This window comes from Mycobacterium sp. NGS58 (assembly GCF_059812385.1).
This window is the reverse complement of sequence record NZ_JCALCO010000004.1, coordinates 1-57,671: the sequence shown is the minus strand read 5'-3', so window position 1 is coordinate 57,671 and position 57,671 is coordinate 1. Positions and strand designations below refer to the sequence as shown.

The 57,671-nt window shown below is 66.8% G+C and carries 44 protein-coding genes and 1 pseudogene (1 of these 45 running past the window's edge); 29 read left to right on the top strand and 16 right to left on the bottom strand.

The window, feature by feature from the left end; translation table 11 throughout:
* From AC5Y4H_RS05510 to mptB, 4 genes are all read right to left on the bottom strand, one after another.
* A protein-coding gene (locus AC5Y4H_RS05510) for a COX15/CtaA family protein (RefSeq protein WP_499979564.1) crosses the window boundary here: on the bottom strand, positions 1-243 show its beginning. Its footprint begins 699 nt before the window's first position; the window shows 243 of its 942 coding nt (coding positions 1-243); the start codon lies at positions 241-243; its stop codon lies off the left edge, out of view.
* A 65-nt stretch (positions 244-308) separates the two neighbouring features.
* Positions 309-1,100, bottom strand: coding sequence for an ABC transporter permease (locus AC5Y4H_RS05505; protein WP_499979261.1), 792 nt, complete (start codon positions 1,098-1,100; stop codon positions 309-311).
* Positions 1,097-2,020, bottom strand: coding sequence for an ABC transporter ATP-binding protein (locus tag AC5Y4H_RS05500; protein ID WP_499979562.1), 924 nt, complete (start codon positions 2,018-2,020; stop codon positions 1,097-1,099). Before AC5Y4H_RS05500 ends, AC5Y4H_RS05505 begins: the two co-directional genes overlap by 4 nt.
* Positions 2,021-2,052: 32 nt before the next feature.
* Positions 2,053-3,759, bottom strand: a complete 1,707-nt coding sequence (gene mptB, locus AC5Y4H_RS05495) for a polyprenol phosphomannose-dependent alpha 1,6 mannosyltransferase MptB (RefSeq protein ID WP_499979259.1) — start codon at positions 3,757-3,759, stop codon at positions 2,053-2,055.
* A 69-nt stretch (positions 3,760-3,828) separates the two neighbouring features.
* Here mptB and AC5Y4H_RS05490 point away from each other — a divergent pair, with 69 nt between their 5' ends.
* The 7 genes and pseudogenes from AC5Y4H_RS05490 to AC5Y4H_RS05460 all read left to right on the top strand — a co-directional run bounded on the left by AC5Y4H_RS05490 (position 3,829) and on the right by AC5Y4H_RS05460 (position 10,148).
* Complete coding sequence (locus AC5Y4H_RS05490; RefSeq protein ID WP_499979257.1) at positions 3,829-4,647, top strand: helix-turn-helix transcriptional regulator; 819 nt, start codon at positions 3,829-3,831, stop codon at positions 4,645-4,647.
* Positions 4,644-6,092, top strand: coding sequence for a Fe-S cluster assembly protein SufB (sufB, locus tag AC5Y4H_RS05485; RefSeq protein ID WP_499979256.1), 1,449 nt, complete (start codon positions 4,644-4,646; stop codon positions 6,090-6,092). Before AC5Y4H_RS05490 ends, sufB begins: the two co-directional genes overlap by 4 nt.
* Positions 6,092-7,285 (top strand): Fe-S cluster assembly protein SufD, encoded by a 1,194-nt coding sequence (sufD, locus tag AC5Y4H_RS05480; protein WP_499979255.1) that lies wholly within the window; start codon positions 6,092-6,094, stop codon positions 7,283-7,285. The genes sufB and sufD overlap by 1 nt, the downstream gene beginning before the upstream one ends.
* Positions 7,282-8,064 (top strand): Fe-S cluster assembly ATPase SufC, encoded by a 783-nt coding sequence (sufC, locus tag AC5Y4H_RS05475; RefSeq protein WP_499979253.1) that lies wholly within the window; start codon positions 7,282-7,284, stop codon positions 8,062-8,064. Before sufD ends, sufC begins: the two co-directional genes overlap by 4 nt.
* Before the next feature lies 1 nt (position 8,065).
* Positions 8,066-9,328, top strand: a complete 1,263-nt coding sequence (locus tag AC5Y4H_RS05470; protein ID WP_499979251.1) for a cysteine desulfurase — start codon at positions 8,066-8,068, stop codon at positions 9,326-9,328.
* Positions 9,325-9,826 (top strand): annotated as a pseudogene (sufU, locus tag AC5Y4H_RS05465) (Fe-S cluster assembly sulfur transfer protein SufU). Before AC5Y4H_RS05470 ends, sufU begins: the two are co-directional and overlap by 4 nt.
* The gene (locus AC5Y4H_RS05460) at positions 9,801-10,148 is read left to right on the top strand and encodes a metal-sulfur cluster assembly factor (RefSeq protein ID WP_499979249.1); all 348 of its coding nucleotides are present in this window, start codon (positions 9,801-9,803) and stop codon (positions 10,146-10,148) included. Before sufU ends, AC5Y4H_RS05460 begins: the two are co-directional and overlap by 26 nt.
* 53 nt (positions 10,149-10,201) lie before the next feature.
* Here the strand turns inward: AC5Y4H_RS05460 and AC5Y4H_RS05455 are convergent, their stop codons facing one another.
* From AC5Y4H_RS05455 to AC5Y4H_RS05445, 3 genes are all read right to left on the bottom strand, one after another.
* Positions 10,202-10,978, bottom strand: coding sequence for a DUF5666 domain-containing protein (locus AC5Y4H_RS05455; protein WP_499979560.1), 777 nt, complete (start codon positions 10,976-10,978; stop codon positions 10,202-10,204).
* 124 nt (positions 10,979-11,102) lie between these two features.
* A complete protein-coding gene (locus AC5Y4H_RS05450) occupies positions 11,103-11,891 on the bottom strand; it encodes a DUF5666 domain-containing protein (RefSeq protein WP_499979247.1) in 789 nt (262 codons plus the stop codon).
* Between the two features lie 74 nt (positions 11,892-11,965).
* Complete coding sequence (locus AC5Y4H_RS05445; RefSeq protein WP_499979246.1) at positions 11,966-13,792, bottom strand: acyl-CoA dehydrogenase; 1,827 nt, start codon at positions 13,790-13,792, stop codon at positions 11,966-11,968.
* A 196-nt stretch (positions 13,793-13,988) separates the two neighbouring features.
* Between AC5Y4H_RS05445 and trxA the strand changes: the two genes are divergently transcribed.
* The 4 genes from trxA (at position 13,989) to AC5Y4H_RS05425 (ending at position 17,229) form a co-directional block, all read left to right on the top strand.
* Positions 13,989-14,324 (top strand): thioredoxin, encoded by a 336-nt coding sequence (gene trxA, locus AC5Y4H_RS05440; protein WP_499979244.1) that lies wholly within the window; start codon positions 13,989-13,991, stop codon positions 14,322-14,324.
* A gap of 82 nt (positions 14,325-14,406) precedes the next feature.
* Positions 14,407-15,216: an enoyl-CoA hydratase gene (locus AC5Y4H_RS05435; RefSeq protein ID WP_499979243.1), complete on the top strand. Its 810-nt coding sequence runs from the start codon at positions 14,407-14,409 to the stop codon at positions 15,214-15,216.
* Positions 15,217-15,238: 22 nt separating this feature from the next.
* On the top strand, positions 15,239-16,876 hold the full coding sequence (locus AC5Y4H_RS05430) for an ABC-F family ATP-binding cassette domain-containing protein (protein WP_499979241.1): 1,638 nt from the start codon (positions 15,239-15,241) through the stop codon (positions 16,874-16,876).
* 155 nt (positions 16,877-17,031) lie between these two features.
* A complete protein-coding gene (locus AC5Y4H_RS05425) occupies positions 17,032-17,229 on the top strand; it encodes a helix-turn-helix domain-containing protein (protein ID WP_499979559.1) in 198 nt (65 codons plus the stop codon).
* 38 nt (positions 17,230-17,267) lie between these two features.
* Here AC5Y4H_RS05425 and AC5Y4H_RS05420 read toward each other — a convergent pair whose 3' ends face one another.
* Positions 17,268-17,849 carry a TetR/AcrR family transcriptional regulator gene (locus tag AC5Y4H_RS05420; RefSeq protein WP_499979239.1) on the bottom strand — a complete coding sequence of 194 codons (582 nt, stop codon included), beginning with the start codon at positions 17,847-17,849 and terminating at the stop codon, positions 17,268-17,270.
* Positions 17,850-17,872: 23 nt separating this feature from the next.
* Entirely contained in the window at positions 17,873-20,689 is a 2,817-nt protein-coding gene (locus tag AC5Y4H_RS05415; protein WP_499979238.1) for an aconitate hydratase, read from the bottom strand.
* A gap of 203 nt (positions 20,690-20,892) precedes the next feature.
* Here AC5Y4H_RS05415 and AC5Y4H_RS05410 point away from each other — a divergent pair, with 203 nt between their 5' ends.
* The 6 genes from AC5Y4H_RS05410 (at position 20,893) to AC5Y4H_RS05385 (ending at position 27,198) form a co-directional block, all read left to right on the top strand.
* Positions 20,893-21,480: an Rv1476 family membrane protein gene (locus AC5Y4H_RS05410; protein ID WP_499979237.1), complete on the top strand. Its 588-nt coding sequence runs from the start codon at positions 20,893-20,895 to the stop codon at positions 21,478-21,480.
* 239 nt (positions 21,481-21,719) lie between these two features.
* Positions 21,720-23,168, top strand: a complete 1,449-nt coding sequence (gene ripA, locus AC5Y4H_RS05405; protein ID WP_499979235.1) for an NlpC/P60 family peptidoglycan endopeptidase RipA — start codon at positions 21,720-21,722, stop codon at positions 23,166-23,168.
* Between the two features lie 25 nt (positions 23,169-23,193).
* A complete protein-coding gene (gene ripB / locus AC5Y4H_RS05400; protein ID WP_499979558.1) occupies positions 23,194-23,928 on the top strand; it encodes an NlpC/P60 family peptidoglycan endopeptidase RipB in 735 nt (244 codons plus the stop codon).
* Between the two features lie 170 nt (positions 23,929-24,098).
* Complete coding sequence (gene moxR1, locus AC5Y4H_RS05395) at positions 24,099-25,229, top strand: chaperone MoxR1 (protein ID WP_499979234.1); 1,131 nt, start codon at positions 24,099-24,101, stop codon at positions 25,227-25,229.
* A 53-nt stretch (positions 25,230-25,282) separates the two neighbouring features.
* Positions 25,283-26,194, top strand: a complete 912-nt coding sequence (locus AC5Y4H_RS05390; RefSeq protein WP_499979556.1) for a DUF58 domain-containing protein — start codon at positions 25,283-25,285, stop codon at positions 26,192-26,194.
* Positions 26,191-27,198, top strand: coding sequence for a VWA domain-containing protein (locus tag AC5Y4H_RS05385; protein WP_499979232.1), 1,008 nt, complete (start codon positions 26,191-26,193; stop codon positions 27,196-27,198). Before AC5Y4H_RS05390 ends, AC5Y4H_RS05385 begins: the two co-directional genes overlap by 4 nt.
* A 24-nt stretch (positions 27,199-27,222) precedes the next feature.
* Here the strand turns inward: AC5Y4H_RS05385 and AC5Y4H_RS05380 are convergent, their stop codons facing one another.
* Entirely contained in the window at positions 27,223-28,761 is a 1,539-nt protein-coding gene (locus AC5Y4H_RS05380; protein ID WP_499979231.1) for a hypothetical protein, read from the bottom strand.
* A 97-nt stretch (positions 28,762-28,858) separates the two neighbouring features.
* Between AC5Y4H_RS05380 and fabG1 the strand changes: the two genes are divergently transcribed.
* From fabG1 to AC5Y4H_RS05365, 3 genes are read left to right on the top strand one after another with little or no spacing between them, the layout of a single operon-like run.
* The gene (gene fabG1, locus AC5Y4H_RS05375; protein WP_499979229.1) at positions 28,859-29,626 is read left to right on the top strand and encodes a 3-oxoacyl-ACP reductase FabG1; all 768 of its coding nucleotides are present in this window, start codon (positions 28,859-28,861) and stop codon (positions 29,624-29,626) included.
* 39 nt (positions 29,627-29,665) lie between these two features.
* Positions 29,666-30,475, top strand: a complete 810-nt coding sequence (gene inhA / locus AC5Y4H_RS05370; RefSeq protein ID WP_499979228.1) for an NADH-dependent enoyl-ACP reductase InhA — start codon at positions 29,666-29,668, stop codon at positions 30,473-30,475.
* 6 nt (positions 30,476-30,481) lie between these two features.
* The gene (locus AC5Y4H_RS05365; protein ID WP_499979226.1) at positions 30,482-31,534 is read left to right on the top strand and encodes a ferrochelatase; all 1,053 of its coding nucleotides are present in this window, start codon (positions 30,482-30,484) and stop codon (positions 31,532-31,534) included.
* 9 nt (positions 31,535-31,543) lie between these two features.
* Here AC5Y4H_RS05365 and AC5Y4H_RS05360 read toward each other — a convergent pair whose 3' ends face one another.
* Positions 31,544-32,488: an Rv1486c family protein gene (locus AC5Y4H_RS05360; RefSeq protein ID WP_499979225.1), complete on the bottom strand. Its 945-nt coding sequence runs from the start codon at positions 32,486-32,488 to the stop codon at positions 31,544-31,546.
* Between the two features lie 57 nt (positions 32,489-32,545).
* Between AC5Y4H_RS05360 and AC5Y4H_RS05355 the strand changes: the two genes are divergently transcribed.
* From AC5Y4H_RS05355 to AC5Y4H_RS05345, 3 genes are read left to right on the top strand one after another with little or no spacing between them, the layout of a single operon-like run.
* Positions 32,546-32,983 carry an NfeD family protein gene (locus AC5Y4H_RS05355; RefSeq protein WP_499979224.1) on the top strand — a complete coding sequence of 146 codons (438 nt, stop codon included), beginning with the start codon at positions 32,546-32,548 and terminating at the stop codon, positions 32,981-32,983.
* 44 nt (positions 32,984-33,027) lie between these two features.
* A complete protein-coding gene (locus tag AC5Y4H_RS05350; RefSeq protein WP_499979222.1) occupies positions 33,028-34,161 on the top strand; it encodes an SPFH domain-containing protein in 1,134 nt (377 codons plus the stop codon).
* A gap of 9 nt (positions 34,162-34,170) precedes the next feature.
* Positions 34,171-34,527: a DoxX family protein gene (locus AC5Y4H_RS05345; RefSeq protein WP_499979220.1), complete on the top strand. Its 357-nt coding sequence runs from the start codon at positions 34,171-34,173 to the stop codon at positions 34,525-34,527.
* Here AC5Y4H_RS05345 and AC5Y4H_RS05340 read toward each other — a convergent pair.
* Positions 34,524-35,006 (bottom strand): nitroreductase family deazaflavin-dependent oxidoreductase, encoded by a 483-nt coding sequence (locus AC5Y4H_RS05340; RefSeq protein WP_499979219.1) that lies wholly within the window; start codon positions 35,004-35,006, stop codon positions 34,524-34,526. The two genes, AC5Y4H_RS05345 and AC5Y4H_RS05340, sit on opposite strands and share 4 nt — an antisense overlap.
* Before the next feature lie 33 nt (positions 35,007-35,039).
* On the bottom strand, positions 35,040-35,807 hold the full coding sequence (locus AC5Y4H_RS05335) for a TVP38/TMEM64 family protein (RefSeq protein ID WP_499979218.1): 768 nt from the start codon (positions 35,805-35,807) through the stop codon (positions 35,040-35,042).
* Between the two features lie 179 nt (positions 35,808-35,986).
* Here AC5Y4H_RS05335 and mutA point away from each other — a divergent pair, with 179 nt between their 5' ends.
* The 4 genes from mutA (at position 35,987) to lipL (ending at position 42,461) form a co-directional block, all read left to right on the top strand.
* Complete coding sequence (gene mutA, locus AC5Y4H_RS05330) at positions 35,987-37,864, top strand: methylmalonyl-CoA mutase small subunit (RefSeq protein ID WP_499979216.1); 1,878 nt, start codon at positions 35,987-35,989, stop codon at positions 37,862-37,864.
* A gap of 5 nt (positions 37,865-37,869) precedes the next feature.
* Entirely contained in the window at positions 37,870-40,122 is a 2,253-nt protein-coding gene (gene scpA, locus AC5Y4H_RS05325; protein WP_499979214.1) for a methylmalonyl-CoA mutase, read from the top strand.
* Entirely contained in the window at positions 40,123-41,112 is a 990-nt protein-coding gene (meaB, locus tag AC5Y4H_RS05320) for a methylmalonyl Co-A mutase-associated GTPase MeaB (RefSeq protein WP_499979213.1), read from the top strand.
* A 62-nt stretch (positions 41,113-41,174) separates the two neighbouring features.
* The gene (gene lipL, locus AC5Y4H_RS05315; RefSeq protein WP_499979211.1) at positions 41,175-42,461 is read left to right on the top strand and encodes an esterase/beta-lactamase LipL; all 1,287 of its coding nucleotides are present in this window, start codon (positions 41,175-41,177) and stop codon (positions 42,459-42,461) included.
* 50 nt (positions 42,462-42,511) lie between these two features.
* Here the strand turns inward: lipL and AC5Y4H_RS05310 are convergent, their stop codons facing one another.
* From AC5Y4H_RS05310 to AC5Y4H_RS05300, 3 genes are read right to left on the bottom strand one after another with little or no spacing between them, the layout of a single operon-like run.
* On the bottom strand, positions 42,512-45,436 hold the full coding sequence (locus AC5Y4H_RS05310; RefSeq protein WP_499979210.1) for an MMPL/RND family transporter: 2,925 nt from the start codon (positions 45,434-45,436) through the stop codon (positions 42,512-42,514).
* A 7-nt stretch (positions 45,437-45,443) separates the two neighbouring features.
* On the bottom strand, positions 45,444-48,368 hold the full coding sequence (locus tag AC5Y4H_RS05305) for an MMPL/RND family transporter (RefSeq protein ID WP_499979208.1): 2,925 nt from the start codon (positions 48,366-48,368) through the stop codon (positions 45,444-45,446).
* A complete protein-coding gene (locus AC5Y4H_RS05300; RefSeq protein ID WP_499979554.1) occupies positions 48,365-48,784 on the bottom strand; it encodes an MmpS family transport accessory protein in 420 nt (139 codons plus the stop codon). Before AC5Y4H_RS05300 ends, AC5Y4H_RS05305 begins: the two co-directional genes overlap by 4 nt.
* An 864-nt stretch (positions 48,785-49,648) precedes the next feature.
* Between AC5Y4H_RS05300 and AC5Y4H_RS05295 the strand changes: the two genes are divergently transcribed.
* Positions 49,649-49,843 (top strand): MbtH family NRPS accessory protein, encoded by a 195-nt coding sequence (locus AC5Y4H_RS05295; protein WP_499979552.1) that lies wholly within the window; start codon positions 49,649-49,651, stop codon positions 49,841-49,843.
* A 28-nt stretch (positions 49,844-49,871) separates the two neighbouring features.
* The coding region (locus AC5Y4H_RS05290) for an amino acid adenylation domain-containing protein (protein ID WP_499979207.1) at positions 49,872-57,671 on the top strand (7,800 nt) is incomplete at its 3' end.

The window sequence follows — 57,671 nt, the reverse complement described above, 5'->3', positions numbered from 1 at the left end:
GGTGACCATTCGGTTGCCGAATTCGACGGCCTGGTGGATGCGCGGCACCTCGGCGTGGGCGACCGGGACGAAGCTGCCCGGAAAGCACTGCGGCCAGGTGGGGCAGCCCAGGCCCGAGGCGGTGACGCGCACGATAGCGCCGGTGATGGCGATGCCGCCCTGGGTGAGGATGACGGCTGCGGCGATCAGGCGCTGCACGCCCGGGCTGGGGTTGGGGAGCAGGTCCACCGCGCGCAACAGCATCCGTCCAACCACGGCCCGATCCTAAGGCACCGAAAACTACGACCTGTAGTACGGCTGGCCGGACGTCAGGTAAAGCGGAACCAGCGCAGCGCGCTCGCCGCCCCCACCGCGCCCCACACCACCAGGACGACGATGCCGAACCAGTCCACAGACATGGTCATCGCCTGCGAGAGCGCCTCGGTGAGCGCGCCGGACGGAGTCAGCCGCGCGGCCAGCTTGACCGCCGTCGGGGTTATCCCGGTTTCCAGGGTGAGCGCGCCCAGGCCCGCGAAGACGAACCACATCAGGTTGGCGACCGCGAGCACGATCTCGGCGCGCAGCGTCCCACCGAGCAGCAGGCCCAGCGCCGCGAACACCACGGTGCCCAGCGCGATGACCGCCGCGCCCAGCGTCAGGGCGGCCGGCGCGGGCCGCCAGCCCAGCGCAAAACCGATGGCGCCCAACAGGATTGCCTGCAGGAACACCACGGTCACCACCGCAAGGGACTTTCCCGCGATGATGCCCCACACCGGAAGCGGGGTGGCCCCGAGCCTCTTGAGCGCGCCGTAGCGCCGATCGAAGGCGACCGCGATCGCCTGTCCGGTGAACGCCGTCGAGATCACCGCCAGCGCCATGATGACCGGGGTGAAGGTCGCCGCGCGGTGCTGACCGAACGAGCCGAGCGGCAGCAGCGTGAGCCCCACCAGAAGCGTGATCGGAATGAACATTGTCAGCAGCAGCTGTTCGCCGTTGCGCAGCAGCAGCTTGAGTTCCAAACCGAACTGCGCGGCAAGCATTTTCGGCACCGCGCTGGGTCGCGGATCGGGCGCGAAGGTGCCCGCGGGGAAGGCGTTCGATCCAGTCTCGTTGTCCGTCAAGGCCGTAACTTCCTGCCGGTGAGGTCGAGGAACACATCCTCGAGGCTGCGTTGCTCGACGCGCATGTCGGTGGCCAGGACGTCGATCCGCGCGCACCACGCCGTGACGGTTGCCAGCACCTGGGGGTCGACGTGCCCCTCGACCAGGTACTCACCCGGCGTCACCTCGGTGGCCTTGTAATCCTCGGGCAGCGCCGCAGCCAGCAACGACAGATCGAGGCGCGGCGGCGCGCTGAATCGCAACTGGTCCTTGGCCCCGCTGCGCATCAGCTCCGTGGGCGTGCCGGAGGCCACCGTGGCCCCGTGGTCGATGATCACCAGCCGGTCGGCGAGTTCCTCGGCCTCCTTGAGCTGGTGCGTGGTGAGCACCACGGTCACGCCGTCGCGGCGCAGGGCGTCGATCAGCTCCCAGACCAGCAACCGGGCGTGGGCGTCCATGCCCGCCGTGGGCTCGTCGAGGAACACCAGTTCGGGCCGGCCGACCAGCGCGCACGCCAGCGCCAGCCGCTGCTGCTGGCCACCGGAGAGCCGCCGGTAGGTGGTGCGGGCCGCGTCGGTGAGGCCCAGCGTGTCCAGCAGCCACGCCGGGTCAAGCGGGTCGGCGGCGTAGGCCGCCACCAGGTTCAGCATCTCGCCCGCGCGGGCCGCCGGGTAGCCGCCGCCGCCCTGCAGCATCACCCCGATGCGGGCCCGCAGCCGCGCGTTGTCGGCGATCGGGTCCAGGCCGAGCACCTCGATGGTGCCGGCGTCCGGGCGCACGAAGCCCTCGCACATCTCGACCGTCGTCGTCTTGCCGGCACCGTTGGGGCCGAGCAGGGCCAGCACCTCGGCGGCGTGCACCTCGAGGTCGAGGTTGGAGACGGCCTCGACAGCCGTCGCGCCGGATCCGTATTTCTTGGTGACCCCGCGCAGCCGCACCACTGGGGATTCGCGCGGTTCTGGAAAGGCCGAGCTCACGTGGAATCAGCGTAGGCGTCGCGCGCCGGCGCCGGCTGCGGGGGCGACGGTGTGGCCGGCGCCGCCGCGGTGTCGATGGCGGGCTGGCCGCCGGCCTCGCTGCCCTGTCCCGGTGCGCGGCGCCACGGCAGGCGGGTGTAGGTCAACCCGATCAGCGCGACGACGATGACCGTGCTGGCCAGGGTGGCGTCGATGATCTGGAACAGCGCGAACCGGTCGCCGTTGGCGGTCGGGCCGAAGATCCCGACGACCAGGCTGATGGCGATGGCCGCCACCCGGAAGCCGGTGCGCGTCGCCCAGGCGGCCAGCGGGATGATCGCCCACAGCAGATACCAGGGCTGCACGACGGGGAACAACAGCACCGTGATGCCCAGCGCCACACCCAGCCCGCCGATCGGGTGCAGCCGGCCGCGGAAGACGGCCAGCAGCAACCAGGCCACCATCACCGTGATGATCAGCACGCCGATCGCACGGGTCAGCCCCAGCACCGCGGTGGTGTGATCACCCAGGCCCAGCAGGATGCCCACCTGCCCGGTGCCGAGCGCCAGCAGGGTCGGCGGCGACATCCAGCTCCGCACCACGTTCGCGGTGCCCAGCGTGTAGATCCAGCCGAATCCGAGGCCGCTGGCCCAGCCCACCAGTGCCATCACCGCCAGCGACAACGCCGCCATGCCACCGCCGCTCAGCAGCAGCGCACGCAGGGTCCCGCCGCAGCGGTAGGCCAGCGCCATCGTGACGAAGCCCAGCGCCAGCAGCGACGGGAGCTTCACCTGCGACGACAACACGATCAGCACGGCGCCGGCGACCAGCATCCCCAGCGGCTCCCAGTCCGGGCCCAACCGCTTCCACGACGCGGGCAGCAACCGCGGTGCGTCGACGCCGCGCAACGCGAATTCGGCCCCGGCCAGCATCAGGCCCAGCATCAGCGCCTCGTTGTGCACGCCGGCCACCAGATGCATGATCAGCAGCGGATTGGCCGCCCCGAGCCACAGCGCGCTGACCTCCGCGACGCCGCAGCGCCGGGCCAGCCGGGGGGTCGCCCACACGATCAGTGCCACGCCCAGCAGCTCGACCAGCCGGTGACACAGCACGGCGGCGACGATGTTCTCCCCGGTGATCGCCGAGATGCCGCGCCCGATCCACAAGAACAGCGGGCCGTACGGTGCGGGCGTCTCGCGCCACAGCGTCGGCACCGACAGCGTGAAGATGTGGGACAGGCCGAGCCCCGAGGCCGGGCCCACCCGGTACGGGTCCAGACCTTCCAGCGAGATCTGGCTCTGCGCCAGGTAGGAGTAGACGTCCTTGCTGTACATCGGTGGGGCGATCAACAGCGGCAGCACCCAGAGCAGCAGGGTGCGGTCCAGGTCGCCGCGTGACATCCGCCGGTTTCCCAGGGCGAACCGGCCGAGCATCAACCAGGCCAGCGCCATCATGACGGCGCCGGTAGTCGTCATGGTCAACGACACGGTCTGGATTCGCGACGGCAGGTTGAGCAGCCGGACCCCGAACGTCGGGTCCTGGACGACGGGCCGGGCGCCGGCGCCGAGCGCGCCGATCGCCATCACCACCGTGCCGGTCGCGCCGAACAGGCGGGTGCGGCGCAGCGCGGTGAGCTCGGTATCGTTCAGCGGCGAGCCCACTGCTTGCTCGTCGCCGTGCAGACTCGCGATCGACGAGCTCAGCGTGTGGTGGCGGGCTGCCATCAGAGCAGCCTAACCGCCGGTCGTGCCGCGCCGGCGGTGTGACCAGGGCAACGCCTATAGAGGGGACCCTTGCTAGACCGATCCCCGGAATTGCGTCACACTGGTGTTGTGAAAATCCGAACCAGCCTCGATGGGGCCACTGGGGGCGGCGACGTCGCTCCCGGCGTGGCGGACGTCGGCGTGCCGGTAGCGGATGGTCACACCCGCCGTGCGATCGTGCGCCTGCTGCTGGAGTCCGGATCGATCACCGCCGGCGAGATCGGTGACCGGCTGGGCCTGGCGGCCGCCGGCGTGCGACGCCACCTCGACGCCCTGATCGGGGCCGGCGATGCCGAGTCCACGGCGGCCGCGGCGTGGCAGCAGGTGGGGCGCGGACGTCCCGCCAAGCGCTATCGGTTGACCGCGGCCGGGCGTGCCAAGCTCGACCACGCCTACGACGACCTGGCGGCGGCGGCCATGCGGCAACTCCGCGAGATCGGCGGTGAAGAGGCCGTGCAGGCCTTCGCCAGGCAGCGCATCGACACCATCCTGGCCGACGTTGCGGCCGCCGACAGCGCGGCGGACACCGACGTCGAGGCGGCGGCCGACCGGATCGCCACCGCGCTGAGCAAGGCCGGCTACGTCACCACCACCACGCAGGTCGGCGGACCGATCCACGGCGTGCAGATCTGCCAGCACCACTGCCCGGTGTCGCACGTCGCCGAGGAATTCCCCGAGCTGTGCGAGGCCGAACAGCAGGCCATGGCCGAGGTGCTGGGGACCCACGTCCAGCGGTTGGCGACCATCGTCAACGGCGATTGCGCCTGCACCACGCACGTACCCCTGACCCAGGCGCCCAGCCCGCGCCGCATGACCGACACCACGAGCACCAAAGGAGCGTCGCGATGACACTCACACCCGAGGCCAGCAAGACGGCTACCGCGCCGCTGACTCAGGAAGAGGCGATCGCCTCTCTGGGGAAGTACGGCTACGGCTGGTCGGACTCCGACGTCGCGGGGGCCAGCGCCCAGCGTGGCCTGTCCGAGGCCGTCGTTCGCGACATCTCGGCGAAGAAGAACGAGCCCGAGTGGATGCTGCAGACGCGGCTGAAGGCGCTGCGCATCTTCGACCGCAAGCCGATGCCGAACTGGGGCTCGAACCTGGGCGGCATCGACTTCGACAACATCAAGTACTTCGTGCGTTCCACGGAGAAGCAGGCGGCCTCGTGGGAGGACCTGCCCGAGGACATCCGCAACACCTATGACCGGCTGGGTATCCCGGAGGCCGAGAAGCAGCGTCTGGTCGCCGGCGTCGCGGCCCAGTACGAATCCGAGGTGGTCTACCACCAGATCCGCGAGGATCTCGAGGCCCAGGGCGTCATCTTCCTCGACACCGACACCGGTCTGCGCGAACACCCGGAAATCTTCCAGGAGTACTTCGGCACCGTGATCCCGGCCGGGGACAACAAGTTCTCGGCGCTGAACACCGCGGTGTGGAGCGGCGGCTCGTTCATCTACGTCCCGAAGGGTGTGCACGTCGACATCCCGCTGCAGGCCTACTTCCGGATCAACACGGAGAACATGGGCCAGTTCGAGCGGACGCTGATCATCGCCGACGAGGGCTCCTACGTGCACTACGTCGAAGGCTGTACGGCGCCCATCTACAAGTCGGACTCGCTGCACTCGGCGGTGGTCGAGATCATCGTGAAACCCAATGCACGCGTTCGCTACACGACCATCCAGAACTGGTCGGGCAACGTCTACAACCTGGTCACCAAGCGGGCCCGCGCCGAGGCAGGCGCCACCATGGAGTGGATCGACGGCAACATCGGGTCGAAGGTCACCATGAAGTACCCGGCGGTCTGGATGACCGGCGAGCACGCCAAGGGCGAGGTGCTCTCGGTCGCCTTCGCCGGTGAAGACCAGCACCAGGACACCGGTGCGAAGATGCTGCACCTGGCGCCGAACACGTCGAGCAACATCGTGTCCAAATCCGTGGCGCGCGGCGGCGGCCGCACCTCCTACCGCGGCCTGGTGCAGGTGAACAAGGGCGCGCACGGATCGCGTTCGAGCGTGAAATGCGATGCGCTGCTGGTGGATACGATCAGCCGCAGCGACACCTACCCCTACGTCGACATCCGCGAGGACGACGTCACCATGGGCCACGAGGCCACCGTGTCCAAGGTCAGCGAGAACCAGCTGTTCTACCTGATGAGCCGCGGCCTGACCGAGGACGAGGCGATGGCCATGGTGGTGCGCGGCTTCGTCGAGCCGATCGCCAAAGAGCTGCCGATGGAGTACGCGCTGGAGCTCAACCGGCTGATCGAGCTGCAGATGGAAGGCGCGGTCGGCTAGTGACGAACCTTACTGAAGCGGTTGAGGGTTCGGCCCTCGCCGCGGCCAACAAGGGCGAGGTCTTCTCCTCGTTCGATGTGGACGCGTTCGAGGTCCCACACGGCCGCGACGAGATCTGGCGGTTCACCCCGTTGCGACGGCTGCGCGGCCTGCACGACGGCTCGGCGCGCGCCACCGGCAAGGCCGTGACCAGCGTCGGCGAGCAGCCCGGCCTGCGGGTCGAGACCGTGCGCCGCGGCGACGAGCGGCTCGGCCAGGGTGGCGTACCGACCGACCGTGTTGCCGCGCAAGCGTTTTCGTCGTTCAACTCCGCAACCCTGATCACCGTCGAGCGCGACACCCGCGTGGCAGAGCCGATCGCGGTCACCGTCACCGGCCCCGGCCAGGGCGCGGTGGCCTACGACCACCTGCAGATCCGGGTCTGCGAGCTCGCCGAGGCGGTCGTCGTCATCGACCACCGGGGCAGCGGAACGCTGGCCGACAACGTCGAATTCGTCGTCGACGACGCCGCCCGGCTCACGGTGGTGTGGCTCGCCGACTGGGCCGATGACGCCGTGCACGTCAGCATGCACCACGCCAAGCTGGGCAAGGACGCGGTGCTGCGCCACGTCGCCGTCACGCTCGGCGGCGAGATAGTGCGACTGACCGCCAACGTGCGCTACCTGCGCCCCGGCGGTGACGCCGAGCTGCTCGGCCTGTACTTCGCCGACGACGGGCAGCACCTGGAGTCGAGGCTGCTGGTGGATCACGCCCAGCCGGACTGCAAGTCGAATGTGTTGTACAAGGGTGCGCTGCAAGGTGATCCGGACTCCGCACTGCCCGACGCTCACACCGTCTGGATCGGCGACGTGCTGATCCGCGCCGAAGCCACCGGTACCGACACCTTCGAGGTGAACCGCAACCTGGTGCTGACCGACGGGGCGCGAGCCGACTCCGTGCCCAACCTGGAGATCGAGACGGGTGAGATCGTCGGCGCCGGACACGCCAGCGCCACCGGCCGTTTCGACGACGAGCAACTGTTCTACCTACGCTCCCGCGGCATCCCCGAGGAGCAGGCGCGCCGCCTGGTGATCCGCGGCTTCTTCGCCGAAATCATCTCCAAGATCGCCGTGCCCGAGATTCGGGAACGCCTGACCGCAGCCATCGAACACGAACTGGCCTTAACCGAAAAGACGGAAACAGCAGCCTCATGACCACTCTGGAAATCAAAGACCTCCACGTCAGCGTCGTAAACCCGAACGCCGCCGAGTCTGAGCGCGAGATTCCCATCCTCAACGGGGTCGACCTGACGGTGAAATCCGGTGAGACGCACGCCTTGATGGGTCCCAACGGTTCGGGCAAGTCGACGCTGTCCTACGCCATCGCCGGCCACCCCAAGTACACGGTGACCTCGGGCTCCATCACGCTGGACGGGCAGGACGTGCTGGCGATGAGCATCGACGAGCGGGCCCGCGCCGGAATCTTCTTGGCCATGCAGTATCCCGTCGAGGTGCCCGGCGTCTCGGTGTCGAACTTCCTGCGCTCTGCGGCGACCGCCGTGCGCGGTGAGGCCCCGAAACTGCGGCACTGGGTCAAAGAGGTCAAGGGCGCGATGGGCTCGCTCGAGATCGACCCGGCGTTTGCCGAGCGCAGCGTCAACGAGGGTTTCTCCGGTGGCGAGAAGAAGCGTCACGAGATACTGCAGCTGGAACTGCTCAAGCCCAAGATCGCCATCCTCGACGAGACCGACTCCGGGCTCGACGTCGACGCGCTGCGCGTGGTCAGCGAGGGCGTGAACCGCTACGCGCAGGCCGAGCACGGTGGCATCCTCCTGATCACGCACTACACCCGCATTCTGCGCTACATCCACCCCGAATACGTGCACGTGTTCGTCGGCGGGCGGATCGCCGAGTCCGGCGGGTCGGAGCTGGCCGACGAGCTCGAGCAGAACGGCTACGTCCGCTTCTCACAAGCGGCGGCAACCGGGGCCTGACATGGCGACACCTTCGGCGGCGGTCTCACCCCTGGATGTCGCGGCCATCCGCGCCGATTTTCCCATCCTCAAGCGCGTCATGCGTAGCGGAAATCCGTTGGCGTACCTGGATTCCGGCGCGACATCGCAGCGGCCGCTGCAGGTGCTCGACGCCGAGCGGGAGTTTTTGTTGACCTCCAACGGCGCGGTGCACCGCGGTGCGCACCAGCTGATGGAGGAGGCCACCGACGCCTACGAGCAGGGGCGGGCCGACGTCGCGGCGTTCGTCGGCGCGGAGTGCGACGAGCTGGTGTTCACCAAGAATGCCACCGAGGCGCTCAACCTGGTGTCGTATGTGCTGGGGGACAAGCGTTTCGGACGTTCCGTCCGGCCCGGCGACGTCATCGTCACCACCGAGCTCGAGCACCACGCCAACCTGGTTCCCTGGCAGGAACTCGCCCGGCGCACCGGCGCGACCCTGCGCTGGTATGGCGTCACGGACGACGGGCGCATCGACCTCGACTCGCTGGAGCTCGACGAACGCGTCAAAGTCGTCGCCTTCACCCATCATTCGAACGTGACCGGTGCGGTGGCGCCGGTGGCCGAGCTGGTCAACCGGGCCCGGGCCGTGGGCGCCCTGACCGTGCTGGACGCCTGCCAGTCGGTGCCGCACCAGCCCGTCGACTTCCACGCGCTCGATGTGGACTTCGCCGCGTTCTCGGGGCATAAGATGCTGGGCCCCAACGGCATCGGTGTCCTGTACGGGCGCCGCGAGGTGCTGACGGACCTGCCGCCGTTTTTGACCGGCGGCTCGATGATCGAAGCCGTGACCATGGAAGGGTCCACCTACGCGCCGGTGCCGCAGCGGTTCGAGGCCGGCACCCCGATGACGTCGCAGGTGGTCGGATTGGGCGCGGCCACCCGCTACCTCAGCGCCATCGGCATGGCGTCCGTACAGGCCCACGAGCACCACCTGGTCGCCGCGGCCATCGACGGGCTGTCCCGCATCGATGCCGTGCGCATCGTCGGCCCGACGTCCATGGAGAACCGCGCATCGCCGGTGTCTTTCGTCGTCGACGGCGTGCACGCACACGACGTCGGGCAGGTGCTCGACGACGAGGGTGTGGCGGTGCGGGTGGGACACCACTGCGCCATGCCGCTGCACCGCCGGTTCGGCGTGGCGGCTACCGCCCGGGCGTCGTTCGGGGTGTACAACACCACCGAAGAGGTCGAGCGTTTGGTGGCCGGCGTGCGCCGCGCTCTGGATTTCTTTGGGAGAGGCTGACATTGCGTCTCGAGCAGATGTATCAGGACGTGATCCTGGACCACTACAAGCACCCGCAGCACCGCGGGCTGCGGGAGCCTTTCGGCGCCGAGGTATTTCACGTCAACCCGGTGTGCGGTGACGAGGTCACGTTGCGGGTCGCGCTGTCCGAGGACGGCGAAACCGTTGCCGACGTGTCCTATGACGGGCAGGGCTGTTCGATCAGCCAGGCGGCGACCTCGGTGCTCACCCAGCAGGTGATCGGACAAAGCGTCGGCGACGCGCTCAAGACCATCGCCGCGTTTACCGAGATGGTGTCCTCCCGCGGCACCATCGAGGGCGACGAGGACGTGCTGGGCGACGGGATCGCCTTCGCCGGGGTGGCCAAATACCCCGCCCGGGTGAAATGCGCCCTGCTCGGCTGGATGGCGTTCAAAGATGCTTTGGCCAAGGCCTATTCGGGCCAAGGAGCAGACTTTTCAGGAGGTTACTGATGAGCGAAACCACCGCGCAGGATGACGAATTCCTTGCCGACCTCGAGGAGGCGATGCGCGACGTCGTCGACCCCGAACTCGGCATCAACGTCGTCGACCTGGGACTCGTCTACGGGCTGAACATCGAGGCGGGCGAGGACGGAACGGTCGCCCTGATCGACATGACCCTGACCTCGGCGGCCTGCCCCCTGACCGATGTCATCGAAGACCAGTCACGCAGCGCGCTGGTGGGGGCCGGGCTGGTCGACGACCTGCGGATCAACTGGGTGTGGAACCCGCCGTGGGGCCCGGACAAGATCACCGAGGACGGCCGCGAGCAATTGCGCGCCCTCGGCTTCACCGTCTGAGTCACGCTTTTCGCGCTATTAAGAAGCCGCTGCGGCTTCGCGCGTCCCCTGGCCTAGAGGTGAATGTGAGGGAGGTGCGGCAGGTGCAGATGCGGGTGTGGGCGTCCCATGGGCGGGCACGTCTCCACACTGATCATCGTGGCGTGCAGGGCGCCGCCATCCTGGGTCCCTTGCGCCCCAATGCATTTGCCATTCGTGATGGCCTGGGTGTTCGACGGCGTCTGCCGCTGGTATGAGGTCGAGTCGGCGACGGTCACGTTGGTCGACGCGCCCGGACCACCGGGGCCCAGGCCACTGATGGCGATCGTGTTGCCCGACACCGAGGACACGGTGCCGTAGAAGCCGGGCGGCGGCGGGCATTTGCCGTCCGCGGATTGAGTGACCGTCACCGCTTGCGCGGTGATCGGGCCGGCAGCCGGCTGGCCGGGCGCCGGAGACCCGGGGGGTGGTGCGCTCTGCGGGGTGGCCTTGACATTCACGCAGCTGCCCGGCGTCACATCCGCCAGCTTTGCCGGGGTGACGTCCATGACAATGGTCTCGGGTGTGTAGTCCACAGTCGCCGAGCCGGTCCGGGTCCGAAGCGCGATCGTCTGACCCGAATTCGACTGCACCATGCCCTCGACGTAGTCCTTGCCGATCGGAGGCGGTGGCGGGGGCGGGGGCGCCGGCGGCGGCGGTGCGGCGCTGGGATTCGCACTCGGCGGGACAGCGGTGACGGCGGGTGGCGCGCTGGTCCTCGAGGTGTCGTGCGAGGAGCCGCACATGACCACACCCACCGCGATGAACGCGATGACTACGCCGAGCGCGATCTGCGTCCGCCGATCTTTCAGCGATAAGGCAGCCACAGGTCTCATCTCCGATCACTCGCCGCCGTTAGCGATTACCCCCGCCGGGCGTGGTTTTCACGCCGCGCCCGGCGGGAGTGACGGCGATCTCACTCAGCCCGGGGCCGGGTCAGCCGCCCTGGCCGGGCTGCTTGGGCTTGCCGCATTTGCCGTCGACGGCCTGCCGTAGGTTGATGCTCGTCGCTTGCAGCGCACCGCCGTTGTCCTGGGTTCCGCGCGCCCACAGGCATTTGCCCGGTGTGATCGCGTCGGTGTTGGCGGACGACTGCTTGCTGTATTTGGTCTTGTCATCGACCGTCACGGTGGTCTGCGTCGTGTTGCCGCTGGGATCGGTGTTGGTCAGGTTGATGGTGTTACCGGACACCGACGCCACCGAGCCGCGGACCCAGGCCGGCTTCGCGGGCGCGTTCGTCGGCGGGAGCGATGGCGGCGTGGTGGTCGAACCGCCGGGCGCGGACTGCGGTGGTTTCGGGCAGGCGCCGTTGACGGACTCGCTGATCTTCACCGACGCGGCGGTGACCGCCTGGCCGGGCGCCGACCCCTCCGTCGGCTTCACGCTGACGCAGCTGCCCGGGGTGACGTCCGGCAGCCCGGCCGGAACGGCCTCGGTGATCTTGGTGGTCGAGGTGAAGTTGACCGACGCGGTCGAGTTGTCTTGTTTGGTGACCTGAATGGAGTTGCCCGCCACCGAGGCGATCAGACCGCTGACGCGCGCCTCGGCATTCGGGGTTGATGAGGTGGTCGTGGACGTGACGGTGGACGTCGACGTCGAGGTGGAGGTGGTTGAAGAATTGGAATTGTTCGAAGAGCCGCAGGCGGATAGGGACAATGCGGTGGCTCCCGCGACGGCGAATACCGCTACGCGAGCGAGCCGGGGCACATTACAGCTGGCAGACATCAACGTTTCTCCATTCGTCGGTTAAAGCCAACGTTAGGGTTTACCCGTTTAAGCTGTGCCTAAGCTGTGCGTTCTCAGAAAGCTTCTTCGGCCAGGTTCATGATCTCGTCGTCGACGGCCTCGATGACGCCGCGCAGCGAGGTCAGCTCCGGCAGCATGTTCTTGGCGAAGAACCCGGCGGTCGCGATCTTGCCCCGGTAGAACGCTTCGTCGTGCCCGGCGCCGTTAGCCAGCGCGCGGGTGGCGACGTCGGCCTGCGCCAGCAGCCGCCAGCCGATCAGCAGATCGCCGACCGCGAGCAGATAGCGCACCGATCCCAGGCCCACCTTATAAATCTCGTTCGGCTGCTGTGCCGCGGACATCAGGTAACCGGTCAAGGCACCCGTCATCGCGGTCACATCGTCGAAGGCCGTCTGCACCAGCTGGGCGATCGGCTTGAGCGCCTCGTCACAGCTGTCGATGGTCGCCGTGATCTGAGTCGTCAAGAACTGCAGGGCCTCACCCCGGTCGCGCACGATCTTGCGGAAGAAGAAGTCGAGTGCCTGGATGGCGGTGGTGCCCTCGTAGAGCGAATCGATCTTGGAATCGCGGATGTACTGCTCCAGCGGATAGTCGGCCAGGAAGCCCGAACCGCCCAGCGTCTGCAGCGACTCGGTGAGCACCTCGTAGGCCCGCTCCGAGCTCACCCCCTTGACGATCGGTAGCAGCAGATCGTCGATCCGGTGCGCCATCTCGGGATCGGCGCCCGAAACACGTTGCGCCACAACGTCATCCTGGTGGGCTGCGGCATACATGTAGAGCGCCCGCAAACCCTCGGCGTAGGCCTTCTGAGTCACCAGGCTGCGACGCACGTCGGGATGGTGAATGATGGTGACCCGCGGCGCGGTCTTGTCCGACATTTGCGTCAGGTCCGCGCCCTGCACGCGCTCCTTGGCGAAGGCCAGCGCGTTCAGGTAACCCGTGGACAGGGTGCCGGTAGCCTTGACGCCAATTGTCATGCGCGCGTGCTCGATTATGGTGAACATCTGCGCGATGCCCCGGTGCACGTCACCGACCAGGTAACCGACAGCGGGCACATCCGTTGCGCCGAAGGTCAATTCGCACGTGGGGGAGGACTTGATGCCCATCTTGTGTTCCACCCCGGTGACGTAAACCCCGTTGCGCGGGCCGAGTTCGAAGGTGTCCGGATCGAACAGGAAGTTGGGCACGTAGAACAGGCTCAGACCCTTGGTGCCCGGACCGGCGCCCTCGGGACGGGCCAGCACCAGGTGGAAGACGTTCTCAGCGGTGTCTCCCACGTCGCCCCCGGAGATGAAGCGCTTGACGCCCTCGATGTGCCATGTGCCGTCGGGTTGTTCGATGGCCTTGGCGCGACCGGCACCGACGTCGGAGCCCGCGTCGGGTTCGGTGAGCACCATGGTGGCCGCCCAGCCTCGCTCCACGCCATGAGCGGCCCATTGCCGCTGCTGCTCGCTGCCCTCGACATACAACGCGTTGGACATGACCGGGCCCAGATTGAAGAAATTCGCCGAGGGGTTGGCGCAGATGAGCATTTCGTTGACCGCCCACGCCAGCGGCGGCGGGGCGGCCATGCCGCCGATGTCTTCGGCCAGACCCAGCCGCCACCAGCCGGCCTCCTTGAGCGCCGCCACCGTCTTGACCAGCTCGTCGGGCACGGTGATTTTGTGCTCGGCTGGGTCGAACACCGGTGGATTGCGGTCGGCGAAGGCGAAGGTTTCGGCCACCGGGCCTTCGGCGAGGCGCGCGGCTTCGGCCAAAATGGTGCGGACCGTGTCCTCATCGAGGTCGCTGTAGCCGCCGGTGCCCAGGACGGCGCCGACATCGAGAACCTCGAAAAGGTTGAACTCGATATCACGAACGTTGGCGATGTAGTGGCTCAAGGCGATTCCCTCACTGGTCCTCGAGACGGCGGATCGTCAGGCTCAGTCTGTCGGACGCGGGAAAACGTACGCAACCGTAACCAGCGACGTGCCGGTAGCCCGCCGTGGGTCGGTAGCTGCGCGTACGCCGGCAGCCGAATCCCGAACTCCTGGGGCGTTGGGGAACACCGCGCCGGCGCCGGGCGTTACGGCAAATGTGACAACACTTGATCTCACCGCTGAGAAGTTCAACGAAACCATCGAGGGTAACGACATCGTGCTCGTCGACTTCTGGGCGTCCTGGTGCGGTCCGTGCCGCCAGTTCGGTCCTACCTTCCAGGCGTCGTCGGAGAAACACCCCGACATCGTGCACGCCAAAGTCGACACCGAGGCCGAGCAGCAGTTGGCGGCCGCCGCCCAGATCCGGTCCATCCCCACGCTGATGGCCTTCAAGAAGGGCAAACTGCTGTTCAACCAGCCCGGAGCCCTGCCACCGGCCGCCCTGGAGGATCTGGTCCAGCAAGTCCGCGCGTTCGACGTCTCGGAAGTTTAGGCCGCCGAGGCCCGGGCGGGCCGGACGAGCCCAGACCGCGCTGCGCGCGGAACCACGGTTAGCTACGCGCTAGGTTGCATGGGTGAGTCTGGTACTGGTAGATCGCCCGCGGCCCGGCGTCGCGCTGATAACCCTCAATCGGCCCGAGCGGATGAACTCGATGGCGTTCGACGTCATGCTTCCGCTCAAGGAGGCCCTGGACAAGGTCACCTACGACAATTCGGTGCGGGTGGTCGTGCTGACGGGGGCGGGCCGAGGCTTTTCCTCCGGCGCCGATCACAAGTCCGCGGGCTCGGTGCCCCACGTCGAGGGGTTGACCCGCCCCACCTATGCGCTGCGCTCCATGGAGGTCCTCGACGAGGTCATCTTGGCGCTGCGCCGGTTGCACCAACCGGTGATCGCCGCGGTCAACGGCCCCGCCATCGGGGGTGGTTTGTGCCTGGCCCTGGCCGCCGACATCCGGGTGGCCTCGACCAGCGCATACTTTCGTGCCGCCGGCATCAACAACGGGCTGACCGCCAGCGAACTGGGCCTGTCCTACCTGTTGCCGCGGGCCATCGGCTCGTCACGGGCTTTCGAGATCATGCTGACCGGTCGTGACATCACCGCGGAGGAGGCCGAGCGCATCGGGCTGGTGTCCTGCCAGGTGCCCGAAGAGCAGCTGCTGGATACCTGCTACGCGATCGCCGCGCGGATGTCGGCGTTCTCGCGGCCGGGCATCGAGTTGACCAAGCGCACGCTGTGGAGTGGACTGGACGCCGGTAGCCTGGAAGGGCACATGCAAGCCGAGGGCTTGGGACAGCTATTCGTCCGCCTGCTCACCGCCAACTTCGAAGAAGCGGTTGCCGCGCGCGCAGAACGACGACCACCGGTGTTCACCGACGACAAATAGGCTTTTTTAGAGGAGAGCGATCGTGATCACGGCCACGGACCTCGAGGTCCGCGCTGGTGCGCGCATCCTGCTCTCACCGGACGGACCCGACCTTCGCGTGCAGCCCGGCGACCGCATCGGGCTGGTGGGCCGCAACGGCGCCGGCAAGACGACCACCCTGCGCATCCTGGCGGGGGAGACCGAACCGTATGCCGGGGCGATCAACCGCGCCGGCGAAATCGGTTATCTACCACAGGATCCCAAAGAGGGCGATCTCGATGTGCTCGCCCGCGACCGGGTTTTGTCGGCCCGCGGGCTCGACGTGTTGCTGACCGATCTGGAGAAGCAGCAGGCGTTGATGGCCGAGGTCGCCGACGACGACGCCCGCGACCGCGCGATCCGCCGGTACGGGCAGCTGGAGGAGCGTTTCGTCGCGCTGGGCGGTTACGGCGCGGAGAGCGAAGCGAGCCGCATCTGTGCGAGTCTCGGCCTGCCGGAACGGGTGCTGACGCAGCAGCTGCGCACCCTGTCCGGCGGGCAGCGCCGCCGGGTGGAGCTGGCGCGCATCCTTTTTGCCGCGTCGGAGGGCGGCGCGGGAATGTCAGGCTCGTCGACCACGCTGCTGCTCGACGAGCCGACCAACCACCTGGACGCCGATTCCATTGGCTGGTTGCGGGATTTCCTGCGCGCGCACACCGGCGGGCTGGTGATCATCAGCCACAACGTCGAACTGCTCGCCGACGTCGTCAACCGGGTGTGGTTTCTGGACGCGGTGCGCGGCGAGGTCGACGTGTACAACATGACGTGGCAGAAGTATCTCGACGCCCGGGCCACCGACGAGCAGCGCCGGCGCCGGGAACGCGCGAACGCCGAACGCAAAGCCACCGCGCTGCGCTCACAGGCCGCCAAGCTCGGCGCGAAAGCCACCAAAGCCGTTGCCGCGCAGAACATGTTGCGCCGTGCCGACCGGATGATGGCCGCACTCGACGACGAACGGGTGGCCGACAAGGTGGCCCGCATCAAGTTTCCCAACCCGGCCGCCTGCGGGCGCATACCGCTGGTGGCCAGCGGGCTGAGCAAGTCCTACGGATCGCTGGAGGTGTTCACCGGTGTCGACCTTGCGATCGACCGGGGCTCGCGGGTGGTGGTACTGGGCCTCAACGGCGCGGGCAAGACCACCCTGCTGAGGGTCCTGGCCGGCACCGAGGCCCCCGACACCGGCGGACTCGAGCCCGGGCACGGACTGCGGATCGGCTACTTCGCCCAGGAACACGACACGCTCGACAACGATGCGACCGTGTGGGAGAACATCCGCCACGCCGCACCGGATTCGGGTGAGCAGGATCTGCGTGGCCTGCTGGGCGCGTTCATGTTCAGCGGCCCCCAACTCGACCAGCCCGCGGGCACCCTGTCCGGCGGCGAGAAGACTCGCCTCGCGCTGGCCGGTCTGGTGGCGTCGGCCGCCAACGTGCTGTTGCTTGACGAGCCGACGAACAACCTCGACCCGGCCTCGCGCGAGCAGGTGCTCGACGCGCTCCGCAGTTACCGGGGCGCGGTGGTCTTGGTGACGCACGACCCCGGCGCCGCCGAGGCCCTCGACCCGCAGCGCGTCGTGCTGTTGCCCGATGGCACCGAGGACTTCTGGTCCGACGAATACCGGGATCTCATCGAGCTGGCCTGATTTCATGGTGGCGACCCGCTTCGCCCGGCCGCGCCGCGCTCGCGATCGCCACTGATTCGCGTGCGATTTGGCGAAATCGCCCCGCGGTCGACCGCGGCTTTTTACTCTGGGTGCTTGCGATCGTGTCCCGCGTCGGAGGAGCCATGAAGAGAACGCTGCAAAGGTCGGCCAAGACACGCGACCAATTGCTGAACGAGTTGCGCCACGCCTACGAAGGCGGCGCCAGTATCCGCAGCCTGGTCGCGAAGACCGGCAGGTCGTATGGGTCGGTCCATAGTTTGTTGCGGGAGTCGGGGACCACGATGCGCAGCCGCGGGGGCCCCAACCGGACCGCAAAGGCGGTGCGGGCGTAGCGTCGTTGCGAAGTCACGTCCCCTGGTTCGCCGCGACGCTACGGCCGATTCTCAGAATCGTTGCGCCGCACCGAATTCTCCACCAGGTCGAGGACCGCGGATAACCGCTGTGGGTCCTCGCCGGCCGCCGACCTGGCCACCAGGCCGTCGAGCACCAACTCCAGATAGCACTGCAGTACGTCGCCCGGGACGTCGTCGCGCACCCGGTGTGCCTCCGTCTGCCGGCGCAGCCGATCGGTGGTCGCCGCCGCCAGCTCGGCCGAACGCTCCGCCCAACCCCGACTGAACGCGGGATCGTTGCGCAGCTTGCGGGCGATCTCCAATCTGGTGGCCAGCCAGTCGAACTGGTCCGGCGCGGCCAGCATGTCGCGCATCACCTGGATGAGTCCCGCGCGGGAAGCCACGTCGGCCATCCGTTCGGCGTCCTCGTGGGCGAGGGCGAAGAACAGCGCGTCCTTGTCCCGGAAGTGATGGAAGATCGCGCCGCGCGACATCCCGATCGCTTTCTCCAACCGGCGCACCGTTGCTTTGTCGTAACCGTATTCGGCAAAGCAACGGCGGGCGCCGTCGAGGATCTGGCGGCGACGGGCCGCCAGATGGTCCTCGCTGACCTTTGGCATCAGGTGATCGGATCGGGTTGCGGTTAGCCCGACTTGAGCATGTTGCGCAGCACGTACTGCAGGATGCCGCCGTTGCGGTAGTAGTCGGCCTCACCGGGGGTGTCGATGCGCACCACCGCGTCGAACTCGACGTCGTTGCCGCCGTCTTTGCTCGCCTTGACGTGCACCGTCTTCGGTGTCTTGCCGTTGTTGAGCTCTTCGATCCCGGTGATGTCGAACACCTCGGTGCCGTCCAGACCCAGATCCTTGGCCGACTTCCCGTCGGGGAACTGCAGCGGGATCACGCCCATGCCGATCAGGTTCGAGCGGTGAATGCGCTCGAACGACTCGGCGATCACCGCGCGAACGCCCAGCAGCCGCGTTCCCTTGGCGGCCCAGTCTCGTGACGAACCCGACCCGTACTCCTTGCCGCCCAGCACCACCAGCGGAATGTCTTGTGCCGCATAGTTTTGCGCCGCGTCATAGATGAACGCCTGCGGCGCGCCGTCCTGGGTGAAGTCGCGGGTGTAGCCGCCGGACACGTCGTCGAGCAGCAGGTTGCGCAACCGGATGTTGGCGAACGTGCCGCGGATCATCACCTCGTGGTTGCCGCGCCGGGAGCCAAAGGAGTTGTAGTCCTTGCGCTCCACACCGTGCTCGTCGAGGTATTGCGCCGCCGGGGTGCCCGGCTTGATGCTGCTGGCCGGGGAGATGTGGTCGGTGGTCACCGAATCGCCCAGCAGCGCCAGGACCCGGGCGCCGGTGATGTCGCCGACCGGCTCGGGCTCGGCCGGCATGCCCTCGAAGTACGGGGGCTTACGCACGTACGTCGAATCGGCATTCCACTCAAAGGTGTTGCCGCTTGGGGTGGGTAGGTTGCGCCAGCGCTCGTCGCCCTTGAACACGTCGCCGTAGTTCTTGGTGAACATCTCGGAGTTGATCGCCGAGGCGATGGTGTCGGAGACGTCCTTCTGCGAGGGCCAGATGTCTTTGAGGAAGACGTCGTTGCCGTTCTTGTCCTTGCCGAGCGGCTGGGACTCGAAGTCGAAGTCCATGGTGCCGGCCAGCGCGTAGGCGACCACCAGCGGCGGCGACGCCAGGTAGTTCATCTTGACGTCGGGGTTGATGCGGCCCTCGAAGTTCCGGTTACCCGAGAGCACCGCGCTCACCGAAAGATCGTTGTCGTTGATGGCCTTCGAGATTTCGTCGGGCAGCGGACCCGAGTTGCCGATGCAGGTGGTGCACCCGTAGCCGACCAGGTAGAAGCCCAGCTTCTCCAAATACGGCCACAGACCGGCCTTGTCGTAGTAGTCGTTGACCACCTGCGAGCCCGGCGCCATGGTGGTCTTCACCCACGGCTTGGATGCCAGTCCCTTTTCGACGGCGTTGCGCGCCAGCAGCGCGGCGCCGAGCATCACCTCGGGGTTGGAGGTGTTGGTGCACGACGTGACCGCGGCGATCACCACCGCGCCGTGGTCGAGTACGAATTCGCCGCGCTCGTCGGAGCGCACCGTGACGGGGTTGCTCGGGCGCCCGGTGGCATGGGCGGCCGCCGAATGCACCTCGGGAACGTCGTCGGCATGTCCGTTCGACACCGCGCCGGGGTCGCTGGCCGGGAACGTTTCCTCGACCGACTCGTCGAGCTTCGAGTAGCCCTGCTGGCCGTCCGCGTCACCATCGACATAGCTGTGGATCTGCTCGCGGAAGGTGGACCTGGCGGCCGACAAGGCGATTCGGTCCTGCGGGCGCTTGGGACCGGCGATCGACGGCACCACCGTGGAGAGGTCGAGCTCGAGGTACTCCGAGAACGCGGGCTCGTGGTCGGGGTCGTGCCACAGTCCCTGTTCTTTGGCGTAGGTCTCCACCAGTGCCAGTTGCCGGTCCGTGCGGCCGGTGAACTTGAGGTAGGAGATGGTCTCCTCGTCGATCGGGAAAATGGCTGCGGTGGAACCGAATTCGGGGCTCATGTTGCCCAGCGTGGCCCGGTTGGCCAGCGGCACCTCCGACACGCCCTTGCCGTAGAACTCGACGAACTTGCCGACGACGCCGTGCTTGCGCAGCATCTCGGTGACGGTCAGCACGACGTCGGTGGCCGTGACGCCCGCCTGGATCTCGCCGGTCAGCTTGAAGCCGACGACCCGCGGGATCAGCATCGACACCGGCTGGCCCAGCATCGCGGCCTCGGCCTCGATACCGCCGACGCCCCAGCCCAGCACGCCGAGGCCGTTGACCATCGTGGTGTGCGAGTCGGTGCCCACGCAGGTGTCGGGATAGGCGACCCCGTCGCGTTCCATCACCACACTGGCCAGGTACTCGATGTTGACCTGGTGGACGATGCCGGTGCCCGGCGGCACCACCTTGAAGTCCTGGAAAGCTCCCTGGCCCCAGCGCAGGAACTGATAGCGCTCGCCGTTGCGCTGATACTCGATCTCGACGTTGCGCTCGAACGCGTCGGCGGTGCCGAACAGGTCGGCGATCACGGAGTGGTCGATCACGAGGTCGGCGGGAGCGAGCGGGTTGACCTTGTCCGCCTTGCCGCCGAGATCGCCGATGGCCTCGCGCATGGTGGCGAGGTCCACGATGCACGGCACGCCGGTGAAGTCCTGCATTACCACGCGGGCGGGCGTGTACTGGATCTCAATGCTGGGCTCCGCCTTGGGATCCCAGTTCGCGATGGCCTCGATGTGATCCTTGGTGATGTTGCTGCCGTCTTCGTTGCGCAACAGGTTCTCGGCCAGCACCTTGAGGCTGTAGGGGAGTTTCTCGGTGTTGGGAACCGCGTCGAGACGATAGATCTGGTAACTCTGGTCGCCGACCTCGAGGGTGTCGCGGGCTTCGAACGAGTTCACGGAATCAGTCACTTCAACTCCCAGAGTCTTTAGTTCTCCCACCGCGACGGGCTGGCCCGGCGGGTCGTCCAAAACTATCGTGCCGACTTTAACAGTACGCTTGTCCTGCATTACGGCGGCCACTCGTGAATCCAGTCTTGTCGCCGCGGCCGCCGGTTTAAACCCCCGACGGCGAAGTCGGTACGGTGCCTCTAGCACTACCGCAGGAGGCGCAGATGACCGGGCGCGATTCGTTCGTCGCACCGCTACCGCAGGACACCGTGTTCTCACACGCTGTCCTGCCGCTCTATATCCCGCAGGACGTTGACATGTCCGTGATCAAGGCTCAGGTCGCCGCGACCGGAGTCAGCGCGCCGCCGGCGGCGATGCCGGGACTGCTCGACGTGGTGAACCAGGCGCGCGGCGAGGGCATCAATTTGAAGATCGTGCTGCTCGACCACAATCCGCCGAACGACACCCCGCTGCGCGACATCTCGACGGTGGTCGGTGCGGATTATCACGACGCGACCGTGCTGACGCTCAGCCCGAGTTACGTCGGCAGCTACAGCACCCAGTTCCCGCGCGTCACGCTCGAGGCTGGGGAGGACATCGCCAAGACGGGCAACCCGGTGGTCTCGGCGCAGCATTTCTTGCACGAGCTGGACACGCCCGAGTTTCCCTGGACCGGCCTGACGATTTTCCTGTTGCTCGCCGTCTTCGCCGCGGCCGTCGGCACCCGGTTGTTGCAAGTGCGTAGCAAGCGCTCAGCAACGTCGGACGGTGCCGCGCCGACCTCCCCAGCCGACGCCAATACCGCCGTCTAGCCAGAGGTATTCGCTTCTTCCGGTGCCCTTGGCGAACCGCCTTGACCTGTTACGGCAAACCGAATAGGTCACCGTTCGGTCACATTAAACGCACGTAGAGAGTGCGATTTTGGTGGGGCGTTTGCACGCCCACCCGTGTGACGTACGGTGCAAATGATGCTGGTGTTGTCTTTGGCGCCGTTCGGGGAATCTGTGGCTGGCGCCACCCGTCGTGTTGAGCCGTAGGAGACCTGAGTCGAATGAGACGCACACGCTGGGGGTCTTCTGCGCGACCGGCCGCGAGGCTGGTGCGGCCCGTCGTCCCTTCCGTGGTGAGCCTGGCCCTTCTGATAGCGACGCCCGGCCTTGCGGAGGCCGACCCCACCGCAGACAACCTGGCCGGACTCATCGCCGACGTCGCCAAAGCCAACCAGCGGCTGCAGAACCTGAGCGCCGAGATCCAGACCGAACAGGAAAGCGTCAACAAGGCCTTGGTCGACGTCGAGACCGCGCGGGACAACGCGGCCACCGCCCAGCACGACCTGGACACCAGCCAGCAGTCGGTCAAAGACGCCAACATCGCCATCGCCCGGGCGCAGCATCGCTTCGACACCTTCGCGGCGGCCACCTATATGAACGGTCCGTCGAACAGCTACCTGACGGCGAGCAGCCCCGACGACATCATCGCCACCGAAGCCGCCGCCAAAAACCTGACCACCAGCTCGCAGGCCGTGATGGCGAAGCTGCAGCAGGCCCGCACCGAACAGGTGAACAAGGAATCGGCGGCACGGCTGGCCAAGCAGAACGCCGACAAGGCCGCCGCCGACGCCAAGGCCAGCCAGGACGCCGCGGTGCAGGCGCTGTCCAACTCCAAGCAGAAGTTCGACCAGCAACGCGAAGACATCATTCGCCTTGCCGCCGAACGGGATCGGGCTCAGGTCAAGCTCGAAGCGGCCAAGCGCGAGGCCGCACGTCTGTGGTCCGCGGGCGCCGGCGGCCCCGGAGCGCCGGCGTCGGGTGACCGGTGGGAGACCGGATCGCCCGGCGCGCCGGCGCCGTCGTCCGGTGGCCGTCAGTGGGATGGCGCCTGGGACCCCACGCTGCCGATGATCCCGAGCGCCAACGTTCCCGGCGACCCGATCGCGGTGATCAACCAGGTACTCGGCATCTCGGCCACCTCGACCCAGGTCACCGCCGGCCTGGGCCGCAACTTCCTGCAGCAGATGGGCATCCTCAAGCCCGACGACACCGGCATCACCAACGCGGCACCCGGCGGGGTCGGGGGGCGCATTCCCCGGGTCTACGGCCGGCAGGCCACCGAATACGTGATCCGGCGCGGCATGTCGCAGATCGGCGTGCCCTACTCGTGGGGCGGCGGCAACGCGGCCGGCCCGAGTAAGGGCATCGACTCCGGTGCGGGCATCACCGGCTTCGACTGCTCGGGTCTGGTGCTCTATTCGTTCGCCGGGGTGGGCATCAAGCTGCCGCACTACTCGGGGTCGCAGTACAACCTCGGCCGCAAGATCCCGTCCTCGCAGATGCGTCGCGGTGACGTCATCTTCTACGGCCCGGGCGGCAGCCAGCACGTGACGATCTACCTCGGCGACGGCCAGATGCTCGAGGCTCCCGACATCGGGTTGAAGGTCCGCGTCGCGCCGGTGCGCACCAGTGGCATGACGCCCTACGTAATCCGGTACATCGAGTGGTGATCGAGTGAGTGCTGAACGGACAGGCATGCGCCGCAATCGGTTTCGTCTCATCAACCTCGCCTGGATCACCGCCCTGGTGACCGGGCTGTTGTTTTCTGTGGTCACGCCGGCGCCCCGTGCCGGGGCCGACCCCGGCGAATGGGACCCCACGCTGCCCGCCCAGATCAGTGCCGGCGCACCCGGCGACCCGCTCGCCGTCGCCAACGCCTCGCTACAGGCCACCGCCCAGGCCACCCAGACCACGATGGATCTGGGCAAGCAATTCTTGAGCGGGCTCGGGATCAACCTCGGCGGCGATCCTCCCGCCGCGGCGAGCTCTCCCGGAAACCCGGGCGGCAAGATTCCGCGGGCGAACGGCCGCCAGGCCATCGAATACGTCATTCGCCGGATGGGCTCCCAGATGGGAGTGCCGTATTCCTGGGGCGGTGGTTCGCTCGACGGCCCGAGCAAGGGCGTCGGCGACGGCGCCAACATCACCGGCTTCGACTGCTCGGGCCTGATGCGGTACGGGTTCGCCGGCGTCGGCGTGCTGATCCCGCGGTTCTCCGGTGACCAGTACAACGCCGGGCGCCACATCCCGCCGGATCAGGCCAGGCGCGGCGACCTGATCTTCTACGGCCCGAACGGCAGCCAGCACGTCACCATGTACCTGGGCAACGGTCAGATGCTGGAGGCATCGGGTAGCGCCGCGAAGGTCACGGTCAGCCCGGTCCGTAAGCCCGGCATGACCCCGTTCCTGACCAGGATCATCGAGTACTGAACCCGCGGGTGTTTGGGCGGGCGGGTCGCCGGGCCGGTGCACCAGCGTCGACGGAATTCGGTGGGCCTGGAATAGTTGGACGCGGGCGCGTCGCTGCCCCACGACATCCGTCGTGCCAGCAGTTGTGTCCGATTGAGCTTTGTCGGTTGAGCGGTGGAAGGTAGCAGTTCATGACAGCAGCAGGTGGGCCGCCGCCAGGCGCCAGCGGTTACTCGGGCCCGGGCGGGCAATCCGGCCCGGCTCACGAAGCGCCGGCAGGCGGCGGCAATGGGCTGGCCGCCGAGGTGCAGACCCTGGAGCGGGCCATCTTCGAGGTCAAACGCATCATCGTCGGCCAGGACCAGCTCGTGGAGCGCATGCTGGTGGGCCTGCTGTCCAAGGGCCACGTGCTGCTCGAGGGTGTCCCCGGCGTCGCCAAGACGCTGGCCGTCGAGACCTTCGCCAAGGTGGTCGGCGGGACGTTCGCGCGCATCCAGTTCACCCCCGACCTGGTGCCCACCGACATCATCGGTACCCGCATCTACCGCCAGGGCAAGGAGGAGTTCGACACCGAGCTCGGCCCGGTGGTCGTCAACTTCCTGCTCGCCGACGAGATCAACCGCGCCCCCGCCAAGGTGCAGTCGGCGCTGCTGGAGGTCATGCAGGAGCGCAAGGTCTCGATCGGCGGCAAGAGCTATTCGCTCCCCAACCCGTTCCTAGTCATGGCGACGCAGAACCCGATCGAGCACGAGGGTGTGTACCCCCTGCCCGAAGCCCAGCGCGACCGTTTTCTGTTCAAGATCAACGTCGGCTACCCGTCGCCGGAGGAGGAGCGGGAGATCATCTACCGGATGGGCGTGCGCCCGCCGGAGCCCAAGCAGATCCTGAACACCGGCGACCTGCTGCGGCTGCAGGACATCGCGGCCAACGTCTTCGTCCACCACGCGCTGGTGGACTACGTCGTGCGCGTGGTGACCGCCACCCGCCACCCCGAGCAGCTCGGCATGAACGACGTCAAGACCTGGATCTCGTTCGGTGCGTCGCCGCGCGCCTCGCTGGGCATCATCGCCGGGGCCCGTTCCCTGGCGCTGGTCCGCGGTCGCGACTATGTGATCCCGCAAGACGTCGTGGACGTCATTCCCGACGTGCTGCGCCACCGGCTGGTGCTCACCTACGACGCGTTGGCCGACGAGATCTCGCCGGAGATCGTCATCAACCGGGTGCTGCAGACGGTGGCCCTGCCTCAGGTGAACGCCGTTCCGCAGCAAGGTCATTCGGTGCCCCCGGTGATGCAACCAGCCGGCGCGGCCAGCGGTCGGTGACCGACGCTAGATCCGCCGCGGGCGGGACCGCGGCGGCTGCCCATCCGCCGTCGATGCAGCGGGGTCAGATCGTTGACCCGAAGCTGGCGGCGGCGCTGCGCACCCTCGAGCTCACCGTCAAACGCAAGCTCGACGGTGTGTTGCACGGCGATCACCTCGGCCTGATCCCGGGTCCGGGCTCCGAGCCGGGGGAGTCGCGCGAGTACCAGCCCGGCGACGACGTCCGGCGCATGGACTGGGCCGTCACCGCGCGGACGATGCACCCGCACGTGCGGCAGATGATCGCCGACCGCGAGCTGGAAACCTGGCTGGTGGTCGACATGTCGGCCAGCCTGGACTTCGGTACCACCGTGTGCGAGAAGCGGGACCTGGCCGTCGCGGCCGCGGCGGCGATCACCTTCCTCAACAGCGGGGGCGGAAATCGGCTCGGCGCGATCGTGTCCACCGGCGCGAACATCACCCGGGTGCCCGCCCGATCCGGGCGCCAGCACGAGCAGACGCTGCTGCGCACCATCGCCACCACGCCGCGCGCTCCCGTCGGAGTGCGGGGCGATCTGGCAACGGCGATCGACGCGTTGCGCCGCCCGGAACGCCGCCGCGGCATGGCGGTGATCATCAGCGACTTCCTGGGGCCGATCAACTGGATGCGGCCGCTGCGCGCCGTCGCGGCCAGGCACGAGGTGCTGGCCGTCGAGGTGCTCGACCCCCGTGACGTCGAGCTGCCCGACATCGGCGACGTGGTGCTGCAGGACGCGGAGTCCGGCGTCACCCGCGAATTCACCATCGACGCCCAGCTGCGCGACGATTTCGCCAAGGCCGCCGCAGCGCACCGCGCCGATGTGGCGCGCACCATCCGCAGCTGCGGGGCCCCGATACTGACACTGCGCACCGACCGCGACTGGATCGCCGACATCGTGCGGTTCGTCGAATCCCGCCGGCGCGGCGCATTGGCAGGGCGGCAGTGACACTGCCGTTACTCGGCCCAATATCGTTGTCGGGCTTTGCACATTCGTGGTTCTTCCTGTTCCTGCTCGTCGTGTTCGGGCTGGCCGCGCTCTACATCCTGATGCAGCTGGCGAGGCAACGGCGCATGCTGCGGTTCGCCAACATGGAGCTGCTGGAAAGCGTCGCCCCCAAAAGGCCGCCCAAGTGGCGGCACCTGCCGGCGATTCTGCTCATCGCGTCGCTGGTGCTGTTCACCATCGCGATGGCGGGTCCGACGAACGACGTCCGGATTCCCCGCAACCGTGCGGTGGTGATGCTCGTCATCGACGTCTCGCAGTCCATGCGCGCCACCGACGTCGAGCCCAACCGGATGGCGGCCGCACAGGAGGCCGCAAAGCAATTCGCCGACGAACTGACCCCCGGCATCAACCTCGGGCTGATCGCGTACGCGGGGACCGCGACGGTGTTGGTGTCGCCGACCACCAATCGGGAATCGACGAAGACGGCGCTGGACAAGCTCCAGTTCGCCGACCGCACCGCCACCGGGGAGGGCATCTTCACCGCGCTGCAGGCAATCGCGACGGTGGGAGCGGTGATCGGCGGTGGCGACAAACCGCCTCCGGCACGCATCGTGTTGTTCTCGGACGGCAAGGAGACGATGCCGACCAACCCGGACAACCCGAAGGGCGCCTTCACCGCCGCGCGCACCGCCAAAGACCAGGGCGTGCCGATCTCGACCATCTCGTTCGGCACCCCGTACGGCTTCGTCGAGATCAATGACCAGCGCCAGCCGGTGCCCGTCGACGACGAGACGCTGAAGAAGGTCGCCCAGCTTTCGGGTGGGAATGCCTACAGCGCAGGGTCATTGCAGGAACTGAAATCCGTGTACGCGACGCTACAGCAGCAGATCGGCTACGAGACCATCAAGGGCGATGCCAGCGTCGGCTGGGTGCGGCTCGGCGCATTGGTGTTGGCGCTGGCGGCGCTGGCGGCGCTGCTGATCAACCGGCGTCTGCCGACCTGACGCTGCGTCCCCCGGAGGCCACTCTCAGCCGGCGGCGATGACCTCTGAGGGCGGATAGGACGCCGGAATCGGATTGAGATTCGGCACCACCGGAGTCCCCGGTGACACCGGGTCGACGCGGCTGAGGACGAAGCGCGCGCCGCCGGTCAGCTCCTGCGGCGTGCACATGAACCGCGGGGTTGCCCGGAGCCGCCAGCGATCTTGCGCCAAGCAGGCGCGGTGTCCGTCCCGCGTGGTGGCGACGAGGAGGGCGAGCGCGTCGGCCCACGATTCGTCGGTGCGGGTCTCCAGCACAATCGGCTTACCGCGGGCGTGCGCGGCCAGGTAGTCGAGTGCCGTGGGCACGCCACTCAGCTCGTCGCGGTCCCTGCGCAGACCCGGTGTCGTGAGCGCGAGGGCTACCGCCACCGCCAGGCTCAATCCGGCCGCGGTAACCGGAAGTCGGCCTAGCCAGGGTTGGTGCCGCAGGGTCAGCACAACCATCGACGAGCCGAGCATGAGCAATGCCGCCGGCAGCGCGGAAAAGAAGGTGCCGATGTAAGCCGCAAAGAGTTGATCCACCCCATACCAGGAGTAGAGGCCGACCAACACGGTGGCGACGCCGGTGACCAATAACAGGCGACCCGAGAAGTCGCGCGACGCGCTGCCCGCCGAGTCCGGCAGGGCGCGGATCAGCGCGAAATTCCCGCAGAACAGGACGAGCAACACCAGCGAGCCCAGCAAGGTCGTCGGGCCCCAGAACTGGATGAGGAACCGCGCTGCATCGATTGCAGAATTCGGCGCGCGGTGGCCATAGGCGAAGTATTTTGGGATCTCTCCCGGCCAGTGAAGGACTTCATTCAGCACAATCGGCAACAGGAATAACGCCAGCGCGCTGGCAGCGACCAGCAGGTCGCGGCGGTGCGCAAGCAGCCTGCGCCGCTGCGGAATCAATGCGACCAGTGCGAGCAGCGGCACCAGAACCAGAAACTCGGCGTGCCCGTGTACCAGCAGGCCGCCGGCGAGCACCATGACCCAAAGGTGGCGCAGCCGTCCGGCCGCAACCGAGGCGACCGCGAACAGGAGCAGCAGGAACGGCGCGAAACAGGCGTAGGGAATCCAGGTCGAGCAGACGAGCTGCTTGTGCAGTGCGACGAAGATCAGCAAGACGCCGGCAGCGGTCAACACCGCGGGTAACGAGCCCATCCATCCGTAGAGGGTCACCAGCGCGAGCGCGAGTAGGGCGGCATTGAGGGCCATGATCGCAATCACCTGCCCGTTGTAGGCCGCCGGAACTAGGTGCGTGACGTCGTGCAACAGCCATTCGCCGGCGGCCTGAACGTAGAAGAACGCCGGACCCGGATGGTGAAAGCCGACCCGCGAGTAGTGGCCGGTCAGCAACGCGAAGTGCTTCGCCTCGAGGGTGAGCATCGAGTTGGAGGCGGGGTCGCCCGCTTCGAAGATGGCGCGAGTGAACAAATCGCTGTTGCGCAGCAACAGCAGGATTAGCAGGCCGCCAGCACACGCGGCAAAGAGCTTCGCGGCTTGGGCGGTGGACGGAGAACGGGTCGACTGGTCGGCCATGTACCTGCGATCCTACGGGGACGTTGTGCCGCCCTCGGCGATGCGGTCGGACTGAGCCGATTGCAGCCGGGGACGGCCAAGGCGATAAGTTGGCCGGGTGACTGACATCGCCACCGAGCAAGCCACCGAACCCGCCGCCAACGGCGGCAAGCCGCCATTCGTATCCCGTTCAGTCCTGGTCACCGGCGGAAACCGCGGGATCGGGCTGGCGATCGCGCAGCGGCTGGCCGCCGACGGCCACAAGGTGGCTATTACGCACCGGGGTTCCGGAGCGCCGGAGGGACTGTTCGGCGTCGAGTGTGACGTCACCGACAACGACGCCGTCGATCGCGCCTTCAAAGAGGTGGAGGAACACCAGGGTTCGGTGGAGGTGCTGGTGTCCAACGCCGGGGTCTCCGCCGACGCCTTCTTGATTCGGATGACGGAGGAGAGGTTTGAGAAGGTCATCAACGCCAACCTCACCGGGGCGTTCCGGGTCGCCCAGCGCGCCTCGCGCAGCATGCAGAAGAAGCGGTTCGGCCGAATGATCTTCGTGGGCTCGGTCTCCGGCAGCTGGGGCATCGGCAACCAGTCCAACTATGCCGCGTCCAAAGCCGGTCTCATCGGCATGGCCCGCTCGATCTCCCGGGAACTGTCCAAGGCCGGGGTGACCGCGAATGTGGTGGCCCCCGGCTACATCGACACCGAGATGACCCGCGCGCTGGACGAGCGGATTCAGGCCGGGGCCCTGGAGTTCATCCCCGCGAAGCGGGTCGGCACGGCCGCGGAGGTCGCCGGGGTGGTCAGCTTTCTGGCGTCGGAGGACGCGAGCTACATCGCCGGCGCGGTCATCCCGGTCGACGGCGGCATGGGCATGGGCCACTGAGTTGACCACCCAATCTTCAAACCAGAGCTAAGGACGGACATGGCAGGACTGCTCGACGGCAAACGAATTCTGATCTCCGGAATCATCACCGATTCGTCGATTGCCTTTCACATCGCCAAGGCTGCCCAGGAGGCGGGTGCGCAGTTGGTGCTGACCGGGTTCGACCGGTTGCGCCTGATTCAGCGCATCGCCGACCGGCTGCCGGAGAAGGCGCCGCTGATCGAACTCGACGTGCAAAACGAGGAGCACCTGAACTCGCTCGCCGAGCGGATATCGGCCGAGATCGGCGAGGGCAACAAACTCGACGGTGTGGTGCACTCGATCGGTTTCATGCCGCAGACGGGGATGGGCATCAACCCGTTCTTTGACGCGCCGTATGAGGATGTCTCCAAAGGCATTCACATCTCGGCGTATTCGTACGCCTCGCTGGCCAAGGCGACGCTGCCGATCATGAACGCCGGCGGCTCGATCGTGGGTATGGACTTCGATCCCAGCCGGGCGATGCCGGCCTACAACTGGATGACGGTGGCCAAGAGTGCGCTGGAATCGGTCAACCGGTTCGTGGCGCGCGAGGCGGGCAAGTTCGGTGTGCGCTCCAATCTTGTTGCCGCGGGCCCCATCCGGACGCTGGCCATGAGCGCCATCGTCGGCGGTGCGCTCGGCGAAGAGGCCGGCGCGCAGATGCAGCTGCTCGAGGAGGGCTGGGACCAGCGCGCCCCCATCGGCTGGAACATGAAGGACCCGACGCCGGTCGCCAAGACGGTCTGCGCGTTGCTCTCGGACTGGCTGCCCGCGACGACCGGGACCATCATCTACGCCGACGGCGGCGCAAGCACCCAATTATTGTAAACAGCAATGGAATTCGACGCCGTCCTGCTGCTGTCCTTCGGTGGGCCGGAGGGCCCTGAGCAGGTTCGGCCGTTCCTGGAGAACGTGACCCGGGGCCGCAACGTGCCACCGGAACGTCTCGACCACGTCGCCGAGCACTACCTGCATTTCGGCGGCGTGTCGCCGATCAACCGGATCAACCTGGCGCTGATCGAGCAATTGCGCGCCGAGCTCGAGGCCCGTGGCCTGGACCTGCCGGTCTACTTCGGCAATCGCAACTGGGAGCCCTACGTCGAAGACACCGTCGCGACGATGCGGGACAACGGAATTCGTCGGGCCGCGGTATTCACCACCTCGGCGTGGAGCGGATATTCCAGCTGCACGCAGTACGTCGAAGACATCGCCCGGGCGCGCGATGCGGCTGGGCCTGATGCGCCCGAATTGGTCAAGCTGCGGCCCTATTTCGACCATCCCCGGTTCGTGCATATCTTCGCCGACACCATCGGGGCGGCCTCGGGCGCCCTGACCGCGGCGCAACAGGCCGGCGCACGCTTGGTGTTCACCGCGCATTCCATCCCGGTGGCCGCCGACGACCGCCTGGGCCCGCGGCTGTACAGCCGCCAAGTCGCCTATGCCGCAAGCCTTGTGGCGGCCGCAGCCGGATATCGCGAATACGACCTGGCGTGGCAGTCCCGGTCAGGGCCACCCCAGGTTCCGTGGCTTGAGCCCGACGTCGCCGACCACGTGGCCGCCTTGGCGCAGGCCGGGACCAAGGCCGTCATCGTCTGCCCGATCGGATTTGTGGCCGACCACATCGAGGTGGTGTGGGACCTCGACAACGAGTTGTCGGCCCGGGCGGAGGCGGTGGGCGTGACGATGGTGCGGGCTTCGACGCCCAACGCCCACCCGCGTTTTGCGCAACTGGCCGCGGACCTGATCGACGAACTGCGCTACGGCCGGACGCCCGAGAGGGTAACCGGACCAGACCCGGTGCCGGGTTGCCTGGCCAGCGCCAACGGTGCCCCGTGCCGCCCGCCGCACTGCGCGGCCGGCACGAGCCCGCTACCCGGCCGGCGCTAGCCCTCGAGATCAGTCGCCCCAGGCCGAATGCAGGATCGCGGTCACGGCCGCCATCCGCGCCGAACGCACCACGGCGGTCAGCGGTCGCAGCGCATCGCCGGCGATGCGGGCCTCGGATGAGGATTGCGTTCCCAACGGTTCCAGGCCGGCGGCGACGGGCGCGGTGAAACGGTCCGCCGAGTCCGATCGACTCAGCCCCGCGCTGACCGCGATGATGGCGTCGACGTGGGCGGCGTTCTCGAGCACCCGTAGCGCGCGCGTCGGCGCGTGGTCCGGAATGCGATGTTGCCGTGCGGATTCCAGTAGTTGCTCGACCAGTCCGCGCGGGTCGTCGACGTCAGAGGCCGCGGCTCCCAGTCCGATGGCGCCCAAGGCGTCGGCGGCCGAGCGCACGGCCGAACGCAGCGTGTATTCGGCGTCGCCGAGTTCATAGTGGTCCAGCACCGGTGCGCCGGGCAGCGAGTAGACGGTCCACGTCAGCGCGCACAATTCCGCCAGCCGCGTCTCGTAGTCCTCGGGCGCGTCTTCGTCGTCTTCGTAGGAGAATTCGGGCACCAGGCCCACGGCGGTGCCGGGGTTGCGGGGATTGGCGATGATGACCGCCTCGCCGGCGGCCAAAGCGTCCCGTTCGAACTGCGTTCCCGGGGCCAGGCCGCGCACATCGCCGGGCACCGGCAAAACCACGTTGATCGTCCCGCGCATCAAGCCGGCGCCGCCGCACGAGGGCGTCGGTCGCCCGATCGCGGCGCGCAATGTCTGCAGTAGCGTGACCGTCCCGGCGTCGTTCACGTCGGGCCAGGGCAGGCCGGTGTGGCCCGCAGCGACGGCATCATACGCGGTCACCGATTGCTTTGGCGCCCAAACGGATAACGCGTCCAAGACGTCGTCGGGCGCGGCCTTTCCGGCGAGCCAGGCATTGGCCCACAGGGACAGCGAAACACTGGGACACCACACGATCACGCAGTGTAGTTGTTTTGCCCGGCAAAGGCCGATCACGCGTATTCTTGCCGCATGCACGCCGCGGTGCTTTGGCTAATATTCGCGCTGGTGCTGGCCGGTGCGGAGGCGCTCACCGGCCATTTATTTCTGGTGATGCTCGGAGGGGGCGCACTGGCCGCCGCGCTGACCAGTTGGGTGACCGATTTTCCGGTGTGGGCGAACGGGGCGGTGTTCCTCGTCGTGTCTGTGCTGCTGCTGGTGCTCGTTCGCCCGCCGTTGAAACGGCGGCTGATGCCGGCGCAGGCGCCGCGCTTGGGAATCGAGGCCCTGCAGGGCAAAACCGCGCTGGTGCTCGAACGGGTGGCGCGCGACGCGGGCCAGGTCAAACTCGACGGCCAGGTGTGGTCCGCGCGGCCCCTCAACGAGGGCGACGTCTACGAGCCGGGCGAGCCGGTCACCGTCATGCAGATCGACGGCGCCACAGCGCTGGTCTTCAAAAGCAGTCTGTAGCGGCGAGACGAAGCTGCCAAGGACTGATAACGAAAGGAAGTCCGATGCAAGGAGCGGTTGCTGGTTTGGTGCTGCTGGCCGTCTTGGTGATCTTCGCGATCGTCGTGGTGGCCAAGTCCGTGGCACTGATACCTCAGGCAGAGGCGGCGGTGATCGAACGGCTGGGACGGTACAGCCGCACGGTCAGCGGGCAACTGACGCTGTTGGTGCCGTTCATCGATCGGGTTCGCGCGCGGGTGGATCTGCGTGAGCGGGTGGTGTCGTTCCCGCCGCAGCCGGTGATCACCGAGGACAACTTGACCCTCAACATCGACACAGTGGTGTACTTCCAGGTCACCGTCCCCCAGGCGGCCGTCTACGAGATCAGCAACTACATCGTCGGCGTCGAGCAGCTCACCACCACCACGCTGCGCAACGTCGTCGGCGGCATGACGCTCGAGCAGACGCTGACCTCCCGCGATCAGATCAACGGGCAACTGCGCGGCGTGCTCGACGAGGCGACCGGCCGGTGGGGGCTGCGGGTCGCCCGCGTGGAGTTGCGCAGCATCGACCCGCCCCCGTCGATTCAGGCGTCGATGGAAAAGCAGATGAAGGCCGACCGCGAGAAGCGCGCGATGATCCTGACGGCGGAAGGCATGCGCGAGGCGGCGATCAAGGAGGCCGAGGGCAACAAGCAGGCACAGATCCTGGCCGCCGAGGGCGCGAAGCAGGCCGCGATCCTGGCCGCGGAGGCCGACCGGCAGTCCCGGATGCTGCGCGCGCAGGGTGAACGCGCCGCGGCGTACCTGCAGGCGCAGGGCCAGGCCAAGGCGATCGAGAAGACGTTCGCCGCGATCAAGGCCGGCCGGCCCACCCCCGAAATGCTCGCCTACCAGTATCTGCAGACGTTGCCGGAGATGGCGCGCGGCGACGCCAACAAGGTGTGGGTGGTGCCCAGCGACTTCAACGCGGCGTTGCAGGGATTCACCAAGCTGCTGGGAACCCCGGGCCAGGATGGCGTGTTCCGATTTCAGCCATCGCCCGTCGAGGACGCCCCGAAGCACAGCGCCGACGACGACGCCGACGTCGCCGACTGGTTCTCCACCGAAACGGACCCCGCGATCGCCCAGGCCGTGGCCAAGGCAGAGGCGATCGCCCGCCAGCCGGCGGATGGCTCGGCGGGCGAGCTCACTCCCTAGGATTGCGGGATGAGTGTGTTGAGTTCCCGGAAGACCTACACGGCGCTCGGCGTGTTCCACGCGGTCGACGCGGTGGCGTGCGGCGTCCAGGTGGCCCCCATCAAAAAGGTCCTGGACGATGTGGGCCTCCCGGAGAACGTCCGGCCCGTGCTGCCGGCGGTCAAAGCGGCCGCCGCGGTCGGATTGCTGTCGGTCAACCGTTTTCCCGCTCTGGCGCGCCTGACGACCGCGATGCTGACGTTGTATTTCGTGCTGGCCGTCGGCGCGCACGTCCGGGTGCGCGACAAGGTCGTCAACGGCCTTCCGGCCGCAATGTTCCTGGCGCTGGTCGCCGCGATGACGATCAAGGGGCCGGACCAGAACTAATCCAGGCGCAACTCGACCAGCGGCAGCGGGGTGTCTGTGTCGGTGATCGGGACGCCGAGCGTGTCTTCGAGCACCGGGCGCATCCGCTCCCACGCCTTTGCGTGGCGGGCCCGGTAGGCGGCCAGCGTGCGATCGGCCTCGGGGGTGGTCAGCACTCGGGCGGTGGCGGTTCTGGGCGCGTGGCTGCCGGCGAAGACGCGCACACGGGGATTGGCTTCGATGTTGCGGAACCACTGGGCTTTTCGGCCGAAGCCGGAGGCGACGACGTAGACGTCGGGCATTGAGTGGTCGACGACCTCCAGCGCCGCGTACCGCGGCATGCCCGACTTGCGGCCGGTGTGCTCGAGCAGCAGGATGCGGGAACCGAACAGGGCGCCCGCCCGGGCTTTGTAGATCCAGATCGGTGCGCGCATGAGGCGGCGCGATCGCAGCAGCCGTCCGGCGACCTTGGTGGGAAGCGACGATCGATCTCGTGACACGTTCCCATCCTGCACGCAGGGCTGAGGCGGCGATCAGCCGATGGTGGCCGGCTCGGGGGAGCGGTCGTCGTCGACGGAGCGGTGCGCCCGGCGATGGTGCCTACGGAAGTGCCGGATCTCGATGACCAGACCCGTAAGACCCAGGGCGCTCGTGATCGCCGAGACCAGATACAGCAGCGCGCTGATGTGGCCGGCCAGCGCGTCGCCGAGAACCACCACGGCGGTGGTGCCGGGCAGCAACCCGACCAGGGTCGCCACCGCGTAGGGCAGCACCCGCACGCTCGACGCGCCTGCGGCGTAGTTCAGCGCCGAGAACGGCACCGCGGGTATCAGCCGCAGCGACAAGATGGCCAGCCAGCCTCGTTGTCGCAGGCGCTGTTCCACGGTGTCGATCGACCGGTGGCGCACCAGCCGATTCAGCCGCCAACCGAGTGCGCGCACCAGCAGCATCGCGATCATCGCGCTCACGGTGCTGGCGACCACCGCGATCGCGACGCCCAGCAGTGGGCCGAACAGCAGTCCGGCCGCCAGGGTGAACGCCGTGCGCGGGATGGGCACCACCGTCACGACGATGTGGGCGAGCAAGAACGCCAGTGGAAACCACGGGCCGAGGGACTGCGCCCAGTCACGCATCTGCACGGGCGAGGGGAGCGGCAGCCACGACGCCAGCACCACCAGCGCTGTGATGCCCGCCACTGTCCAGGCGATCCGCGACCGGGACACGCCTCGCGCGGCGACGCCGATGGCGCAGCCGAGATCGTGGAGCGTCTCGGCGATTTTGCTGGTGGCGGAACCCGTCACGGCTTCCTAGGGTACGGGCCGCAGATGAATAAGCCGTTTCCCGAGGGTGGTGTTTCACCGGAAATCGGGCCGCTCGCCGCACCTGGCGGTTTTTTGCGACGAGCGGTCATCAATTAGCCTCAGTAGCTAAGTGGTATCCCCAGAGTTGTAGCCCAAGTGCTGGGAAAAGGGAGCAATCGGTGTCCATTGATGTACCCGAGCTCGCCGACCTAGAACAGGTTCGCGGGCGTTGGCGCAGTGCGGTCGCCGGTGTGCTGGCCAAAAGCACCCGGAAGGACCCCGAGCAATTAGGGGACGCGCCCGAGCGGCTGCTGGAAACCCCGACCTATGACGGCGTCGCGATCCGCGCGCTCTACACCGCCCTGGACGAACTGTCGGAACCGCCGCTGCCGGGCGAGTGGCCCTTTGTGCGCGGTGGCGACGCGTTGCGGGACGTCAAGACCGGCTGGAAGGTCGCCGAGGCCGTCCCAGCTACCCCGGTGCCCGGCGTCGCGGCCAAGGACGTGAACTCCGCGGTGCTGGACGCACTCGGCAACGGGGCCGGCGCCCTGGTCCTGCGGATCGGGGAATCGGGCGTGGCGGCCGACCAGCTGGGGGAAGCGCTCGAGGGTGTCTATCTGAGCATGGCGCCGCTGATCCTCGAGGCCGGGGCCGATTACCCGGCGGCCAGCGACGTGGCGCTAGCGCTGGCGGACGGGGTGGAACCCGAGCAGCGCGCCACCCTGTCGATCGACCTGGGCGGCGACCCGCTGAGCGCGGCGCTGAGTGATCGGCCCGCCCCGAACATCGACGACGTGATCGCCGTGGCCAGGCGGGCCGCCGGTCACACCGGTGTGCGCGCGATCACCGTCGACGGGCCCGCGTTCCACAACCTCGGTGCCAACGCGACGTGGGAGCTCGCCGCCGGTGTCGCGGCCGCGGTGAATTATCTGCGGGTGCTGACCGAGGCGGGGTTGTCGATCGGCGAGGCGATGCGGCAGATCAGCTTCCGGTTCGCCGCGGACGACGACCAGTTCATGACGATCGCCAAGTTCCGCGCCGCGCGCCATCTTTGGGCGCGGGTCGCCGAGGTGGTCGGCGAGCCGGATGCCGGCGCGGCCGTGGTGCACGCCGAGACGTCGCTGCCGATGATGACCCAGCGCGACCCGTGGGTGAACATGCTGCGCTGCACCCTGGCCGCCTTCGGTGCCGGCGTCGGCGGCGCCGACTCGTTGCTGGTATTCCCGTTCGACGTGGCGATCGACGGCGGATTCCCAGGCATAGCAACGAGTTTCGCCCGTCGCATCGCGCGCAACACGCAACTGTTGCTGCTCGAAGAGTCACACGTGGGTCGCGTGTTGGACCCGGCCGGTGGCTCGTGGTTCGTGGAGGACCTCACCCTGCGCCTGGCCGAGCAGGCCTGGGCGCATTTCCAGGCCATCGAGTCGCACGGCGGATTCACGAAAGCCCGCGACTTCATCGCCGGCCAGATCGCCGAGGTGGCCGCCCGCCGCAGCGACGACATCGCGCACCGCAGGACCGCCGTCACCGGTGTCAACGAGTTCCCCGACCTCGCCGAAGCGCCTCTGCCGCAGAGCGACTCGACGTATTCGCCGCTCGCGGCCGGAAACCTGGTGCGTTACGCCGCGGAATTCGAGGCGCTGCGGGACCGGTCGGATGCGTACCTGCACCGCATCGGATCCCGGCCCCAGGTTCTGTTGCTGCCGTTGGGCCCGCTGGCCGAGAACAACATCCGCGCGACGTTCGCCTCGAACCTGTTGGCTTCCGGTGGCATCGAGGCGATCAACCCGGGAACGGTCGACGTCGACGGTGTGGCGTCAGCGGTGGTGGCCGCGGGATCGCCGGCGGCAGCAGTCATCTGCGGCACCGACAAGCGCTACCAGGACGAGGCGTCCGGCGTCGTGCAGGCGGCGCGCGGCGCGGGGATTGCGCGCGTCTATCTGGCCGGGCCCGAAAAAGCCGTGGCCGACGCCGAGCACCAACCGGACCACTTCCTGACCGCGAAGATCAACGCGGTTGAAGCTCTGTCGGATCTCCTCACCAGGCTGGGGGCGTAGTTACGATGACGACCACTGCACCTGCGGTTGGCAGCTTCGCCGATGTGCCGCTGCGCAGCGAGCGGACTGTCACGCCGGCGACCGAGGCCGCGGTCGCCGAACACGTGGCGGCGGCCGCGGCCGCGCATTTGTACACACCCGACCAACTCACATGGCAGACACCGGAAGATATCGACGTCAAACCGGTGTACATCGGCGCCGACCGTGCGGCCGTCGAAGCCGAAGGGTATCCGCTGCACAGCTTCCCGGGCGAACCGCCGTTCGTGCGCGGCCCTTACCCGACGATGTATGTGAACCAGCCGTGGACTATTCGGCAGTACGCCGGCTTCTCCACCGCCGCGGAGTCCAACGCCTTCTACCGGCGCAACCTGGCCGCGGGCCAGAAGGGTCTGTCGGTGGCCTTCGACCTGGCCACCCACCGCGGTTACGACTCCGATCACCCCCGGGTGCAGGGTGACGTCGGAATGGCCGGTGTGGCAATCGATTCCATTCTCGACATGCGCCAGCTGTTTGACGGCATCGACCTGTCGACGGTGTCGGTGTCGATGACCATGAACGGCGCGGTGCTGCCGATCCTGGCGCTGTACGTGGTGGCCGCGGAGGAGCAAGGCGTTGCGCCGGAGAAGCTGGCCGGCACCATTCAGAACGACATCCTCAAAGAGTTCATGGTGCGCAACACCTACATCTATCCGCCCAAGCCGTCGATGCGCATCATCTCCGACATCTTCGCCTACACCAGCTCTAAAATGCCCAAGTTCAACTCCATCTCGATCTCGGGCTACCACATCCAGGAGGCCGGTGCCACAGCCGATCTGGAGTTGGCCTACACGCTGGCCGACGGGGTCGACTACATCAAGGCGGGCTTGGATGCCGACCTGGACATCGACAAGTTCGCACCCCGGCTGTCTTTCTTCTGGGGCATCGGGATGAACTTCTTCATGGAGGTCGCCAAGCTGCGGGCGGGCCGGCTCTTGTGGAGCGAGCTGGTCTCGCAGTTCAACCCGAAGAACGCGAAATCGCTGTCGCTGCGCACACATTCGCAGACCTCCGGTTGGTCGCTGACCGCACAGGATGCCTTCAACAACGTCGCGCGCACCTGCATCGAGGCGATGGCCGCAACGCAGGGGCACACGCAGTCGCTGCATACCAACGCCCTGGACGAGGCGCTCGCGCTGCCCACTGACTTCTCGGCCCGTATCGCCCGCAACACGCAGCTGGTGCTGCAGCAGGAGTCGGGCACGACGCGCCCGATCGACCCGTGGGCGGGCTCTTATTACGTGGAATGGCTGACCCATCACCTCGCCCAAAAGGCCCGCGCCCACATCGCCGAGGTCGCCGAGCACGGCGGCATGGCGCAGGCCATCAGCGACGGCATTCCCAAGCTGCGCATCGAGGAGGCCGCCGCACGCACCCAGGCCCGCATCGACTCGGGGATCCAGCCCGTGATCGGGATCAACAAGTACCAGGTCGAAGAGGACCAGGAGGTCGAGGTCCTCAAGGTCGAGAACAGCCGGGTGCGCGCCGAGCAGCTGGCAAAGCTGAAGGAGCTGCGGGAAACCCGCGACCAGTCGGCGGTGGACGCGGCGCTGGCGGAGCTGTCGCGCGCGGCGGCCGCCCACGGCCGCGCGGGTGAGGACGGGCTGGGCAACAACCTGCTCGCGCTGGCCATCGACGCTGCCCGCGCCAAGGCCACCGTCGGCGAGATCTCCGACGCCCTGGAGAAGGTGTATGGCCGGCACCAGGCGGAGATCCGTACCATCGCCGGGGTCTACCGCGACGAAGCTGGAAAGGCCGGAAACATGGACACCGCCACCGAGCTCGTCGAGAAGTTCGCCGAAGCCGACGGCCGGCGCCCCAGGATCCTGGTCGCCAAGATGGGCCAGGACGGCCACGACCGCGGCCAGAAGGTGATCGCGACGGCGTTCGCCGACATCGGATTCGACGTCGACGTCGGTTCGCTGTTCTCCACGCCCGAGGAGGTGGCCCGCCAGGCTGCCGACAACGACGTGCACGTGGTCGGGGTGTCCTCGCTGGCCGCCGGTCACCTGACGCTGGTGCCCGCGCTGCGCGACGCGCTGGCCGAGGTCGGGCGGCCCGACATCATGGTGGTGGTCGGCGGCGTCATCCCGCCGGGCGACTTCGACGCGCTGTACGAGGCCGGGGCCGCCGCCATCTTCCCGCCCGGGACGGTGATCGCCGACGCCGCAATCGGCTTGCTGCACAAGCTCGCCGACCGGCTGGGTTACACACTCGACTAAATGGCGTCCGAACGGAACGGCTCCGTGGAGCAATTGGCCGAGGCGGTTCGCAACGGCGACCGCGCGGCGTTGCCACGGGCGATCACGCTGCTGGAGTCCACCCGGGCCGACCATCGCGAGAAGGCCCAACAGCTGCTGCTGAAGCTAACGCCGGACGCCGGTGCTGCGTATCGGGTCGGCATCACCGGAATCCCCGGGGTGGGCAAGTCCACCAGCATCGAGGCCCTCGGCATGCATTTGATCGAACTGGGCCATCGAGTGGCGGTGTTGGCCGTCGATCCGTCGTCGACTCGCACCGGCGGCTCGATTCTGGGCGACAAGACCCGGATGGCGCGGCTGGCGATGCACCCGGATGCATACATTCGGCCGTCGCCCACGTCGGGCACCCTGGGCGGGGTGGCCAAGGCCACCCGCGAAGCGGCGGTCCTGCTGGCGGCCGCCGGGTTCGACGTGATCCTGATCGAGACCGTCGGGGTCGGTCAGTCCGAGGTGACCGTGGCGAACATGGTAGACACCTTCGTGTTGCTGACCCTGGCGCGCGGTGGCGATCAGCTCCAGGGCATCAAAAAGGGCGTGCTCGAGTTGGCCGATGTCGTCGTGGTGAATAAGGCTGACGGGGATCACCTCGCGGAAGCCCGGTCGGCGGCGCGCGAGCTGGCCGGGGCCATTCGGTTGATACATCCGCGCGAAACCCTTTGGCGGCCACCCGTTCTCACGATGAGCGCGGCCGAGGGGACCGGCCTCAAGGAACTGTGGGACACCATCGAACGTCATCGGCAGGTCCTCACCGAGGCGGGGGAATTCGAGGCGCGCCGGCGGGCCCAGCTGGTCGACTGGACCTGGCAGATGGTGCGCGACACGGTGCTGGACCGGCTGTTGTCCAGCCCGAAGGTTCGTAAGATGCGCGCCAAGATCGAACGGCAGGTCAAGGCGGGAGAGCTAACCCCGGCGCTGGCGGCCCAGCAAATATTATCGGCAGCGTCAGAATAACGGATAGATAAACAATCTGATTACGCTCCTGCCCGGTGTGAAATCCAAGTAAATTCGAAAATGTGACGGTGGAAACCCGAGTCGATCGCCGCGCGGTCCCTGTCCACGATGACCTTGACGCAGGTCATCGTGTGTCCGGCGCGGCGGACTCACACTTTGGATGCGTCGTTCGCAGCTTTGCCACCATGTTTCCCGCCCGCCGTTTCGGCGGCGGCGCTCTTGCGGTGTATCTCGACGGCCAACCCGTCGTGGACGTCTGGGCCGGTTGGGCCGACCGCGGCGGACAGCAGCCGTGGACGGCGGACACCGCCCCGATGGTGTTCTCGGCAACCAAGGGAATGGCCTCGACCGTCATCCACCGGCTCGCGGACCGCGGGCTGATCGACTACGAAGCCCCCGTCGCCGAGTATTGGCCGGAATTCGGGGCGAACGGCAAGGCCGAGCTGACCGTGCGCCAGGTGATGCGACACCAGGCCGGCCTGTCGGGCCTGCGTGGGGCCACCATGGAGGACCTGCTCGATCACGTCGTGATGGAGGAAAAGCTGGCCGCGGCGGCCCCCGGGCGGCTACTGGGCAAATCGGCATACCATGCGCTGACCTTCGGCTGGCTGATGTCGGGCCTGGGCCGCGCCGTGACGGGGAAAGGCATGGGCACCCTGATCCGCGAGGAACTCGCCCAGCCGTTGGACATCGACGGCCTGCACCTCGGCCGGCCGCCGGTCGAGGCGCCGACCCGGGTCGCCGAGATCATCGGCCCGCAAAGCATGATCAGAAACCCCGTCCTGAGCTATGTGACGCGCACGGTCGCCAACGAGATATCCGGGGCGTACCGGTCGATGTACTTCAAAGGCCTCATGGGCGCCGTTCGGGGCGACACTCCGCTGCTGGACGCGGAGATCCCGGCGGCGAACGGCGTAGCGACGGCGCGCGGCCTGGCCCGGATGTACGGCGCCATCGCCAACGGCGGCGAGGTCGACGGCACGCGATTCCTTTCCCGCCAGTTGGTCGCGGGTCTCACAGGGGAGCGGAGCCTGCGGCCGGACCGTAACCTCTACGTTCCATTGGCTTTCCACCTGGGCTACCACAGCCTGCCGATCGGGAGCGTGATGCCCGGCTTCGGTCACGTCGGCCTGGGTGGTTCCCTCGGCTGGACCGATCCGGCAAGCGGGGTGGCTTTCTCGCTGGTGCACAACCGCCTGCTGACACCGTTTGTGATGACCGATCACGCGGCGTTCGTCGGAATCTATGCGCTGATCCGCAAGGCCGCGGAGAAAGCGCGCAAGCGCGGTTTCCAGCCGATCACCGAATACGGTGCACCCTACTTCGAGCCCGGAGCGGTCGCCGGCTGACCGGCAACCATGTGTCGGAACGAGCAACGAGCCGGCGCCGGCGGCCCTGACTAGTAGGACGGAAGCCTCGTAGGCCTCGGAATCGGAGCGGTGACCGCGTCGTCGCCGCCGAACTTCTCCCCGAGCAGTTCGCGCACGACCGGCCGCGGCGGCCGGGAACGAAGCATCCGGCTGGGCGGACGAGGGCGAACGATCTGCGGCCACCAGAACCAGCGTCCCAGCAGCGCGGCGATGGACGGTGTCATGAACGAGCGGACGACCAGGGTGTCGAACAGCAAGCCCAGGCCGATGGTCGTGCCGACCTGACCGATAATCCGCAAATCGCTCGCCGCCATCGATGCCATGGTGAAGGCGAAGACCAGGCCCGCATTCGTCACGACCTTGCCGGTACCGGCCATCGCGCGAATGATGCCGGTGTTGATGCCGCTGGCTATTTCCTCTTTCATCCGGGACACCAGCAGCAGGTTGTAGTCAGACCCCACCGCCAAAAGGACGATGACGGACATCGGAAGCACCATCCAGTGCAATTTGAAGCCCAGAACGTACTGCCAAATCAGCACCGACAGGCCGAACGACGCGCCCAACGACAGCGCCACCGTGCCGACGATGACCAGCGCGGCCACAAAGCTTCGGGTGAGGACAAGCATGATGATGAAGATGAGGCAGAGCGCACCGATTCCCGCGATATACAGGTCGTATTTCGCCCCGTCGTGGAAGTCCTTGAAGGTCGACGCCGTCCCGGCGAGATAGACGTTGGCACTCTCGAGGGGCGTCGTCTTGAGCGCCTCTTCGGCCGCCGTTTTGATCTTGTCGATCCTCGCTATGCCCTCGGGCGTGGCGGGGTCGCCCCGGTGCGAAATGATGAACCGCGCGGCCTTCCCATCCGGAGACAAGAACGACTCCATCGCCTTCTTGAAGTCCGGGTTGTCGAACACTTCCGGCGGCAGGTAGAAGGAATCGTCGTTCTTGGCCGCGTCGAACGCCTCTCCCATGGCAGTGGTGTTCGAGCTCGATTCGTCCATCCCGCCGAGCATCCCGGCCATCGTGCTGTGCATCCTCAGGATCATGTTCCTGGCGTCTTCGGCCATCGCGATCATCGGGGGATATTGCGCGAGCAACTCCGGCAACAGAGCGTCCATGTTGTCGAGATCCTTGACAAGGTCTTCCATCTTGTCGCCGAGCTCGTCAATACCGTCGATCGTGTCGAATACCGCTCTGAACGAGTTGCAAATCGGAATGTCGTAGCAATGCTTTTCCCAATAGAAGTAGCTGCGAATCGGTCGGAAGAAATCTTCAAAGTCCGAAACGTGGTCCCTCAACTCATTCACCACGCCGACCATCTCTTTGGTGACGCCGATCGAGTGATGGGTGATGTCGGTGAGTTGCGATTGCAATGCGTACAGGCGTTTCATCGTCGCGATCTGCGTCGACATCATGTCCGCTTGTTTGAGCATGTCATCGGCGCGCATCTGCATGTATTGCTCGTATTGAAGCTGAGTCGCGTTTTTCAGGCTGAGCAAGAAGGGGATGGAGGTGTGTTCGATCGGGGTACCCTCGGGCCGCGTTATGCCCTGCACCCGAGAAATGCCGGGAACTCGGAAGATCGCCTTGGCCACCCTGTGCAACACCAGAAAGTCAGCTGGGTTACGCATGTCGTGATTCGATTCGAGCAGCAAGATTTCGGGCATCATTCGGGACTGCGAAAAGTGCCGATCCGCGGCCGCATACCCGACATTCGCAGGGATGTCTTTAGGGATATAGAGCTTGTCGTTGTAACTGGTTTTATAGCCCGGCAGCGTCGCCAGACCGATCAGCGCGATCGCGATGGTCGCGACGAGGATCGGCCCGGGCCAGCGGACGATCGCTGTGCCGATCCTGCGCCACCGGCCGTAGCCGATCGCGCGCTTGGGGTCGAAGATTCCGAACCCACTTCCCAGGGTCAGAACCGCTGGAACCAGCGTGAGCGCCACCACGACCGCGACGACCATGCCCACCGCGCACGGCATGCCCATGGTCTGGAAAATGGGCATTCGGGTAAAGCTCAGGCACATGATTGCGCCGGCGATCGTCAAACCAGATCCCAAGACAACGGGCGTGACGCCGCGGTAGGTGGTGTGGTACGCCGTTTCCGGGTCCTGACCCGACTGACGGGCCTCTTGATATCGCCCGAGGAAGAAGATCGCGTAGTCGGTTCCGGCTGCCATCGCGAGGGCCGTGAGCAGGCTGGTGGCGAACGTCGAGAGCACCAAAATGTTGTTATTACCGAGAAATGCGACGATTCCCCGCGCCGCCAGTACTTCGACCCCGACCGTGAGCAACAACAGAACGACGGTGGTGATCGAACGATAGACGAAAAGCAGTACCAGGAAGATGATCACGGCGCCTATGGCGGTCATCTTCAGGATGGATCTGTCACCACTGCGCTGCATATCCGATACAAGCGCTGCCGGACCGGTGACGTAGGCCTTGACGCCCGGTGGCGGCGGCGTCCGGCCCACGATGTCCCGGACCGCGGCCACCGATTCCTGTCCCAGCGTCGTGCCCTGGTTACCGGCCAGATTCACTTGCACATACGTGGCCATGCGATCGGGGCTCTGGGCGCCGCCTGCCGTGAGGCGGTCTCCCCACAGGTCCTGCACATGCTGAACGTGCTTCGGATCGGCCCTGAGATCACGAACTAATTTGTCGTAGTACGTGTGAGCGTCGGGGCCGAACGGCTGCTTCGCCTCGAGCACGACCATCGCGAAACTGTCGGAGTCGGATTCCTTGAAATCACGGCCCATTCGCTTCATGGCCTGCACCGCCGGCGCGTCTTGAGGAGCCAGCGGCACGGAATGCTTCTGCCCGACATGCTCCAGCGACGGAACTGCCAGGCTCACCACCGCGGTCAGCGCCACCCAAGCCAAGATGATGGGCACCGACAACCTGCGGATCATCCGCGCCAGCGCGGGCTCCCGAGAGTATTTGGTACTCATGCGGCGATCAACTGGGAATTCCGCTACCGACGGGAGGCTGTTTCAGCAGGGCGCGGACCAACGGGCGGGATCCTGTCGGGCGAAGCAAAGCGCTGGCGGGGCGGGGGCGTACTCGTTGCGGCCACCAGAACCAGCGTCCCAGCAGCGCGGCAATGGATGGGGTCATGAACGCACGGACGATCAGCGTGTCGAACAGCAGGCCCAGCCCGATCGTCGTGCCGATCTGGCCGATGATGACCAAGTCGCTGACGATCATTGACGCCATCGTGAATGCGAACACCAGACCGGCATTTGTCACGACCTTGCCGGTGCCACCCATCGCGCGGATGATGCCCGTCTTGATGCCGGCGCCCAATTCCTCTTGCATACGCGCTACCAGCAACAAGTTGTAGTCAGACCCCACCGCCAGGAGCACCAGTACGGCCATGATGAGGACGAGCCAGTGTATTGGTACGCCGAGTAAATACTGCCAGACCAGCACGGACAATCCGAAGGATGCACCCAGCGACAGCAATACCGTTCCCACAATGACCAACGCGGCAACGAAACTTCGCGTCACGATCAGCATGATGATGAAAATCAGGCAGCACGCCGCGACTCCCGCAATCAGCAGGTCGTACTTGGAGCCGTCGATGATGTCTTTGGTGAACGCCGCGGTGCCGGTCAGGTATACCCTGGCGGATTCCAGCGGAGTGCCTTTGAGCGCTTCCTCCGCCGCGCTCTTAATCGCGTCGACCCTTCCGATGCCCTCGGGCGACGCGGGATCGGCCTTTTGCGTGATGAGCATCCGAGCGGCCTTGCCGTCCGGCGACACGAAAATATCCAATACCCGTTTGAAGTCCGCATTATTGAAGACCTCGGGGGCGATATAGAAGGAATCGTCGTTCTTGGCGGCGTCGAACGCCTTACCCATAGCCGTCGAGTTATTGGTCGCCTCGTCCATCGATGACATGATCCCGGACATGGTGCTGTGCATGGTCAACATCATGGTTCGCATGCTCTGCATGGTCTCGATCATCGTCGGGAACTGCGCGACGATTTGCGGCATTATGAGGTCTATCTGATCAAGGTCTTTTACCAAGTCCGACAATTTGTCGGTGATTTCGTCGACGCCATCGAGTGTGTCGAAGATGGATCGCAGAGAAAAGCAGATCGGGATGTCGTAACAGTGCTTTTCCCAGTAGAAATAGCTGCGGATCGGCCTCCAAAAGTCCTCGAAATCCGAAATGTGATCGCGCATCTCGTTGGTGATCGCCTGCATGTCGTGCGTCTCGCCGACCATGTGATGGGTGGTCGCGACGAGCTGTTGCATCAGGCCGTACATGTGCTGCATGAGGGCGATCATTTTTGCCAACTCGTCGGCCTGCACGAGCATGTCATTCATGCGTTCCTTCTGGAACGGCATGATCTCCAGCTGTGCCGCGTTCTGCATGCCGATCATGAACGGGATCGACGTGTGCGCGATCGGTGTGCCTTCAGGCCTCGTGAGGCCCTGCACGGTGGAGATACCTGGAACTGCGAGGACGCCCTTGGCGAGCTTGTCCAGCACCAATGCGTCTGCCGAGTTTCGGAGGTCGTGATCGGCCTCCACCATCAAAATCTCGGGCGACATCATCCGCGACGGGGGAAAGTGCCGCTTGGCGGCCGCGAAGCCCTGGGCGGCAGGAATGTTCGACGGGATGTAGTTCATGTCGTTGTAGCTCGGTCGGTAGCCCGGCAGCGTCAGCAGGCCGACGAGCGCGACCGCCAAAGTCGCGAGGAGGATGGGGGCCGGCCACCGCACGATCGAGGTGCCGATCCGCCGCCATCGGTGTGCCGTAATGCGTCGTTTGGGGTCGAACAGGCCGAAGCGACCGCCGACGTGAAGGACCGCCGGAACCAGCGTGAGGGCTACCGCGACGGCGACCACCACGCCGAGCGCGCAAGGCACCGCCAGAGCCTGGAAATGGGGCAGTCGGGTGAATTTGAGGCAGAAGAGGGCCCCGGCGATGGTCAAACCGGAGGCTAGAACAATCTTTGCCGTGCCGTGGTATGTCGTGTAGTAGGCCGTTTCTCGGTCCTCGCCGGCCTGGCGGGCCTCGTGATATCGACCGAAGAAGAAGATTCCGTAGTCGGTCCCCGCCGCGATGCCGATTGACACCAGCAGATTTACCGCAAACGTCGTGAGACCAATAATTCCGTGATCGCCAAGGAACGCCACGATTCCCCGGGCCACCTGCAGTTCTATCCCGACCATCAGTAACAAGACGATGACGGTGACGATCGATCGGTAGACGAGAAGCAACGTAATGAAGATCACCGCGAGGCTCACCGCGGTGATGAGGATGACCGTACGGTCACCGCTGTGGCCCATATCCGAGACGATCGCCGCGGGTCCGGTGACATACGCCTTGACGCCCGGCGGAGCCGGGGTGCGCGCCACAACGTGCTCGAGGGCCAAGGTCGAGTCGTTCGCCTCGCTCGAGCCCGGGTTCCCGCGCACCGCCACTTGTACGTACGCGGCTTTACCGTCGGCGCTTTGCGCAGCTCCCGCCGTGAGCGGATCACCCCAGAAATTCTGGATGTGCTGGACGTGTTTCGGATCGGCTTGTAACTGGCGGATTATGTTGTTGTAGTAGCTGTGCGCGGCATCGCCGAGTGGCTCCTGCCCCTCCAGGACGATGATCGCGCCGCTGCCGGAGTCATTCTCTTTGAACTTGTCACCGATGCGCTTCGACGCCTTGAACGAGGGCGCATCGGTGGGATCCAGCGATATTGAATGGGTTTGCTCGACCTTCTCCAACGAAGGGATGGTGATGCCCATGATTACGACGAGCGCCACCCAAGCCAGAATGATGGGCACTGAAAATCGACGGATTGTGCGCGGCGCGAAGGGCGGCCTGGCCTGCTCGTCGCGCAACGCCTGCTCGTAGCGCAGTCGTGGCTGGCTCATGCTGACTTCAGCAGGCAGAAGGTGAATGCGGCCGTTTCATGAGTAGTTTTTTCGGATTTGACCACATTGTCGACGAGAATGCGGCAGCCGATGCTGTTGGTATCGCCTTGGGCCACAACGTTTCCGACCGCCGTCGCCGAGGTGATGGCGAACTCCAGTGACCAGGGCAGGCTTTCTGCCTTGAGGTGTTGGGGTTCGCCATTGACGTCGAAGTAGCTGATGGCGGCCACGGTCCCCGGTGGGCCGAAGACCTCGTATCTCAGATGCTTGGGGTTGAAGGGCTTGGAATCATTCACCCTGGTGTCGGAGTACGAGAGTTGTTTCTCAGAGCCGAAGATGCCGTGCAGTCGTGACACGGTGAAGCCTCCTGCAACAACCACGGCGAGTATGACCAGCGGCACCCACAGCCGTCCCAGAACTTTGAAAATCGAAAACCCCCGATTTCGCCGGATCTCTCGAGATCCACTCAGCGTTGGTGGCGCAGCGGGAGGCCGGCCCGCGCTTCGCGGGAGACCGGCTCGGCTGCCGGGCTCTTGTCCAGTGTGCAAGGGAGTTGTGTCAGCGACATCGGAGTCGGCTCCAGCAACGTCTCGCACCCCCTGCTCGACCATCGCATCCAACCTTCCACCCGCGTCCACACTGGCGTATGTCAGTTGTTCGAACTTGCAACTTACACATCAAACGCGGTCCACCAAAGAGCAAGCACTTCGAGCATGGACGCCGCAGATCAGCCGTGCGGCGATCACCTCAAATCAGCAGCGCATCAGGGACCGCGACCTGATTCTGACGAGTAAACCACGCGCGTGGTCTCCGTATCGGCACTTTCCCAACGCGATATTGGATCGTAATGCACCCTACGCCCGCGAAGGGTACCGCCGTCGCCGGCCGATGGGCGAGCGTGTCCCGTCCTGCGTCTCGGTCTCATAACCCCCGCGCGCGCCAGGCGTGCGCGGATCGGGCAACAGTGCGCGGCGCGGCGAAGCGGTCACGCAGGGATGGGCAGAGTGGCGAATTGGCTGCCGCGGCGGCGAGTCGCCGCACCGTCAGCGAACGTTTGGGGGCTCCCAGGACGCTATTTACTGGCCGGTAAATAAGTGGTGCCGTCGGCCGATCGCTGCACGTCAGCGCACCGTAAACCAAACGGCCGCGATTCTTCCGCCACCGTTCTTAGAGCTACGCCAGAATGTTCGCCGAAACCGGTACAGGCCGTGACCACCTCCACTATGGTTTGGAGCGGTTTCATCTCGCCTTCGGTCGGCTGGAGGAACTTTTGAGGATCGATCCGTTCGACAGCCGTACGGGGGAGCTTTCTGGTCTTGGGCATCAACGTGGAGCACCACAGCCTGTGGGGCGGCGCCCCAGTCGGCTGCCGGCCGGCCTCCGGCGTGGCGAAGCGTGCTTCGTGTCTGGATTCCATCGAACAGAACCGGAGCAATACGCGGCCGTTGAGTCTTCCAACCGGGCCGGGCTTCTGATCACCAGTTCTGTTAGTTGAAGGAGTCGATGGTGCTTGGGGACCGGGCACTACCACTGACGCGGGGACAGCTAGAGATTTGGCTTGCGCAGGAGACGGGTCAACTCGGCACGGGGTGGCAGCTGGGCCTGTTCGTGAAGTTCGAGGGCCCGGTAGAACGTGAAGCCCTCGAGTGGGCGATCCGCCGATCCGTAAGCGAAGCCGAGCCACTGCGAGCCGCCTTCTTCGAGGTGGACGGCCAGGTCGTGCAAAGCGTGATCGACTACCCGGAGGTCAAGGTCGACTTCTATGACCTGACCTGCTCGAGCGATTCGCTGCACGAGGCCCAACGGATAGCGTCGTCAATACAAAGCACACCGATGCCGTTTACCGGGCCGCTCTTCAAGTTTGCGCTCTTTCAGGTGCGTCACGATGAGTTCTATCTGTTCTGGTGCGTCCACCACATAGTCCTGGATGGATCGGGCATAGCGCTGATCGGCCAGCGGCTTGCGGCCGTCTACTCCGCGGTGGTCTCCGGGGCGCCCATTCCTGGTGCCCTCTTGGGTTCCTTGCAGGACTTGGTTGACTGCGAGCAGGAATACGAGGCGTCCAAGGAATATCTGGAAGACCAGAGCTATTGGGCGCAGAATCTCCCGGCTCAGAGCGGAGAGCAGCATCGCCTGCCCCAGCCCGGGGGCACGCGGGAGCCGGAGCCGCCTTCTGATCCGGTTCGGTTAAACCCCTTGACGATTCGGCGCATCGACGAGTTATGCCGGGTGTGGAATGTGCCTCGCTCGTCGGTCGTCACCGCGGCATGCGCGCTTCTGGTCCGCGGGTACCACGCGGATGGGTCAGAGGTCGTGCTCGATTTTCCCGTCAGCAGGCGCGTGCGTCCGGAGTCGAAAACGCTTCCGGGGATGGTCGCCGGAGTTGTCCCCCTGGTGTTGAGGCTGTCGCCCACGTCCACGGTCGCCGACTTCTGCGGATACGTGGACACCCGAATACGGGAAGCGGTGCGGCACCAAAGGTTTCCGGTGGAAGCCCTCGAGCGCAAAGCGCGAGGGCATGGGCGGTCATTCGACAGGGTGACCGTCAACTTCCTGCCGTCTCGATTCGCCCTGCCGTTTGGCGGCGTCTCGGCTTCGGCCTTTTTGACCAACAGCGGCGTCGTAGACGGCTTCGGCCTGATGTTCTCCAGCTCCGGTGACGACCTTTTCCTCAGCACGGCGTCGAACGGGCAGTCGTCCTGGAATTTCGAGGTCCGTGATCTGGCGAGACGGCTGGATCGGGTCTTGGCTGCCATGACCGTCGACCCGACGCGGCGGCTGTCGACGATCGACCTGCTGGATGCCGCTGAGCACGACCGGTTCGATGGTTGGGGCAACCAGGTGGCGTTGACCCGGCCGCTGAGCACGTCGGCTTCGATCCCAACGCTGTTCGCTGCGCAAGTGGCCCTCGCTCCGGAGGCGTTGGCGCTGACGTATGAGGGCCGCTCGATGTCTTACAGGGAACTCGACGAGACGTCCAACAGGCTGGCTCATCTCCTGGCCGCCGACGGTGTGGGTCCCGGACATCGGGTGGCGTTGCTGTTGGAGCGCTCGGCCAAGACGGTCGTCGCGATGTTGGCGGTTCTCAAAACCGGTGCGGCCTATGTGCCCATCGACCCGGCGCACCCCGACGCGCGCATCGAATTCATGGTCGACGATGCCGCGCCGACCGTCGCGGTCGCCTCGTCGGGCCTGCGCCCCCGGCTGGACGGATGCGGCGTCCCCGTCGTCGATGTCGATGACCCTCGGATCGAGACCTGCCCGGACACGCCCTTGCAGGCACCCGCGCCCGACGACATCGCCTACCTGATCTACACCTCGGGCACCACCGGCGTGCCCAAGGGGGTGGCTGTGAGCCACCGGAACGTCACCCAGCTGCTCGAGGTGCTGGACACCTACCTGCCCAGGCCCGGGGTGTGGACGCAGTGTCACTCGTACGGGTTCGACTCCTCGGTATGGGAGATCTTCGGTTCGCTGCTCGGTGGCGGGCGGCTGGTGGTGGTGCCCGAAGAGGTGGCCAGTTCCCCGGCGGACCTGCACGCGTTGCTCATGACCGAGCAGGTCACCGCGCTCGCCCGAACCCCGTCGGCGTTGGGGGTGTTGTCGCCCCAGGGCTTGGCATCGATGGCGGTCATGGTCGCCGGCGAGCCATGCCCGGCCGAGTTGGTGGATCGGTGGGCACCGGGACGGACGATGCGCAACGCCTACGGCCCGACCGAGACGACGATGGTCGTGGCAATCAGCGCGCCGCTCGAGGCGGGGTCGGCGGAGGCAGGGTCGGTGCCGATCGGTCGGCCGGTACCCGGTGCGGCCCTGTTCGTACTGGACGGGTGGTTGCATTCGGTGCCGTTCGGCGCGGTGGGTGAGTTGTATGTCGCCGGTGCCGGGCTGGCCTATGGGTATGCGGACCGGGCCGGCCTGAGTGCGTCGCGATTCGTGGCGTGCCCGTTTGGGGGCGCGGGACAGCGCATGTATCGCACCGGCGACCTGGTGTGCTGGGGCGCTGACGGGCAGCTGCGGTATGTCGGGCGCGCCGACGAGCAGGTCAAGATTCGCGGGTACCGCATCGAGCTGGGTGAAGTGCAGGCGGCGTTGGCCGGCCTCGACGGGGTCGAGCAGGCGGCGGTGATCGTCCGTGAGGACCGCCCCGGCGACAAACGTCTGGTCGGCTATGTCACCGGTATCGCCGACCCGGCCGCCGCGCGCGCGAACCTGGCGGAGCGGCTGCCGGGCTACATGGTCCCGACCGCGGTGGTGGTCCTCGACGCGCTGCCCCTGACGACCAACGGCAAACTCGATGTCCGCGCGTTGCCGGCGCCGGAGTACCAGCACGGGGACCGTTACCGGGCGCCGGCAAGCGCGACCGAGGAGATCCTGGCCGGGATCTACGCCCAGGTGCTGGGACTCGAGCGGGTCGGCGTCGACGAGTCGTTCTTTGAGCTGGGTGGGGACAGCATTCTGTCGATGCAGGTGGTGGCCCGGGCGCGGGCGGCCGGCCTGGTGTTTCGGCCCCGTCACGTGTTCGTCGAGCAGACGGTGGCCCGGCTTGCCCGGGTTGCCACGGTGGCCAGCGGCGACGCCGGCGGCATTGACGAGGGCGTCGGGCCGGTCATCGCGACCCCGATCATGCGGTCGCTGCAGGACATCGGTGGCCCGGTTGACCAGTTCAACCAGACGGTGGTGGTGCATGCCCCGCCCGGCGTGAGCGAGCCCGATGTGGTGGCCATGTTGCAGGCGCTGCTGGATCGCCATGGCATGTTGCGGCTGCGCGCTGAGGACGACGGCGCGGGCAATTGGTTGCTTCAGGTTCCCGAACCCGGTTCGGTGGATGCCGGCGATTGCCTGCGCGCGGTGGAAGCGTTGTCCGAGGAGGCGCTGGTCGAGGCGCGGTCGAGGCTGAACCCGGCCGCCGGGGTGATGCTCAGCGCACTGTGGGCCGGCTCGACTGGTCAGTTGGCGCTGATCATTCACCACCTGGCCGTGGACGGGGTGTCGTGGCGGATTCTGCTGGAGGACCTCAACCTCGCGTGGGTCCAGCGCCGCGGCGGGCAGCCGATAGCTCTTCCGGCGGCGGGAACCTCGTTCGCCCGGTGGTCGTCGCTGCTGGCCGAGCACGCATGCACGCCGGCGGTCGTCGATCAGGCCGACACGTGGCGGCAGGTGGCGGCCACACCGGCGGTGCTGCCGGCGGTGCGGCCCGGGGTCGACACGTTCGCCGCGGCCGGCCGTTTGTCCGTGTCGCTGGACGCGGAGACCACCCGGGTGCTGCTGGGCGAGGTGCCGACGGCATTTCATGCCGGGGTGCACGACATTTTGCTGATCGCCTTCGCGTTGGCAGTCGCGGAGTTTTCCGGGCGCCGTGGCGCGCCGATCGGCATCGACGTGGAGGGACACGGACGCCACGAGGAGCTGGCCCCCGATGTCGACCTGACGCGCACCGTGGGATGGTTCACCACCAAATATCCCGCGGCGCTACGCGTCAGCGGGTTGACGTGGGCACAAGTGGTCGCCGGTGAGGCGGCGCTGGGAGCGTTGGTCAAGGACGCCAAGGAGCAGCTGCGCGCCCTGCCGGATCCGTTGAGTTACGGTTTGCTGCGCTACTTGAATCCCGACATCGAGCTGGCCGGCCCCGACCCGGCGATCGGGTTCAACTATCTGGGCCGATTGGGTTCGGCGGCCGAGGTATTCGACGATGTATGGCGGGTTCACCGGGACGGGCTGTCGCTCAGCGGCGCCGTCGCGGGGATGCCGGCGGCGATGCCGTTGCCGCACACCGTGGAGCTCAACGCCGGCACGGTGGACACCGAATCCGGTCCACAGCTGCACGCCAACTGGACGTGGGCCCCATCGGCGGTGGACCGCGAAGAGGTCGACCGGCTGGGCCGGTTGTGGTTTGAGGCCCTGGCCGGGATCTGCGCGCATGTTCGCGGCGGCGGGGGCGGGTGGACGCCGTCCGATGTCGCTCCCGCTCGTTTGACCCAGCCCCAGCTCGACGAGCTGCAGGAGCAGTACCGCATCGCTGATGTGTTGCCGCTGACCCCCTTGCAGCAGGGACTGCTGTTCCACAGCAGCACCGCACAGGGCGGCCACGATGTGTACGCGGTGCAGCTCGACATCACTTTCAGCGGATCCCTCGACCAGGATCGGCTACGCGGGGCGCTGCACACGGTGGTGACCCGGCATCCCAACCTGGCGGCCCGATTCTGCGCGGACTTCGACGAGCCGGTGCAGATCATCCCGGCCGATCCGGTGCTGCCGTGGCGGTACATCGACCTGGACGGCGCTGACTTGGACGTCGACGACTGGGTCGAGGAGATTGGTGCTGCCGAACGGGCCGCGGTGTGCGATCTGGCTGACCCGCCGTCATTCAGGGCGGTGCTGATTCGGACCGCGAAAGACCGGCACCGATTGGTGCTGACCAATCACCACATCGTCCTGGACGGCTGGTCGTTGCCGATCCTGCTGGGCGAAATCTTCGCCGGCTACTACGGACGCCAGCTGCCCTCGGCGCCGTCGTACCGCCATTTTGTCGGCTGGCTGGCCGGGCGGGATCGCGATGCGGCCCACGCGGCCTGGCGTGAGGTGCTGGCCGGTCTCGACACCCCGACCTTGGTGAGTCCGCCAGGGCGATTAGAGCCGGGACCGCCAGGCGCTGAATCGTTTTGGATCTCTGCGGAGCTCACCCGCGCCGTCGGCGAGTTGGCGCGCACGCAGCACACCACTGTCAACGTCGTGCTGCAGGCGGCGTGGGCGCAGGTGCTGGTGTGGCTGACCGGCCAGCACGATGTGGCCTTCGGCACCGCGGTGTCGGGGCGGCCGGCGGAAGTGGCCGGTGCTGATTCGATGGTGGGGCTGTTGATCAACACGGTCCCGATGCGGGCACGCATCAGCGCGGCAACCACGGGCACCGACCTGCTGGATCGGCTGCAGGATTTCCACAACCACACGGTGGAGCATCAGCATCTGGCGCTGGCCGAGATCCACCGCGCCACCGGACACGACCAGCTGTTCGACACCTTGTTCGTGTTCGAAAACTACCCCGTGGACACCGCCGCGTTGGTGGGCGGCCAGGACTTGGCCATCACCTCGTTCCATATGCACGAATCCACCCACTACCCGCTGACGGTCGCCGCCATTCCAGGTCCCGAATTGGGCCTGCGCGTCGAGTACGACGCCGACGTGTTCGACGCAGCCAGGGTCAAGTCGCTCTTCGCGCGAATGCAAACCGTGCTGGTGGCCATGACCTCCGATGCGACTCGGCGGTTGTTGTCGCTTGACCTCCTCGATGAAGATGAGCGGACCGGGCTGGATGAGTGGGGCAATCTGGCGGTGCTGGGCCGCCCTTCGGCGTCGGTGTCGATTCCGGAGTTGTTTGCCGCACAGGTGGCGCGAACGCCGGACGCGTTGGCGCTGACCTGCGATGGCCGCTCCATCTCCTATCGGGAGCTGGACGAGGCCTCGAATCGGTTGGCGCACTTGTTGGTTGGGTTAGGAGCGGGCCCGGGGGAGTGTGTGGCGCTGTTGGTGCCGCGCTCGGCCGAAGCGATCGTGGCGATCCTGGGGATCCTGAAAACCGGGGCCGCCTACGTTCCGATCGATCCCGCGCTGCCCGCGGCGCGGATCGAGTTCATGGTCGCCGACGCCACGCCGGTCGCCGCGGTGACGACGGGGACGCTCGCCGACCGGCTTGGCGAATCCGGGGTGGTGGTCGTCGATGTCGACGATCCGGCCGTGCTCAGCCAGCTCAGCACCGGGTTGCCGGCGGCGCCGGTGCCGGATGATGTCGCTTACCTGATTTACACCTCGGGCACTACCGGTGTGCCCAAAGGGGTTGCAGTTGCACATCGCAGCGTCGCCCAGCTGTTGAACACCGAGGCCGGTGGTCTGGCGGTCGGGGCCGGGCGGGTGTGGTCGCAATGGCATTCGCTGGTGTTCGACGTGTCGGTGTACGAGATTTTCGGGGCGTTGTTGCATGGCGGGCGGTTGGTCGTGGTGCCCGAGGAGGTGGCCGCGTCACCGGATGACCTGCACGCCTTGCTGATTCGCGAACAGGTCACCGTCTTGAACCAGACGCCCTCGGCGGTGGGGGTGTTGCCGGCGGCGGGGCTGGAGTCGGCGGCATTGGTGGTGGCCGGTGAGGCCTGTCCGGTCGAGTTGGTGGATCGCTGGGCGCCGGATCGGGTGCTGATCAACGCCTACGGCCCCACCGAGGCGACGGTGTATGCGGCGGCCAGTGCGCCGCTGTCGGCGGGCTCTCCGGTGGTGCCCATCGGTTCTCCGGTGGCCGGGGCTGCGCTGTTCGTGCTCGACGCCGGGCTGCGCCGGGTGTCGGCCGGCGTGGTGGGCGAGCTGTATGTGGCCGGAGCCGGGCTGGCCTACGGGTATGCGCGCCGGCCGGGCTTGACGTCGTCGCGGTTCGTGGCATGTCCGTTCGGTGCGGGGCAACGGATGTATCGCACCGGGGATTTGGTGCGGTGGGGCGCCGACGGGCAGTTGCAGTATTTGGGCCGCGCGGATGATCAGGTGAAGATCCGTGGCTATCGCATCGAGCTGGGTGAGGTGCAGGCCGCCCTGGCCGGCGTCGAGGGTGTTGACCAGGCGGCGGTGATCGCGCGTGAGGACCGTCCCGGCGACAAGCGGTTGGTCGGATACATCACGGGTACTGCGGACGCGACCCAGGTCCGCGAAGAGCTGGCTGAGCGCCTGCCCGCGTACATGGTGCCGGCGGCGGTGGTGGTGCTTGACGCGTTGCCGTTGACGGTCAACGGCAAGCTGGACCGGCGGGCGTTGCCGGCGCCGGAGTATGGCGATGTCGATCATTACCGGGCTCCGGCCACCGCGGTCGAGGAGATCTTGGCCGGGATCTTCGCCCAGGTCTTGGGCTTGGACCGGGTCGGGGTCGATGAGTCGTTCTTCGATGTGGGTGGCGATTCACTCTCGGCGATGCGAGCCATCGCCGCGGCCAATAAGACTCTGAAAGCCCATCTTTCGGTGCGCACGCTGTTCGAGGCTCCCACGGTGGCCCAGTTGGCACCGCGACTGGGTGGCGACGGTAGTGGGCTGGAGCCGCTGGTGGCGGTGGAGCGGCCTTCGGCGGTGCCGTTGTCGTTTGCGCAGAATCGGTTGTGGTTCATCGACCAGTTGCAGGGCCCGTCCGCGGTGTACAACATGGCGGTGGCGTTGCGGCTCAGTGGGCGCCTGAATGCCGAGGCGTTGGGGGCCGCGCTGGCCGATGTGGTGGGTCGGCACGAGAGCCTGCGAACACTGTTCCCGTCGGCGGATGGCGTCCCGCGGCAGGTGGTG

Excerpts from the sequence above, each read along its gene's own strand:
- AC5Y4H_RS05390 (WP_499979556.1), top strand. The coding sequence starts at position 25,283 with ATGCAGCGGGGTCAGATCGTTGACCCGAAGCTGGCGGCGGCGCTGCGC.
- AC5Y4H_RS05305 (WP_499979208.1), bottom strand. The coding sequence starts at position 48,368 with ATGAGCCAGCCACGACTGCGCTACGAGCAGGCGTTGCGCGACGAGCAG.
- sufB (WP_499979256.1), top strand. The coding sequence starts at position 4,644 with ATGACACTCACACCCGAGGCCAGCAAGACGGCTACCGCGCCGCTGACT.
- AC5Y4H_RS05355 (WP_499979224.1), top strand. The coding sequence starts at position 32,546 with ATGCACGCCGCGGTGCTTTGGCTAATATTCGCGCTGGTGCTGGCCGGT.
- moxR1 (WP_499979234.1), top strand. The coding sequence starts at position 24,099 with ATGACAGCAGCAGGTGGGCCGCCGCCAGGCGCCAGCGGTTACTCGGGC.
- AC5Y4H_RS05380 (WP_499979231.1), bottom strand. The coding sequence starts at position 28,761 with ATGGCCGACCAGTCGACCCGTTCTCCGTCCACCGCCCAAGCCGCGAAG.
- ripB (WP_499979558.1), top strand. The coding sequence starts at position 23,194 with ATGCGCCGCAATCGGTTTCGTCTCATCAACCTCGCCTGGATCACCGCC.
- meaB (WP_499979213.1), top strand. The coding sequence starts at position 40,123 with ATGGCGTCCGAACGGAACGGCTCCGTGGAGCAATTGGCCGAGGCGGTT.
- mptB (WP_499979259.1), bottom strand. The coding sequence starts at position 3,759 with ATGGCAGCCCGCCACCACACGCTGAGCTCGTCGATCGCGAGTCTGCAC.
- inhA (WP_499979228.1), top strand. The coding sequence starts at position 29,666 with ATGGCAGGACTGCTCGACGGCAAACGAATTCTGATCTCCGGAATCATC.
- sufC (WP_499979253.1), top strand. The coding sequence starts at position 7,282 with ATGACCACTCTGGAAATCAAAGACCTCCACGTCAGCGTCGTAAACCCG.
- AC5Y4H_RS05365 (WP_499979226.1), top strand. The coding sequence starts at position 30,482 with ATGGAATTCGACGCCGTCCTGCTGCTGTCCTTCGGTGGGCCGGAGGGC.
- AC5Y4H_RS05420 (WP_499979239.1), bottom strand. The coding sequence starts at position 17,849 with ATGCCAAAGGTCAGCGAGGACCATCTGGCGGCCCGTCGCCGCCAGATC.
- scpA (WP_499979214.1), top strand. The coding sequence starts at position 37,870 with ATGACGACCACTGCACCTGCGGTTGGCAGCTTCGCCGATGTGCCGCTG.
- AC5Y4H_RS05460 (WP_499979249.1), top strand. The coding sequence starts at position 9,801 with ATGAGCGAAACCACCGCGCAGGATGACGAATTCCTTGCCGACCTCGAG.
- AC5Y4H_RS05345 (WP_499979220.1), top strand. The coding sequence starts at position 34,171 with ATGAGTGTGTTGAGTTCCCGGAAGACCTACACGGCGCTCGGCGTGTTC.
- ripA (WP_499979235.1), top strand. The coding sequence starts at position 21,720 with ATGAGACGCACACGCTGGGGGTCTTCTGCGCGACCGGCCGCGAGGCTG.
- AC5Y4H_RS05410 (WP_499979237.1), top strand. The coding sequence starts at position 20,893 with ATGACCGGGCGCGATTCGTTCGTCGCACCGCTACCGCAGGACACCGTG.
- AC5Y4H_RS05450 (WP_499979247.1), bottom strand. The coding sequence starts at position 11,891 with ATGTCTGCCAGCTGTAATGTGCCCCGGCTCGCTCGCGTAGCGGTATTC.
- AC5Y4H_RS05350 (WP_499979222.1), top strand. The coding sequence starts at position 33,028 with ATGCAAGGAGCGGTTGCTGGTTTGGTGCTGCTGGCCGTCTTGGTGATC.
- AC5Y4H_RS05310 (WP_499979210.1), bottom strand. The coding sequence starts at position 45,436 with ATGAGTACCAAATACTCTCGGGAGCCCGCGCTGGCGCGGATGATCCGC.
- AC5Y4H_RS05470 (WP_499979251.1), top strand. The coding sequence starts at position 8,066 with ATGGCGACACCTTCGGCGGCGGTCTCACCCCTGGATGTCGCGGCCATC.